Below are 57,671 nucleotides of genomic sequence, written 5' to 3'. Positions count from 1 at the left end.
CAAAGGTAGCATTGTTATTACGCTGTTATTATCGATAATTCTATTGGGTGAACCTTTAACACCAAAGCTATTATTGGGAGCAGCTTTAATTATTGGTGGCATGTTGGTGTTAACAATTAAATAAAAATGAAAAAAATACTGATTGTTATTTTTCTATTTCCCATCACCTTGTTTGCACAAAGTGATAAAAGTATTTCAGCTAAAAATATTCCTAAAAATATCCCGGAATTTTTAGGTAAGTACTTTCCATCGCATGGCAAGGTATCGTATTTTATAGAGCAGGATGGAGATACGATGTGTTATGAAGCAGACTTTAAATACATGAAACAACAGTATTCGTTGCTTTTTGATACACTTGGAAATATGATTGAAAAAGAAATAAAAATTTCTTTTGACACACTTCCTGATCTAATTAAAAAATCGATTGAAGGGAAGCTCACAGTTGATTTGGAAAAATATAAAATAGAACAAACACAAACGGTAGATTACAGAGGTAAACTATTGTATGAGATTCAGGTTCGGGGCAAGAAAAATAAAGAGATAGAATTTTATGAATATTATTTTAATCGAGCAGGTGAGTTTGTGAAAGTTGAAACGATTGTTCTAAAGCCTATTCCAAGCCTTTATTAAATGAAAAAGTATTCTTTATACCTGCTGCTATTTATCGGCATTGGGGTTCATGTGCAGGCACAAAATCTTTCGTTCTATGGGTTTCTTCCCGCAATTTCGCAAACTGGTAGAATCAGTAATAAAATAGATTATAATTTTTTTGCATCCACAACGATCGATGCATTTAAAAGCATTCAAAATAATGTTGAATATCCTGCTAAAGATTTTCAACTCTACATTCAACCCAGTGTTATTTATAAATTTTCACCCGATTTTAATGTGGCTGCAAGTTATACCTATCAACGCAATAACCCACTGACGGGCGATTACAGCAACGAACATCGGCTGTGGCAGCAATGCATTTTTAGCAAAAGTTTAAAAAAGACTAGAATAACAAATCGATTTCGTTTTGAAGAACGGTTTATACAGAATCGGGAAACCGGCGAATATCCATTCAGTACACGTTTAAGATATCAGTTGGGACTCAACCTGCCTTTGCAAGGAAAGACTCTGGATGTAAAAGAATTTTATTTTAATGCGTACAACGAATTTTACTTTAGTTTAACAGGAGCTAAAAATGCTATATATAGCGAAAACTGGACTTATTCAGGCATTGGTTATAAAATGTCAAATGCCACTAAGCTCGAAATGGGTTATCTGCTTCAAATAGCTGCCAGAGACAAGCAACAGGACTTGCGTTTTTTAAACTTACTGCAAGTTAGTTTGATTACTAATTTTGATTTTAAGCAGAAATAAAAATAAGATAAAGAATAATCATTTAAGAGATTACTTAGATAAAATATGTGCTTGAGATATATTATATCGGAGAGGAATATTGATAGGATTAATTTCTTATTCGAGAAGAACATGTTTAAAACATATCGCACTAAATATTTTTTGAAAAATAATTTTCTTTGTTGTCATAAAATAATGAATCCGGTAAAGATAAATAGCATCTTTACCGGATTCATTAGGAATGAATGATATGATAAGTAGAATTAGTGTTGGTTACCTGTACCGTCAGTTGGGTAAGCACCAAGGTCACCATTTGGAAGGCTAATAGTTGCCTTTAAGAATGGGTCCGTAATACTGCTAACAGAATTAATTGGGCTGAATGCTACGTTTCCTTTTCCAATTGCAGGAGAGCCAGCTTGTAATCTGAAGTTTGAAGTTCCGATAGAGTTCACGTCTCTTAAGTGCGGCGCATTTTGAGGAAGTGGGAAGTTAACAAACTTTGGATTGTTTGCCTGGATAATACTTGAAGGTGAGGTATAAGCTTGACCTAATTGATACGGGTTAGGTAAGAAAGAACTTGGCAACGGAATATCTGTAGTCATAGGTTTTGTAACATATCCTACAGGATAGTATTGATTAGTAACACTTGCTGAGTCACCATAGTTTAAAGTATTGCCATAAAATAAATGAAGTGTATCAGCAACTGTAGGTGTTCCATAAATTCTTAATCCGTATCTGCAATTCACAATGATGTTGTTGTATGCAATGCCTTTTGCACCTTCTTCATAGTTCATTGAACCACCACGTGCAGGGTCTATACTTCTGTAACCACCATTTACCATAGTGTTGTTGTACATACTTACATTGCATTGAGTTAAACCACCTTTGTTTGATGCTTTCAAACCATTTTTTGCAGTACCAATGATCATATTGTAAGCCATGTCACCTACAGTCCCGCTTTTTACGTTAACAGCTTCTCCATCATTGTAAGCAATCTTTTCAAAGGTATTTCTCATGATAGAAATCTTTCCACCTTTAACACGAGTACCATCTGTTGTAGTACCATAGATCCACGAGTCTTCTAAAATATACACACCATCTGGATTTTGGAAAAGTATAGTAAATAAATCATCTCCGGATTTATAACCAACAATAGGATTTGTACCAACATTACCCCCTGAATAATCTAAATGCGTCCATTTTACTACTAATAAAGGACACGTTACATCACACTGGATACCTCCCCATTGAGCCGTGAATGCTGGATCTGAGCTTGGATCTATAATTGAATTTGATTTTACCGTCTGATCTCCAGTAACACCCGTTATTGTATTTGGTGATGCTTTTGTTCCTAAAGACAAGAATGTACCTTTAACAACTAATTGTGCAGAAGGATTGATGGCTAATAATTTTACACCGGATTGCATTACTAATGTGTCACCAGCGTTTACAGTTACGGGAGTTGCAAAGTAATACGTTTTGCCAGCCAGCATTGTACCCTTTACACTACCGGATAAGGTATCATGTGTAATTGCTTGGCCAGCTTGAAATTGTGGTTCTGAAAGTGTAACGGTTTCGTCACTACTTTTTTTACAAGAAGAAATGCTTGCCAGTAAGCCGACAGCAACTCCCATTAGATAGATTTTTTTCATATTAGTTTATAGTTTGTTTATTTTCAATTTGTCTATTAAAATTTGTAACGAATACCTAGTAAGTAATTTTGTCCATAGTATTCTTTTTGAACTAAAATACGGTCATCGCGAGTTTGGCCATACAACACATTTGACCCACTGCGATAAGGATTGGGTTGCATGATTTCAACGAGTAAAGGAGAGTTTAAAATATTGGTAATTTTTGCGTAGAAAGTGAATTTCTTTTTTATTGTTTTCTCAAATGAAAAATCAAGTTGAGACATTCCTTTTTGCCAATAGTCCAAATCTTTATAAGGAGAGAGTTGAACAATTCTTCGACCTGTATAAACATATGCCAAAAGTATTTCTAATCCCTTTGTTTGATTTTTATATAAAAGCGAAATGTTTGCAATGTGTTTTGACTGCCCTTGCAGAGGCCTTGTTTGTCTTACTGTACTTGTTGTTAATTGATTGTTGTCATCTCTATAATAGTAGGCTTTATCTGTAGTTATGCTTGAATTTGTATAGGTATAATTCGATGTGAAACCTATTTTTCCAAAAAATTTAGTAAATACAAATTCAAATCCATAGTTTGTTGCAGTACCAAAATTTTGAGGTTGCAGTAATGAACCCGATGTACCACTTTTTACATAAGCTATTTCAATTGGGTTTAAAATATTTTTATAAAAAACTCCAACCAAAATTTGATCGAGCGCTTTTGGGAAAAATTCATATCTCAAATCAAAGTTCTTAGCTTGTGTATGTTTTAAATAAGGATTTCCAGCTTCTGTGAAATATTCTCCTTGAATATTATAAGGAATGATTTCAAAATAACTTGGTCTACTGATGGATTTAAAATAAGAGAATCGCAAGTTTTGTTTTGAATTAATCATGTATTTCAAATGAAGACTTGGCAGCATATCTGTGTAAGAAATGCTGCCTGACTTTCCTGCAAATGAGGAAGGCATTACTGTTTCAAATTTTTGAAGAGTGTTTTCAATCCGCACGCCACTTAATACCTGAAGTTTAGAAAATAATAGAAATTTAATCTGCCCGTAGTAAGCTAATATGTTTTCTGAACACACATATGTGTTCGGGTTGACGGGACTACCTTGACTCGCAGCCTGAGATATAAATAAATATTTATCTGGAGTAAATGCTCCATCGAATGGCGGTATGATTCCACCATTCGATTTGGGAGTCAATTTATATTCAGTGTAGTAATTATCTCTGGTCTTATGTCTGTACATTCCGCCTGCAGACAGTTCCACTTTGCTTACAGCTAATTTTTTAAGTGCAAGATCTAAGCTTGCAGGTGACCATGATAGATTTAAATATCCCGATTTATCTTCATCTGAATTGTGTTGCCATCTTCGAGGTAAGTATCCGAGTGTTTCAGGAGTAATCACCTGATTTCCGTTCGCATCTTTACTTACGTTTTTTGTTAAAGATGTTTCAGACCAATCCGGCAGATTACTTTTAGCTAATGAATATACAGCTGACCAGTTTATTTTAACTGTTCCTGCTAGGGTATGATTGCCTTGTAATGTTGTATTGTAGATAGTTTGTTTTTGAAATCTTGATCTATCTAAAAGATAAACATTACCAGTCCCTGTACCTGTTCTGCTGATTGAAAGTGCAGTATCAATGGTGTGTCTAGTTTGCAATTCATTCATTTGTAGATATACATTGTACAGACTTATGGTATGATTTTTATTAATTTGGTAATCAAGTTTTGAATGTACCCCGCCACGTGTTAGTTGCGTTGAATATTGTCTTAAATAGATATCATCAAATGTTGGTACATTCCCAGGTAGCGGTTGAGTGTTTGGATTGAAAAAAACACTATTGGTGGCTCTGTATGTGTTTTGATAGCTTCCAGCTAAAACAACTCCAAATTTATTTTTGAAAAATCGTTTTGCTAATGTGATACCAGCAATGCCATTAATAGGAGCTTTAATATTATGGTATGTGAAATTGTTATAATTGAAATCATACGTCGATGCTTGGTAATCTTGTCCATGAATTTCTCCTAAAGATGTTTTTTGAATTGAATTTGGATCGAATTTTGAATAGCTTCGATCAAAAAACATTTGACTATAACCAGTTGCTAAATTGACATTGAATATGGGTGTATACGGAGCACTTTTCATAACCATATTTACAACACCACCTATTGCATCGCCTTCCATTGAAGGGGTTAAGGCTTTAATTACTTCCAATCGTTCTAATAAGTCTGCTGGAAAAAGATCCAAAGGGACATACCTATTTTTATTATCCGGACTTGGAATTTTTATTCCATTTACGAGTGTATAGTTGTATCTGGGGTCCATACCTCTAACAATCGCATAACGACCATCACCATTGCTTGAACGTTCAATCGATACACCAGATACGCGTTGCAGTACGTTTGCAACGGTGATGTCCGGCAAGATCTGTATGGTGTTTGCAGATACTACGTTTATTACATTGTCCGCATTCTGCTCTGTTTTTCTTGCTAATGTATCGGATTCGGCTCCATATGAATGCGAACCCGTTATAACAACTTCAGCTGTTAATGTATCGTGCACCATATAAAAGTTTAATGTATAATGATTCATATCATTTGTGATGTGGATGCTTTTGCTTTGATGTAAGTATCCTAGATGACCTACAATAAAAGTGTATTCACCTGTAGGTATATTTTTAATAATGAACCCGCCATCAAAATCCGTAGCAGCACCTATATGACTTTGATTTTTTTCGCGAATGATAGCTCCGATCAGCGCCTCCTGTGTCTCGACATCTTTTATGTGCCCCTGAATTGTTGCTGCTGAGATGGTTTGTACAATAAAGAATAGTACAAAGAGTATAATGAATTTAATTATAGAACGCATGCCGCAAGTTGGCATGATATTATTATTAGGATGTTATTTAAAAATCAGTACTGTGTTAATTTCTAAGGCTGTTTCATAATTTTCATAACAGCAAATTGTTAATTCCTTAATATTGCAGTATTGATAAATAAATAGTTTCTATCTTTGTAAGTACATAATTGAATGCATATGAACTGGATCATATTAATTATCGCAGGTTTATTTGAAGTGATCTTCGCCTTTTGTTTGGGTAAAGCCAAAGAAACAACCGGAACCACTTCGTATTTGTGGTTATTGGCATTTGCCATTACATCAACGATAAGCATGTACTTATTATATCGCGCTATACAAACGTTGCCTATTGGAACATCTTATGCAGTATGGACAGGTATTGGTGCTGTGGGAACAGTGATTGTAGGTATTTTATTTTTTAAAGAACCGGCAGAATTCTGGCGCTTATTCTTTTTAACTACCTTGATCGCTTCTATTGTAGGATTAAAATTTGTTGCACATTAAAAAATAAATCTAAAACTTGAGGTATATTATTTTTTCGAATACTCCTCAAGTTTTTTCTTTTCAGTTGTGCTTAAGCTATTCATACCTCTTGCAGAGATCTTATCTAAGATCGCGTCAATCTCTTTTTGTTGTTTTGTTTTTTCCAGATTGTAGCGATGATCGATGGAAAGATGCTCGTCGTGATTTTTGAAAAATAAATTATCGATCAGTAAAGCTTGAGGTTTTAACAATACAAATAAGATAAAAGCAATTGCGGGAATCAATATGATCAAAACAGTGAATGTATTGTATCGCAGCACTTCAGGTTTTGTAATGAGCGCGATCAATACACCAATGACCAAGCCTCCTAAATGCGCTTCGTGGCCTATGTTATCACGCTTCGACCGAACACCGTAAATTGTATAGAGTACGTAAATAAGTCCGAAGAGCCATGCAGGAATATAAATGGGCATGAATAATAAACTTAATTCCATTCCCGGGAAAAGTACAATGGAAGCAAATACAACGCCGCTTACAGCACCTGATGCGCCAACAGCAGTGTAATCACCGTGGTTGCGATGTACAAATAGCGAAAACAGATCTCCGCCGATCAAGCTTGCAAAATAAATAATAGTGAAAGGAATAATTCCTAAGTACGTTTCAATGCTACCACTGAAAGCATACAGCGTATACATGTTAAAAATAAAATGAAACCAGCCTATATGCAGAAATCCGGATGTGATAATGCGTTTATAATCTTTATGTACAAGTATCTGATCGACATCAAATTTATAGCGATCAAAAAATACCTGACTGCGTAATCCCTGATACGTAAAGATTAGATTAATAAGAATTAAAATTACTGCAATGATACCTGTTTCATTCATTGGTTATTCGGGATATACTTAATACGATAAGACCATCGCTACAGCTATTATGTAGCCTATGCCCAAAGCAGTACTCAATTTACGGATGTCAATGTTTTTAACTTCTTCGGGTTCGTAAATGGCATTCACCAAAATGACTACCATAAAATTCAGTAAGACGACTATAAAGGTGAGCCAGAATAAATAATCGGCTTTTGTAAGATTGTCGGACGAGGGCGTAGAAGCCGAGAACGAAATAGAGAATGCAACGATCGACATAAAGACACCAATACTTACTTCTCCTAAGTTTTCAAAACTGATATCTTTAATGAACAGTAAACTGATCGAGATCAAACCGATCAATACCAAAGGCAATACAATTTCTAATAACGGAGTTGTTCTTTTTCTGCTTACATTCAAACGGAAGAAAATATTTTTGAATTCGTATAATTTTTCTTCTTCCATATCCGGATCCCCATACATACCCAGATTGATCTCGTTGTCTACGGTTACATAGTATTTCAACTTGTTCCATTCAGTGATCTTGAATTTATCGATCTTGCTTGTATCCAGGTCAAAACTTTTCTGATCGAAGGAAACTTTTAATTTGGTAGCCGGACTTAAAATTTCAGCTCGTACAAATATTTCCTGTGCATCAAACGGATATTGATGTAATTGATAGTTCACATAAAAAATACCGGATACTTTATATAATTTATAGATTGTACTACCGTCTGTTTTTTCAAAGATCAATTCTTTCGAACTTTCATTTTGTTTCATGTTCTGAAAAATAATATACTTCTCAGCATCTCGGTTGTTCGAATCCAATTTGATCCAGTAATAAAAATCAGATGTAAATGAATTTTCATCCATATTGATGTCATAAATATCTGAGATCTCCATTCCGAAAAATAAATTCGGAATTACATCTCTGTATTCATTCAACTGCAGCGGACATGAGTGGAAACGTCCTGCCTGATATTGTGTAAAGAATATTTCAGGGACAAGATTCAGTATACTATCAAACTGATAGATGTCATCTGCTTCACGAACGATTTGATTGGGGAGTTTTTGAAAGTAGGTAGTGAAATCTTTTTTAGATAAGTTAGTTGTATCGTGGACATGATCAAATTTATTTCGGATCATTTCAACGGCATCGTAACAACGTTCTACAAATAGTGGGTGATTAGAGTTTTGAAAATAATCCGGAAACTCTGTTTTCAGTTCAACAATGTCATTATACAAGGTCTTTGTTAACGCATCCGTCGGGTTGCTGATAATGATCAGGTCGTTGTCATTTTTATTTCCGAAGTTTTGAAGATACGTTGGGTTTACAACATAAGCATGGCCCAATGCATGAATTTTGGTAAAGCGCTTATTGATGTAGTTGATCAGTTTGTTTCCGATATCTGCGTGTACACTTAGTACCAGTAAGGTATTTTCTTCAGAAGGATATTGTTTGTAGTAGGAATCAATGCTGTTGTAAAGAGCAATTGAATCCGCTTCTTTAAAAGCTTTACCTTTTACAGAAAACAGTTTATTTACTGTGATGTTATTGTCATTGAATGCTTTTAAATACGTGCCATGCAATTCGTAATCTTCTTCACTGATAAAATTGATCTTGTTGATATGCAATACTTTTGTAAGGTAAGCTACAATATCATACGGAACGTTATCCTGACTTCCTGTAAATATTGCGCTTTTCCCGAAGTCGTATCCATTACGATCTGCATTGATTGCTATGATGGGAATGTTGTTCTCTTTAATTGTTTGAGCACATTTATTAATGTGCTGCCCCCACGTATTATCGATTACGGCAACAATGTTTGAATCTTTTGCAATTTCTTTATAAATGGAATCACTGACAAAACCATCTTTTCTGCAATCAAAAACTTTTAATTGAAGATCTGTGTATGGAAGATTTAGCTCTTTTAAATATTTTTTTAAAGTAACCTCGTGCATGAGGTCGAATTTATTCAAAGGTTGCTTTGAGATTGGAACAGTATCTGCAGCATTGGTATATCTGCCTATATAAGCGACATACTTTACGGATTTTTTCTTTGGGAAAAATGTATTCCAATACGAATACGTAAATAATATAGCTGCTAGTAGAATAACTGCTGCAAGCAAAAACCTGAATTTATATAAAAAAAGCTTCATTAATTTATTTACTTAAAGTAAAACAATTGAAACAGTCGGGGTATTCCTATTAAATGAATCTAAGAAAAGATTGCGGATGTTTTGATTTAAACACTCTATATTTTTTGCAAAGCGGATACAACGCAACCAGTATTCCAATCCATACGATGTAGACAACCCCAAGCGAGTAGCCGTGTTGAGCCGTTATTTCTGTTACGCCGGACGCAATAGTAGTCGATTCAATAGTTTGAAAATTTGTTAGAATAAATAGAATGATAGCTAGTAAATGTATGACAAAAATATGGATGATATAAAAGAACATGGACACTTTACCGAACAGTGCGAGGTATTGGTGCACCTTGAATTTAGGCGATTCGGTTCTGGATAATAAAAAGAAAATAATAGACAGTGTGATCAGAATATAATCCAATGACATAGGATATTTTGTCACATTTAAAAAACTGAAAAAAGTGCGATAAGAGTGTTGATTAGATACCCAGGGAGTTGGATCACCATATTCATTTACCAGACGCAGTGTTATAAAAGATAAGAGTAATAGAATGGATAATCGTTTGAATAACGCTATACGTTCTTCTTTGCTATCTTCTGTAAAAAGATTCCCCATGCCGTAGCCTAGGCAGATCAAGCCATACATAGGGAGTATCGGATACAAGACATGCACACTGAAATTTTTAGATAGCGCAACCGTGCCGGATTGATGAAGGATGTGCCAGAGCAGCGCACCAAATCCTTCGCCTCCGCTTGTGATGCTATCAAGTGTATTGTGCCCGATCAGTATAATTACTCCTAAAATAAAGATCACGTTTGGTTTAAGCCAGCTTGTACACGCAAGCAATACCATACTGATTCCTAATGCCCATATTACAAGCAGTCCCAGGCTTGAATAATCGAAGTTGAAATGCCATGCAAATTTGACCAACGTAAATTCGATCAGGATCAGGATTAATCCTCTACTGAAAAGGTACGAAGTGGAATTTTTTAATCCATGTTTTTTAAAATACATGTATGCAGAAATGCCTGAAAGCCATGCAAAACCTGGAGCGCATATATGTGTAATGAAACGTGTAGCAAATAATGCAGCATACGTTTTTTCGTGATCGGTGGGAGAAAATGCAAAGGCATCCGCTAAGAAATAATCACGAACATGGTCCAGTGCCATTAGTATGATGAGTATTCCACGAAGTATATCAATCGATTGAATGCGACTGTCTGAAGACAGTGCAGATGTTGTATGCTTATTCACTCTCAGTAAGGGGAGGGGTATATGCTTCAGCCGGTATAAAGAAATACATATGCTTAAGCTTTTGTTTATTTTTAGCCAGATCGAATTGGATCAATCCTGTTTCAGTTTTAGAGTCGTGTACGGCTTTTAAACCTTTAAACGAAAGGAATTCGAGTGCATCATTGGTAGAGTTACTATTGTAACGCAAGAGTGCAGTACCATTGCCGCTCAGTTTAATGACATTGCAGAAAATTATGTAACGCTTGCGATGAAAGGCTTCCAGATCTTTTAGTCCGAGCTGCGCACAAGCAAACGACTTTTCAAAATGCGCAACAATACTTACCGGATTTACTAATAAAATGCTATCGGCCAATTCCAGTACCTGTTTGTATTGCCCCGATCTATTAAGAGGTTTTATTAAATTTTCCTTAAACTCATTTTCCTTCGAATAATAATTCGGAGAAGTTTGATAACCGTAGTAGATGAGTTGAAAGTCTTCAATGGTAAGGGTTGTATCCGATGCATTTAAACGTGCAACCAACTTATTATAGCCACCGCGTTCTGCAAGCAATACATTCGTACGCACCGTATCCACTTGTGCAAAAGCAACAAGCGATAACAGCAGACTCAATATACTTACCGCGGCTTTGATCATTGGATTAATTATTTTTTATAATTTCAACTCCAACAGATGAAATTCCATTCAATGTATCCATACGCATATTCTGTTCTATGCGGATGGTGTATTTACCTGCTTTAGGGAATTTTTGCACACTGTCAGACATGATCTTGTAATCGAAATAGTTTCCAAAACCTGCTCCATAAGGCTCTCCCGATGCGGCGTGGAACAAATCCATTCCTTGCAGTTTTTTGGAGATCATATTTCCTTTTTCATCTAAGAGAATTCTGTTTACCCACAAATTGTAGTATGGATAATCGTTGTTGTATCGGATCTGATAGAATAGTTGATATGTTGCTTTCGGATCGGTTACTTCAAATGGAAAATCCATTTGTGTTTTTTGTGTCCAGTAATTATCAGGCGCATCAATTTTAGCTTCCGTTACGATAGAGGAATCAGTGCAGGAAAACAGGATGAAGCCTGAAATGAAAATCAATGCCAGTGCAACTTTATTCATATTATTTTTCAGTGTTATTCGTCGAACCATCTGTAGGATGTTGATCGCTATTTTGTCTTGGTCTGAAATTATTTGCCGGTATTTTTATGTCCGGTGGTTGTTGGTCTGGCGCATCAGATGCATTCTTTTTTGTTATTTGATGCTTGCCACCCTGACCTTTATTGTCGTGCTTTTTATGTTGATCCGAATGTTGTTTCGGTGCTTGCTGCTGCTTCGGCCCATTGTTGGGCTGATTGTTCTGACGTGGCTGATTACGTTGCTGTCCTTCGTTTTTAGGCCCCTGATTCTGATTCGGGTTTTGTTGGTTAACGCGCTGCGGTCTGGTTGATTGATTTGGATTCTGTTTGTTTTGAGAATCGTTACCTTGGTTCTCATTGCGCGGTGCATCATCGTGTTTCTCCGGGTTTGGAGAAATACGCTGCGGACGGTCAGACTGATTTTGTCTGTTATTATTCTTAGTAGCATTCGCATCGTTGCGAGGCTGCTGATTATTTCTTTCCGGAGCAGGATTTGAACGTTGTTGCTGCGGTCTGTTATTGTTGTTATTCGGTTGGTTCGATCTTTCCGGACGAGGTGTAATGGTATGCGCCTTTTCACTTCTTTCCGAATCTTCTTGTGGCTGATCAGAAGCAGGACGCTGTATATTTACTACAGGGCGTTGCGTGCGATCAGACGCATCATCGTTTGTCGAACGTTTCTTTTTCTTCTTTTTATTTTTTGATTTGAATTTATCATCGAAACGTGAAAGCTCTTCTTTCTCTCGGATCATAACGCGATCATCTTTGATAACGATCTCATTTGATTCTAAGGTTGCAGGTGTTTTGCCTGCTTTATTCATTTCAATAATTTCAATTACACGTTCAACAGTAATCGGAAGCCAGGTCGTTTCGTCCTGGAAGCCAAACCACATGATGCGTTTAAAGATATCTGTTTTTTGTAACGTTGCATTTCCCATGCCCGTTTTTAAAGGAGTTTCCAATTCAGGAATTCCTTTTAATGCATCAAGATATGTATCCAGCTCATAGTTTAAGCAGCATTTTAATCTTCCGCATTGGCCGGATAGTTTAGATGGGTTCAGTGAAAGATTCTGATAACGTGCTGCAGATGTATTTACGTTTTTGAAATCTGTAAGCCAGGTAGAGCAGCATAACTCTCTGCCGCAAGAGCCGATACCGCCCAAGCGTGCAGCTTCATGGCGCAAGCTGATCTGCTTCATTTCAATGCGCACCTTGAATTCGCCCGCAAGCATTTTGATCAATTCACGGAAATCAACGCGGTCTTCAGCTGAATAATAAAAAGTAACTTTTGTATTGTCTGCCTGAAATTCCACATCAGACAGTTTCATACCTAATTTTTGATCTACGATGATTTCACGCGTGCGATACAAAGAACTTGCTTCACGGTTTTTTGCCTGCTCAAATTTCTCAAGATCTTTTGCAGAAGCTTTCCGATAGATGCTTTTGATGTCGTCGTTGTTCAGTACGTTCTTCTTTTTCATCTGCAGACGAACAATTTCACCCTGCATAGAAACGTAGCCAATGTGGTGGCCCGATTGAACTTCAACAACTACCGGATCGCCGGCAAATAATTCGATGGATTTAGAATTTCTGAAAAATTCTTTGCGACCGTTTTTAAAGCGGATTTCAATGATGTCAAACGTAGGCATAGAGTCTAGCTCCATATTGCCCAGCCAATCAAATGAATTTAATTTATTGCAACCGCCGGAAGAGCAGCCGCCTGAGCTGCAACCTCCTGAAGATTTTGTTGTGCTGCAACCACCACCGGTGCCGCAACTACCTGAACTACAAGACATATATATGTTGTTATTCCGAATTCTATACTAAAATACTACTTAGTTCGCCCCATTCGGGTGGGGTGCAACTATTCATGCTAAAGATACATAAACAATAGCGATTTTGGGAATAATCTTGACTCTAAGATGAAAAAGTATTGTTTTACCAATATGGAGGTTAAAATGCTTGTATGTAAGCTGATTAGCTGTTAATACAGCTCGATTAACAGCATTCGTCAGACCACTTTTTTGTGGTCCGACGAATTGTTCATTATTTTATCGATTTTCTGGCGAGAAGATTTATGCTATTGTTGGTGTTTCTGCCTGAACAAATGAAATGTTAGTGGAAGCGCGTTTGCGCAGTACACCAACAATCATGAATGCTACAAATTAAGAGCAGCGGGTTGGTGGTGGCCAGCGTTGTTCTCCGTTTTTAATTTAAAAGCTGAATTTGCGGGAACAACAGCAGGTAGAAATGCGGGTACAAAACAAAAAAGCTCTATCGGATTTTCGATAGAGCTTTTCTTAAAACCTAGAACTTAAAACTTAGAACGTAGAACACATTTAGCTACCAAGCTTATAGCTTACACCAACGAGAAAATTTAGCGATTGATTCAATGCATGTGTATTAGCACTGCCTTTGCTATATAAATCTACAAACCCATAGTTGCCGCGTAATTCACAGGAAACCGAAAACTTTTCTTTTACAGGAATCACAGCGCCTAAGCCTGCACTCATACCAAAATCCATCGCTGGCGTTTCAGATGTTCTATTTGTGGTAGAATTGAGTAACGGATCGTCTGTGGTAGAAGAAGAACGCTTAATTGTGTAGTTTAATAAATAAGACAGATATGGACCCGCTTGTAAAAAATACTTTGTTTTATTGCCCAGAGATGCTCTGAAAAGTACAGGCAGAGTTAGATAATTTAATTGGTTGGTTACACTATATTTTGTAAGCAGAGTGCCATCAGGAGCATAATATGTATATTCATCCTTTGTTCCTTTTCGATCAAATGCAAGTTCCGTGTGCAATGCGAAATGTTCATTAAAATTATATCGTGCCGACAATCCTGTGTAGAAACCAATAGTAGGAGTAAGCTTGTACCATTTTGAATTTGTACGTGAGATAGTCGTTACACCTGCACCGCCCACAACACCCACATCCCATTTATTTTGTTGAGAGAAAGCGGAGATAGAAAATAATAGAAAAATAAATACGATTGTTTTTTTCATAGGGGATTATTTTTTTTAAAGTTGTAGTTAATTGGTTTGAAATAGAAAAGCTCTGCTGAATTTGCCAACAGAGCTTTTCTAAAACTTAAAACGTATTTCTTTCTGATTTATTTCATTAGATCCAGTCCAATATCTTTTCTGCAATTTTTGCCTTCCCACTGAATGGTCGAAGCTGCTTTTATTTAACCAATCTTATAGCTTATGCCAACCAGGAAGTTTAATGATTCGTTGTAACTTTTTATAGTTGCGCTGTTGTTGTTTGATAATTTAATTAGACCATAATTTCCACGCAGCTCACATGAAACGGAGAATTTTTCTTTTACAGGAATCACAGCGCCTAAGCCTGCACTCATGCCAAAATCCATACGACTTATGTACGAAGTTCCGTTAATCTTAAAATTATATTGTGGATCATCAATATTAGAAGAATATTTACTTGTTTGATTCAACAGATACGAAAGGTATGGGCCAGCCTGCAGAAAATATGTTACTTTATTACCGATAGATGCTCTAAAAAGCATCGGCAGAGTTAAGTAGTTTAATTGGTTAATTGCCTTACCTGGGCCAATTATATTTCCATTTATGTCTGAAAATGTAAAATTATCCTTCGTTCCTTTTCTATCAAAAGCAAGTTCCGTATGGATTGCGAAATGTTTGCTGAAATTATATTGCCCTGACAATCCTGTATAAAAGCCAATATTAGGGTTAGGTTTGTAACTAAAATTTGTTCTGATTTTTGTTACACCTGCACCGCCCACAATACCGACATACCATTTATTTTGTTGAGAGAAAGCAGAAATAGAAAACAATAGAAAAATAAATACGATTGATTTTTTCATAAAAGATTGAATTTAAAAGTTGTAGTTCAATTAAAATAGTAAAATGAAAAAACTCTGCTGAACCTATCAGCAGAGTTTTCTAAAACTTAAAACGTATAACGTTTGAATTTATTTCATCAGATCCAATCCAATATCTCTTCTGTAATTTTTGCCTTCCCACTGAATAGTCGAAGCAGCTTTATTTGATTTCGCTAATGCTTCCGGGATAGAGTTTCCAAAACCTGTTACTGCAATTACTCGTCCGCCGTTGGTTACAATTTTACCACCTGTATTTTTTGTGCCTGCATGAAAAATCGTGACGTCGGCAACGTCTTCCAGTTTTGTTATTTCTTGTCCTTTTGAATAATCACCCGGATAACCACCTGCTACAAGCATTACAGTTGTCGCTGTTCTCGGGTCGATAGATAATTTAATTTCGTTTAATTTATTTTCTGCTGTTGCAACAAACAGATCTACAATATCATTTTGAATACGAGGGAATACAACTTCTGTTTCCGGATCTCCCATACGTGCATTGTATTCAATTACCCACGGTTCACCGTTGTCACTCATTAGACCTATGAAAATAAAGCCTTTGTATACGATGCCTTCTTTTTTCAATCCGTTGATTGTTGGAATGATTACACGGTCTTCTACTTTTTTAATGAAGGTTGCATCTGCAAACGGAACAGGGGATACCGCGCCCATACCGCCTGTATTCGGACCTGTATCGTTATCGCCAATACGTTTATAATCTTTTGCTTCCGGTAAGATTACATAATGTTCGCCGTCTGTTAATACAAATACCGATGCTTCAATGCCTTTTAAAAATTGTTCTACAACTACCTTTGCACTTGCCTCACCAAATAATTTATCGGCAAGCATTTCTTTCAGTGTACGTTTTGCCGTTGCCATATCTTCAGCAATGATCACACCTTTGCCTGCAGCCAAGCCATCTGCTTTCAACACAATTGGTAACGATTGTGTTTCTAAATATGTTAATCCTTCTTCTAATTCCGCTTCAGTGAAAGTGCGTGATGCCGCAGTAGGTACTCCGTACTTCTGCATGAAGTTTTTAGAAAAATCTTTACTTCCTTCTAACTGTGCACCAACTTTATCCGGACCAATGATCGGGATGTGTTTGATGGAATCCGTTGCTTCAAAATAATTTACAATCCCTGCTACCAAAGGAGCTTCCGGACCAACGATCACCAAATTGATTTTATGTTCGATACAGGCTTTTTCGATTCCTTTAAAGTCTGTAACATCTATTGCCAAGTTTGTTGCTATTTGTTCTGTACCTGCATTGCCCGGGGCTACAAAAAGATTACCGCACTTTGGAGATTGTTTTAATTTCCATGCAAAAGTATGTTCTCTTCCGCCTGAACCTATGATTAAAATATTCATTTACTGAAAGGATAGTTATTTAGTGCTACAAATATAGGTATAAATGAGGAGAAGAAATAAGGTGCATTTGGAACTTATGAAAGTGCCAAAAGGCGACCGTTCTTGTCGAACACCTTCAAGGTTTTTAAAACCTTGAAGGTGTTGTTGGCGGCTCCTGGCGCCAGTCTTCAGACTGGTGTCTATCATTCCGTAGTCTTTGACTACATGTATTATATATGCAAATGCAGTCAAAGACTGCCAAATAGTAAGCACGAGTCCCGCTGCGCTAAGACTCGCGCCAGAAGCGTTGTTGGCTCATGGCAGCATAAAAAAAGCCACGCTTTCGGCATGGCTTAATAATATATTGTATTGAAATCTTAGATCGCTATTTCCGATAAGAACTTCAAACGCATCAAACGTACTTCTTCTTCCGTAAAATCAGAGCCTAATGTATCTAATGCAGTATGAACGTTATCATTCTCTGCCTGCATGAAATAATCATAAATTTCGTCTTGCTTATCTCCATCAATACACTCATCGATGTAATAATCCAGATTGAGTTTGGTGCCCGAATAACAAATATGCTCCATCTCCTGAATCAATTCCGTCATGCTTATTTTCTTAGCATGTGCAATTTCTTCCAGTTCAACTTTGCGGTCGACCTGCTGAATTACATAGATCTTGATTTTGGATTTATCTACAGACGATTTAACAATTACATCTTTAGCAGACACAATGTCATTTTCGTTCACATACTTTAGAATCTGATCTATAAAAGGTTTTCCGAATTTAATGGCTTTGCCTTTTCCTACACCAATGATGTTGCTTAATTCTTCTGTATCTATAGGGTATACCGTTGCCATCTCTTGAAGAGACGGATCCTGGAACACTACATACGGCGGTACATTTTTTTCTTTCGCAACTTTTTTTCTAAGCGCTTTTAAAATGTCGAACAATTGTTCGTCAAAAGCATGCTTCGCAGTTGTTGTTTCAACTTCTTCAGCCACCTGCTCTGCATCAAAATTATGATCTTTTGAAAATACAATTGAAGTAGGTGTGTTTAAGAAATCCAGACCTTTATCGGAAATGGATACAATGCTGTAATTATCGATGTCTTTTGTTAGCAAACCTACAAGCAGGCATTGTCTGTAGATCGAATTCCAGAAAGACAAACTTTCGTAATTTCCTTTTCCGTAAACAGATAATTCCGTATGCTGATAGCTAAGGGAATATTCATTTTCAATTCCGCAAAGAATAGAACAAAGGTGCGAAATATTGAATCGGCCTTGTGTTTGATTTACGGCTTCTAGCGCCAGTGAAATATGGCCTTGAGCCTCGAAGGAAACTTTTTTGCTTTTACAGTTGTCGCAGAATCCGCAATCTTTTTCAAGATGCTCGCCAAAATAAAATAACAATTGTCTTCTTCTACAAACAGAAGATTCAGCGTAGGAAGACATTTCATTTAATAACTGGCGACCGTTGTCACGTTCGGTTACAGTTTTATCCTTATTGAATTTTTCTAGCTTTATAATATCGTTGATGCTATAGAACATCAAGCAATGACCATCCTGTCCATCACGGCCTGCACGGCCTGTCTCCTGATAATATCCTTCAAGAGATTTAGGCGTATCGTAGTGTACCACAAAACGTACATCCGGTTTGTCAATACCCATACCGAAAGCAATGGTAGCAACAATCACATCTGCATTTTCATTTAAGAAGGCATCCTGATTTGCCATACGTACTGCCGGATCTAAGCCTGCATGATAGGGTAGAGCTTTTACATCATTCACTCGCAGCAATTCAGCTATCTCTTCCACCTTTTTACGGCTTAAGCAATATATGATGCCGGATTGTCCTTTACGTGCTTTTATGAATTTGATTAATTTTTTCTTTGTGTCACCTTTAGGCTTTACTTCGTAAAATAAATTTTCACGATTGAAAGAAGATTTAAACAGAACAGCATCGTCCATCTGTAAATTCTTCTGAATATCCAGCTGAACCTTAGGAGTTGCCGTTGCCGTAAGTGCAATGATCGGGATCGCAGTATCAATGCTATCTATAATGCTGTGTATGCGTCTGTACTCGGGTCTGAAATCATGTCCCCATTCCGAAATACAGTGCGCTTCATCAATAGCCACAAATGAAATCTGGGCTTTCTTTAAAAATGAAATATTATCTTCTTTTGTTAAGGATTCCGGAGCTACATAAAGCAGTTTTATATCGCCGCTTAATGTTTCTTTCTTAACCCTGTTAATTTCTGTTTTTGTAAGGGTAGAATTAAGAAATTGAGCATTAACACCAAAGGCATTTAATTGATCTACCTGATTTTTCATCAGGGCAATAAGGGGGGAAATAACGATTGCTACGCCAGGCAAGCTAATGGCAGGTAATTGGTAGCATAATGACTTACCGGCCCCCGTGGGCATTATCACAAACGTGTCTTTACCAGAAAGTACGTTGTTGATAATTTCTTCTTGTTCGCCTCTGAACCGATCGTATCCGAAGACCGATTTCAGTTTGCTAATAACCTCGAGATCTGTTTCTATTAACATAATGATAGTAGAATATCTATGTTACAATGAGAAATTGTTATATTTGATTTTCAACATGAGCAAAGAAATCGCATAAAATATTCATTAAATTGAAGTTAACAAAAAATATCGTATCCATTGTAACAGATGTAATATTAAATGAATCTGAAGCAATAAAAAATCTTGTCAATCATATTACAGATGATTTTCAGCACATTATTGATGCGATTCTTACTTGTAAGGGTAGAGTTGTAATTACAGGAATTGGTAAAAGTGCCATTATAGCAAATAAGATCGTTGCTACAATGAATTCTACTGGTACGCCAGCTTTATTCATGCATGCAGCAGATGCTATACATGGTGATCTGGGAATGATACAAAGTGAGGATGTTGTTATTTGCATTTCTAAAAGTGGCAATACACCTGAAATAAAAGTTCTGGTGCCATTGATTAAAAGCAGAGGTACTATTTTAATCGGGATGGTTGGCAAATTGGATTCGTATCTGGCACAGCAATCCGATTATGTAATTAATGTAACGGTTGAACGTGAGGCGTGTCCAAACAACCTGGCTCCTACAACAAGTACTACGGCTACATTGGTAATGGGTGATGCGCTTGCTGTTGCGTTATTGGAATGCAGAAATTTCAGCAGCGACGATTTTGCTAAACTGCATCCGGGCGGTGCATTAGGCAAACAGCTTTATTTACGTGTAGATGATCTGTATGCAGCAAATGCAAAACCACTGGTTGCACCAACTGCATCGATCAAAGATGTGATCCTGGAAATATCTTCCAAACGATTGGGTGCAGCTGCAGTAATTGATACCGATGGAAAATTACTTGGCATCATTACTGATGGAGATTTGAGAAGAATGTTGAATGCGCATGATGTGTTTACGAATCTGACCGCACAGGATATCATGACGAAAGGACCCAAGACGATCGATGCGGATGAGTATGCAGCATCGGCCATGACATTGATGCAGTCAAAGAATATTACCCAATTGATCGTAATGAAAGAGGGCACTTTTGCCGGATTTATTCATATACACGATCTACTAAGAGAAGGAATTGTTTAATTAATTTTATATATTTTAATAAAATATAACTCGTTTGTATTATGAAAAAAATATTAGTCGTTTTAATAAGCATGATCAGTTTTTCCGGTTTCGCTCAACTTTCTGAGACGCAACTGAACAGGTTGAAATACCAAGTAGATAGCGCGGGGTCAATGCTGCATGAAATATTATTGCGTGAGGGCAAAACGAAATTGCAGGCAACCTTTACAGTTGATACATTCAAAGTTGAAAGTATGATGATACTAAAGATGAAAATGGATACAACGAAAGCAGAACAGGTACTTGCGATCAACGATGCTGAAATTGAATACAGCTTTTTGCTTGATAAATATTATAAACTTCTTTTGGGAAGACATGATGAGCAAGGTCAGAAATCATTGGCTCTGGCACAAAAGAAATGGGTCAAGTATAGAGACGATGAAATTGCAATGACTGAAAAGTTTTATGAAGAGCAGAAAGGCGGAGATCCGAATACAAAAGAGGTTGCTAAAGCTGCTGAACATTTGGAGTTAACAAAAGAACGTGTTGTTGAATTATACAAACACGTTTTGGCAACGCCTAGAAAAGACGATTAATTTTAAATACTGTTAACTTTTAAACCACTCTTTGCACTGAGCAAAGAGTTTACTTGAATGGATATAAATAATTATGCCGTTATAATGGCGGGGGGGATTGGAAGTAGATTTTGGCCTTTTAGCAGAACAAAGTATCCGAAACAATTCCATGATGTGTTGGGTACAGGGAAAACGCTTATTCAACAAACGGTTGAACGTTTTAAAAATATTTGCCCAAACGAAAACATCATCATTGTTACCAATAAAGATTATGTTGGTTTAGTAAAAGAACAATTACCTTTTCTTAAAGACCATCAGATCCTTGCAGAGCCTATTGGTAGAAATACGGCACCATGTTTGGCTTATGCTGCATATAAAATTATTCAGAAGGATAAGAATGCAAACATTGTTGTTGCTCCTTCAGATCACATCATTCTTCAGGAAAAAGAATTTGAGAATGTTATTGTAGAAGCATTACAGGCTACAGAACAAGCAGACATTCTGATTACACTTGGTATGAAGCCAACCAGACCGGATACAGGTTATGGTTACATACAATACATTGATGAGAAAAAGCTCCGCATTAAAAAAGTAAAAACATTTACCGAAAAACCGGCTCTTGATCTGGCAATCAAATTTATTGAAAGCGGTGAGTTTGTATGGAACGCAGGTATCTTTGTTTTTAATGCACAAACAATTGTTGATTCGATCAAGCAGCATTTACCTGAAATGGATGAAGTGTTCACAGAAGGCAATGGATTGTATTGGACAGATAAAGAAAATGATTTCATAACAAAAGCTTATTCGCTTTGCCAGAATGTCTCTATTGATTATGGCATCATGGAGAAATCTGAAAACGTATATGTAATGCTTGCAGATTTTGGTTGGTCAGATTTAGGTACCTGGAAATCATTATTTGAGAACATGCCTAAAAATGAAGACGGCAATGTGATCGATGGCAATGTGTTGACGTATGATTCGAAGGATAGCATCATTAAAACTCCCAAAGATAAATTAGTTGTGATTGAAGGCTTAGAAGGCTTTATTGTAGCAGAGTTTGATGATGTATTAATGATCTGCCGCAAAGAGAACGAACAGCGCGTAAAAGATTTTGTGTCAGACGTAAAAGCAACACAAGACAAACGTTTTGTTTAACCTGACATAACATTGGTCATTGGTCCGACCACTTTTTTTGTGGTCGGACCAATTGTTATCTATCACATATAATAAAAAAATGCCTCATCCGGATAGCTATCGGGATGAGGCATTTTTTTATTATATGAAATCTGAATTCTCTTCTTAGAATATAAAATCTGTAGAAAGGAATTTGGACGAACGTTCTTTGATGATGTCTGTAAGCATCTCTTTGTTTACATCTATTTCTTTCGCAGCAACCATAGAACGGATACTGAATGTACGTAACGCATCAGCAACTGAAAGTGTTCCTTCACCCGAATCTTTTCTACCTGTGAATGGATACACATCCGGTCCGCGTTGGCACTGGCTGTTTATGTTCAAACGACAAACCTGATTTACTAAGTTATCAATCAACGTTGCCATTTCATCGTTATCTGTTCCGAAGATACTTGCCTGCTGACCGTAGTTCGATTCAACCATGTATTGAATAACTTCTTCAACTTTGTCGTACGCTACGATTGGTACTACAGGTCCGAATTGTTCTTCGTAATACAATTTCATTTTGTTGTTTACCGGATATACAATTGCAGGTGCATAGAATGTATGTTCGATAGAGCCACCGCCTGCATTGATCACTTTTGCGCCGTTTGCTTCAGCATCTTCAATCAATTCTTTTAACAGACCTGGTTTCTCAGGTTCAGGTAATGGTGTGATCTGAACGCCTTTTTCCCAAGGCATGCCCCATTTCAACGCTTCAACTTCTTTTACAAATTTATTGATGAACGTGTCAACAACATTCTTTTGAACGAAGATGATTTTTAATGCCGTACAACGTTGACCATTGTATGAAAGCGAACCCAACACACATTCTTTAACAGCTAAATCAAGATCAGCATGATTTAAAACGATCGCAGGATTTTTTGCTTCAAGTGCCAATACAGAACGTAAACGGTTTGGTCTTGGGTGCTGCATTTTCATAATGTTAGCAGACTTACTTGTACCAATAAATGCAAGCACATCAATTTTGCCTGTGCTCATCAATGGTCCAACAGTTGCTCTACCACGGCCGAATACTACATTGATAACTCCTTTAGGGAATGAATCTCTGAAGGCCTCTAACAATGGACGGTGTAACAATACACCAATTTTTGCAGGCTTAAATACCACGGTGTTACCCATGATCAATGCCGGTATTAACGTTGTAAATGTTTCGTTCAATGGATAGTTGTATGGTCCCATACAAAGCACTACACCAAGTGGACTACGTCTTATTTTTCCAATGATTCCTTGTTCGAATTGGAAGTTCGAAGAATTGCGATCTAATTTTTTGTACGATTCAATCGTATCAAGAATGTATTCAACGGTACGGTCAAACTCTTTTTCAGAATCAGAGATATTTTTACCAATCTCCCACATCAACGTTTTAACAACTTCTGTACGCTTAGACTTCATCGCTTTTACGAAGTTGTTCATCGCGCGGATTCTGTCTTCTACTGCCATGGTAGGCCATTCACCTGTGCCATTTTTGTAAGCTGCAGTTGCTGCATTTAATGCATCTGTTGCTTCAACTTCTGTAAGTAACGGAGTTGAGCCCAATAACTTTTGTTCAGTACCATTTGCTGTCTGTACGCATACAGGTGAATATATATCCTGCACCGGACCGTTCCAGATTTTTATTTCTCCGTTTACCAGATATTCTTTTTGATGTACAGGCTCTCCATACGCATACTCAGCAGGAATGTCCGCCTCTTTAGGGAAGATAGCTGCCAGTTTTTCGTTTACAACTTCTATTGTACTCATAGTATAAAATATTAATTATAATTCATTTAATGTGTTAAAATAATTCTGAAATAGCAGTTGTGCTTTTCCCCAGTTCGCTACATCTATGCAGTAGCACGTACGGGGACCTTCATCTTTGCCGTATATTAAACCCGCTTCCTTCAATGCTTTTATGTGCTGCGATATAGTAGATTGAGATAAACCAATCTCTTCTGTCAACTCTCCGCAAAAACAAGTATTTTTGTCCAGCATCAATTTTAAGATCGAAATCCGGGCCGGGTGGGAGAGAGCTTTCGCAATCTGTACCAGCTGTTCTTCTTCCGAAGTTAAGTTTTGTTCTTTAATAACAGGCATGCGGATGTAAATTATCTAATCGTAAAGATACGATTGGATTCTGAAAAGGCAATAAATCCAAGGAAAAGTATTCTTAGGGGATCGTTTCTCCTTGATAATCAATATTATTATTAATATTCTTGCGGTAAAACTGAAAACCACTACATTTTAGTATTTTCTTTTAAGCTAATAGGTCACATATTTGTTTCATGAAGTACATCTCCTCCATCATTTGCTTTTTCTTTGGACTAAGTTTAAGCTTTTCTCAAACTGCACCTGTATATAAAGACACATTAATTTTTATTCCGCTTGGAAAATCAATAATCCAATCTCCTGTTTTAGAAAAAGAAATTGTATCCATAAGTGCGGGTATGTTTCATTATTCGCTGGTAGATGTAAATGGGAAATTAACAACGAGCATAGACCAGTCGATCCCTTGGTTAATGCCAATGACCATTGATTCAGATGTACGCTCCTTGGCTATCGGTGATATTCATACCGTAATTTTATACAAAAGTGACAGTACGTTAAATCAATATTTTATTACCCCGAGCATTGATGCATTTTATCCAAGTGGATTAAAACGCATTGTAGAAATCAGAGCAGGCAATAATTTATCTACTGCTTTATCTAAAAAGAATATCATGTATGCATGGGGGCCTGGACGTTCTGTACAAAATTTAAATATTCCATTAAAAACATATGGTGTTAAAACTGCGTCTGTGGGGAAGCAGCATATTGCATTTATAAATATTAAAGATAAAGTGTTTGTTTGGGGGAGTAATGAGAAAGGACAAAAACACATTCCGGTATTTAAATCCAAACCCGTTAAAATTGTTTCAGGGAACAATCATGTACTTGCCTTAGATGAGTTGAAAAATGTATATGTCTGGGGCGATAACAGCTACGGACAATGCTTGTTGCCTGTAATAGACGAGCCAATAAAACAGATTGAAGCGAAAGCAAATACAAGTTTAGTTGTAACAGAAAAAAATAAAATTGTTATCTGGGGAAATGGGAATGAAGTGAAAGCTGATTTTGGTTTTCTAGGAGAAGTTAAACAAGCAAAGCTGGGTTATGATTATGCAATTGTGCTGATACGATCCACTCAGGAAAAAATTCAACAAGCATATTTATCGAATAAAAAAACAACTATCTCTGTACACAAACAGGATACCTTATTGTTTGCTAAAGATACCTTGTCTATAAAGGAAGCGCCGGTTACAGCAGAGAATTTTATTGATAAAACATTTACAGAAAGCCGTGCAATAGGAAATGGTTTTAATGGGAATACGTTAACTGTTGAGTCAACCAATAATTCGTCTCAGGAAGACATAAATTCTTCCACAACAATTGAGTTTGATGGAGTAAATAATAATTTGAAAATCATAAACGATAATGTTAAAACATTACGGATTAATAGTAATCAACGTGTGATAATAAAAGGATCGAATAAGAATGGAATTATTCATGTACGAGATCAAAACAACGTGATCGAAGATCAAAATTCAGTTATAGTTATTGATCTAGATCAAATAGGTGAAGACAATGAATATCCTGCAGAATACAATCAGGCAAAAGAAAGTAATGTGCTAAGTCAGGAAATGTTTTTGCCGTTAGATTCAATGCCTGGGAGTGCCATTAAATATTTTCCAATAGACAATAACGATAATTTTTATTTGGATGGTGAAAATATGGGAGGAGTATCCGATCAAAAAGATATGGAAGAAACAATGTACCTAACCGGCAATTATTATGCTATGGCGCAATTGGCGTTTTATTATAAAAAAAATATAGAAGGTATTGAATTTTTAAAGACGGGAGTAAGAGAGGACAATTCAAAACTATGCGCATTGGCTTTGTTTGAAATTTATTATTACGGCTTGTTTGATCAGCCGATACAATTAGAGAAGGCAACAATCATGTATAGCATTTACAATAAATTGCTCTAATCATTGGAGTATCATCCCCAATGATTAGAGCAATAATATTCATATAGCAGATCTTATAAATTCTCCGTAGAAGTTCCTAAGTCGTAGATCTCACGAATAGAAGAAAGTATTTTTTGGAAATCGATTTTCAGATCAATTAATTTACCTGACTTCATATCAAATACCCAACCGTGTACCTGCGGAGCACCTTCTGTTAAAAAACGTTTTTGCCAAACAGCCATTTTAATAACGTTGATACATTGCTCTTCTACATTCAGTTCAACCAATCTGTCATAGCGCGCGTCTTCGTCTTTAATCGCGTTCAGTTCATCTTTATGCAGGCGATACACATCGCGGATGGTACGCAGCCATGGGTTCATAATTCCAAGGTCTCTACTTTGCATAGCAGCCTTAACGCCGCCGCATAAATAATGTCCGCAAACAACAACATGTTTTACTTTTAAATGTTCTACAGCATATACTACAACACTTGCAGAGTTGATGTCGTTGTTGGGTACCAGGTTTGCAATGTTTCTGTGTACAAAAACATCACCTGGTGTTGCGCCCATAATTTCTTCTGCGGTCACACGGCTATCGCTGCATCCAATAAATAAATATTCGGGATTTTGACCTTCAGCTAAGTGTTTGAAAAAATCTTTATCACTCCCGCTTTTTTCAGCAATCCATTTGCGGTTGTTCTCAAATATTTCTGCGTATTCCATCTGTGTAACGTGTTATGTTTTGATTCCTTTGCTTAAATATACATCCGTTGAAGATAGTAAAAAAATAGAAAATGAATAGAATAGAATACAAAAAAAGCCTGATACGCATGCACATCAGGCTTTTAGATTAGATTAATGAATTGTAAACTATTTATATATGATGTAAAATCGTGTAATAATTGAAAATAGCCATACACCAACCAATGCATAAAAAACGAAATTTTTTGGCCAGAAAGCATAGATGGTACAAAAGACAATGGCTAGTAATCTGGGTAACCAGATGTGATTATCAAAATGAATGAAGGGCATAAAATGCATGCTTATAAAGGCAGCTAATAAAAGAAAGATCGGCTTAATTCTGGCGGTGAAAAAAGTTTCCGTATCAGAATAGTCATCCACGTGTGTAAGACAATTTACCATCAATAAAAAAACAAGCGGAGGGAAGAGGTATAACCAATAAGCAAAATAGGTAATGTTACTTAATTCCGGTGAAAACTGAAAAAAGACAAATACATTGTGAACGCCTATCTCGGTAACCATGATCAATGTAATGAGGTATGGCGTATACCAGGAGGACGAATCCATAAAGTGTTTCCATTGCCCGAACAGATCGCTCAATGCGATACCATAGATTAATAAAGGTATGAATAATAAGTACTCAACAATGTCCATAACAAAAGCAATTTAAAAGATCCGTGTGTTTAAAAGAAGCTGTAAATTTAGAATATATTTTTTAATTTCTAAGGTGTGAAAGTATGCATGTAAGCATAAAAAAAATCACGCTGTTGACGTGATTTTTAAAGATCTTATTTGAATCAGAATGTTATTTTTTAACAATATGAGTAATGACATACATTGAAGCATTATCTATCTGTCGGGTGAAAGTAATTCTGTATTTGTCCGACTCGTAGGATTTTACTTGAGTATCGTCTGACGGGATCTTTTTGAATTTCATATCATTTAATAATTCATCCGACTTCATATATACATTCGAAAAAAATAATCCACTGGAATTGGAACTCATCAGCGCGACTTTAGGCTCTAGTTTTATTGCAATCGATTTGCGTTCATTAGACCAGATTGCCTCGTTTGAATCGTAGGTCCAACCATAAGATATTTTATTTAAAAATGCACCTGCCTTTTCATTTGTTTCAAAAGACAAAAGAGTTATTAAATCGTCCAGTGTAGTTTCCCGTTCTTCTGTATTCATGTAATCTTTAATGGTAGATTCACTTAATAACAATTCTACAATGGAAGGTTTTCTGGAGGAATAAATAATGTCAATTTCAGCGCCTTCGTATAAGTTTTGAAATTCAGCGGCCGAAACATTTTTATTTACAATAAGTGATTCGTTTGTTAGCGTATGAAAGCTTACGTTGACATCATATGTGGTACTACGTTTTATTTTGGTTGAACTTCCATTTATTACGGTCCCCTTTACGATAACTCCATATTCTTTCAATTCAGATTTTATTTTAGAATCGTGAACAGAGATAAAAATGAAGAGTAGAACAAAAACGGATATAACAGCTCCTACTATAACGCCAGTTGATAGGCGCCAATCTTCTACCGGACTTTGAAATTTTCCTACGGGTTGTTTGGGAGGATTTAATTCTTCAAAATTTCTAAAATTACAAATCGACTGAACTATTAATACAACCAAAATGACTGTCTCAATAATTGAAATAATTTTTGGTGAGTTTTCTACAAATTCAATTGGAAGAACGAAGAAGAAAAGAAGGAAAGCTAAAACTGTTAGTCCAATAAAAATGTAGCGTCTTGTTTTATCTTTTTTCGCTTGATGGATTTTGCGGGCTTCTTCAATAAGTGCAGGAATTTCATTCTCTGAATAACCTTGATTCAATAAGAGCTTTTTAATTTCTGGTGTAAAGTAATTCTGCTGCAGCAGCTTTACAATTTCTTTTATGATGTCTTCTTTTGATTTCATGACTTAATATTGGTGTGGGTTTTATAAAAATAATATCAATAATTCAACAAGGACTATGGGTCTACTTCTCAATGATATAAAAACATAAAAAGATGGGATTAAAAAACATGTATATATACAAGCGTTCTTTAATCCCTCAACATATAAAATATTATTTCTTTATCAATCGCTGTCTAGTCACTTCAGATAAGATCATGCCTGTAGCAACAGATACGTTTAGTGAGTTGATGTGTCCGCTCATAGGGATGGTTACGTGTGCGTCTGCATAACGTAATAAATCCTGACTGATACCGTCTTCTTCGCTGCCCATTAAGATCACACATGGATCCGTTAGATCTTCGTCATACACATTAACGCTCGCTTTTTCTGAACACGCTATAACTTTTAAGCCACACTGCTTTAAGTATTTTACCGTATCAATCAAATGATCGACTCTACACACAGGAATGTGGTACAAAGCACCCGCAGATGTTTTTACAGCATCGCTGTTTAATTGAGCTGCACCGCGTGCCGGAACAATCATTGCATCAACACCCAAACACTCTGCACTACGAGCAACCGCACCGAAGTTACGAACATCTGTTACACGATCCAGCATAACAAGCAATGGGTTTTTTCCATTTTCAAAACATGCTGAAACAATGTTATCCAGTGAGGCAAAGTTGATCGCAGATAAATAACAGATGATCCCCTGATGATTTTTGCGTGTTACCCGATCCAGTTTTTCAACAGGCACTTTTATAACAGGTACTTTATAGCGATTGGCAAGTTCAAATAATTCCTGAACGACTGCTAACTCAATGTTTCGTTGAATTAAAATCTTATCAATTTCTTTTCCCGCTTCTAATGCTTCCATCACCGGACGAATACCAAAGATCACATCTTTGTCGTTGGCCGGTTTATTTTCATCGAATGAAGAAAAGTTTTTTCTTGGATAGTTTTTTTCCATGTTGGGTATGCTGCATGTAACAGCATGTTAGGTATTGGGTAGACTGAGTGTATTCAGTTTGTTAAAGGAATAAAAAGTCCTCCTGAGTTATCGGGAGGACTTTTTATTTTTATTGAAGCTCTTTCGTTAGATTCAAATCTACCAGAAACTTTTGTATTTCTTCGGCTTCTTTTTTATAGCCATTTTCTTGGAGTACCGATGCTAATGCCTGTAAGGTATATGCGCTCGAACGCTTTTTATTTGTTTCGCGTATTTTATCAGCTTTGAGATACTTGATCGTACCTTCCGTAAATTTCTTGATATCCATTGCATATTTATATGCAAGATCTTTTTCTCCCAATGTAAATAATTGACCAACCATTAATGAGTTGATATAATCATATGGAATGGCAGGACTTTGGATTTTGTTGAAGCAATATAGGATGGCAGCTTTTGCCTCCGCATCTTTTCCTTCCGCCATTAGTTGTCTCGCAAGCGTATGGTACTGACCTTTTGTATTCATGGTGAAACGCTGGTAGTTTTCATCGTAGAAAATGCTTGAACCTTCCAGGTTGGTAAATTCAAATTTCATCATTCGATTTTTCATGATTTCTGAATTAACCCAACCTTCTCTTGCCATCGGCATTTCTGCAGGAAGTAAGCGATATGCCATACCTTCCAATTGCATGTAATGTTGTAAGCCTATATAATCAGAAGGAGATAATGTAGAAGAAAAGTAAACAGGACGTTTCCAGTTGTTATTCGAAAGAATGTTTAAGATAACGTATGTACGTTTATCCATTCCGCTGCCTTCAACAACAAAGTCAAGATGTTCAACCAGTCTCACGTTTGGAAGATTCGGAACAATACCCAATGTTTTTACATACGCAGTATCTACAGGTAATGTAAAGTTTTGAGTAGGATATACGATCAATTCACTTCCATCGTAAATACGTGTGATCATTTTATCTTTCTTCTTAACTAAGTCAAGGAAGATTGGTAAGTTAATAACTGCATTTTTATTTTTTTGGAATGCTTCAGCATCTAAATAAATATAGTCGTTTGTTCCCTGTCTGTATTGTTCAGGCGCTAAACCAATAGGCAACGAATCAGAAAAGTATGCCTGACTTTGCATTTGTTTTACATACCAGTCGGTATTTAATAAACTCAAATTACAAACACGTACATCTGTACGTACACCTTCAACTTCTTGTGCATACCATAATGGGTAAGTATCGTTGTCACCACCTGTAAACAGGATTGCATTTTTCTCGCAACTGTTCAATAAGTTTTTAGCAGATTCAACCTGATAATAACGTTTGCTTCTGTCGTGATCATCCCAACCTTCAGATGCCATGATTGTTGGTACAGAAAGTAAAAGTAACGAAGCTACTGTTGCAGCAATTGTCTTGTTCTTTAAAATGTATTTTTCAATTGCATCGGTGAAGAACATAACTGATAAGCCTATCCAGATAGAGAAGGCATAGAACGATGCCGCAAATGTATAATCACGTTCGCGTGGTTCAGTAGGTGGCTGGTTCAAATAAATAATAATTGCCAAACCTGTAAAGAAGAATAAGATCCCTACAATGGTTCCGTTTTTCCAGTCACGGGATGCCTGAAAGCTTAAGCCTAGCATACCAGCAAGCAATGGGAGTAAGAAGAAGTTATTGCGTGCTTTACTTGCATAAAGAGATGTTTCGGCATCCAATGAGAACCAGCTGTTTGGTCCTAACCAAGATGAATCCTGCTCATCACCCATACGACCTGCAAAGTTCCATAAGAAATATCTCCAGTACATGTGGCCCATTTGATAGGTAAACATAAAGCTGAGATTTTCACCAAATGTAGGTACGTGAGTTTTGCTGAAACCCATCCAGCTCCTGTATTGTTCCGGATGGCCAGGTTGCTGACTGTACATACGAGGGAAAAGTGTTTTATCTTTTTCTGCGTATTCAGCTTCTACTTTATGATCTGAAATAATGTATTTTGCTTTTCCTTTAGCGTCAATGATTGGCGTATAGATCGGACTTGTTTTTTTATAATCCGGGCGCTCTGCTGTAAACTTAGGACCTTTCAATAAAGGTCTGTCGCCATATTGCTCACGTTTCAGATAAGAAGTGAATGTCATTACGTTCTCCGGATCGTTCATATCAATCGGTGGATTGTAGTGGGAACGGATTACGATGATACCGTAAGAGAAATAACCGATCAAAATAAATCCTAAAGAAAGAAGAGAAATATTTAATAAACGCTTTCCTGTTTTTTGAGAGTAGTAGATCGCGTATGCAAGTCCGCCGATCAATAAAAACATAAATGTAAATACACCTGAACCAAAACCGAAGCCAAAACTATTTACAAATTTCAATTCAAAGTATGAAGCAAGTGTAGGTAAGCCCGGTATGATACCCACCATTACAACACCCAATATCAATACACTTATGATCAATACAATAAATGATCCTTTAAGATCGATCTTGTCATACTTTTTGAAGTAGTATACAAAAGCCAATGCAGGGATTGCTGTTAAGTTCAGCAAGTGAACACCGATAGATAGACCTACCAGATAAGCAATGAAGATCAGCCATTTTTCAGAAGCTGCTTCGTCTGAGTGCGCTTCCCATTTAAGGATTGCCCAGAAAACAATTGCTGTAAAGAAAGATGACATCGCATAAACTTCCGCTTCAACTGCAGAGAACCATGCAGAGTCAGAGAATGTGTAAGCCAAACTACCCACAACACCCGCACCCATTACAGAGATGATCTGGCCTGTAGAGAAAAAGCCTTGTTCTGTTTTTGCAAGTTTCTTTGCGATCATTGTAATAGACCAGAACAGGAATAATACTGTGAAAGAACTTGATAAAGCTGAAACTAAGTTCACACAGTATGCTACATGCTGAACATCGCTCGCAAATAAAGAGAAGAATCGGCCGACTAATAAAAATATAGGTGCCCCTGGTGGGTGCGGAACCATAAGTTTATAAGAGGTTGAAATAAATTCGCCGCAGTCCCAAAAACTTGCGGTAGGTTCCATGGTGGATACGTAAACAAATGTGGCAATGATAAATACAAGCCACCCAACAAGATTGTTTATTCTATTATAAGTCATCACTTCGGTTTTTAATAAAAATCGATAAGGTGCGAAATTACTAAAAAAAACGTTCACGGAACGCCTTTTAACGCGTTAAATTGAACGGACAGGAGAGAGTTTTATTGTAAAAGACCCAAATGCAAATGTTTATTTCAGTTGGCTGCAGAAAAATCTATACGAAGAAAATGAATACATATGCATAAACGCCTACGAATCAGATTATTTAAAAGAAGAGTTTGGTAGAAACAAATACTGTATGAATAATATCCTTCCCACAGCTTAATATTATTTAATAATTAATAAATCGATCTGTTAACGGGTGTCTGAGAATATGCATAACTTATGACACCCTATTTTAATAGCTTGATAATCATTAAAAAATAGCATTTATGAATATATTTTATCCGATCAAACCTGAATACAGCACATCTGTTGCGTATTTTTCAATGGAGTTTGCGATCCATCAGCCTTTAAAAGTCTATTCAGGCGGACTGGGTTTTTTATCCGGCTCGCATATGAGAAGTGCAGGTTCCATGGGGCAGAATCTCATTGGCATCGGCATGTTATGGAAGTTCGGATATTATGATCAGGCCCGCAATGAAGATCTTACTATGCGGGTAGATTATACAACAAAATATTATTCTTTTTTTGAAGAAACAGGCATTACCGTTACGGTGAAGGTATTTGGAAAAGATGTATTTGTAAAAGCATATTTGTTGAAGCCTACTGTTTTTGGTACCGCGCCCATGTATTTTTTAACAACCGATATTCCTGAAAACGATTACCTCTCTCGTACAATTACACACCATTTGTATGATCCAAACGAAGAAACACGGATTGCACAAAGCATTGTTTTAGGTATTGGCGGCGGGAAAGTACTGGATGCCTTGAATCACAATATTGATGTGTATCACATTAACGAAGGTCATGCATTGCCTATAGCTTTTCATATCTACGATCATTACGAAAACTGGCAAGAGGTTAAAAGACGTTTTGTATTTACAACACATACTCCGGAAAAAGCAGGAAATGAAGAGCATGATTTTGGAATGCTTGAACGCGCTTCGTTTTTTGGAAATGTACCGATTGATGAGATTCATAAGCTGAATGCTAGTATTAACGGTCGCTTCGACTATACCCTGGCCGCTTTGAAAATGGCAAAGAAAGCAAACGGTGTATCGCAGCTGCATGGAGAAGTTGCACGTAAGATGTGGAAAGACTATGATGGTATTTGTGAAATAGATCACATTACCAATTCGCAAAATGTAGCGTACTGGGCTGATAAAGCATTGTTGCAGGCCTATCATGAACAGAACGATAACTGGATTCGCAGCCGTAAAAAGGAATTGAAGAAGCAATTGTTTGAAGTAATTGCTGATCAGACAGGAGATATACTGGATCCGGATATTTTGACCATTGTATGGAGCAGACGATTTGCAGGATATAAACGTCCGGATTTGATCATGCGGGATTACCAGCGTTTCATAGATCTAATCGACCGTGTAAATCAGCCAATTCAGGTGATCTGGGCGGGCAAGCCCTATCCATTGGATCAGGAAGCAATCGGTATTTTCAATAAAATTATGCAGACTACATTGGTTTCGAGTCGTGCTGTAATACTTGTTGGCTATGAACTTGGACTTTCTGCTATGTTGAAAAAAGGAGCAGATGTATGGATGAATAATCCGCGTTATACCCGTGAAGCCTCAGGTACGAGCGGAATGACAGCTGCCATGAACGCAACACTGAACTTCTCCAATATGGATGGCTGGGTAATGGAATTTGGCAAGAATTTGGAAAATAGTTTTATTATGGAGCATTCAACAGCGGAGGATGTGAACGAACAGGATAATCAGGATGCTCATTTCTTATATAAAAAGCTGGAAGAAGAAGTGATTCCAACCTATTATACGGATCAGAAAAAATGGGGGCAAATGATCCGGAAAAGTATGGATGATATTTTTCCGTTTTTCAATTCAGATCGGATGGCGGATGAATATTATAAGAAGCTGTACAATGCCTGAGCGAAAAATACAGCAACTGCTAAGCCTTTACGAAAGTAAAGGTTTTTTTATTTTATTGAATATATCTTATAATCAATACGTTGGACTAAATGTTTAAACACTATTTGATAGTACGGTTTTATTATTTGTAATTAATCTAAATAAAGTTTGTAATTAATCTAAATAAGAATAATTTTGCAACACTTAAACAAAACCAGAATCAAACAAATATATTAATCATGCAAAAGCTTACTTTAAAAAATGGCATTCTGATACCTTTAGTAGTTTTGATAGGATTAACAACTGCCTGTAAGAAAAAAGACGATGATGCTCCTGCACCAACATCTACACCAGGCAAAAGAACAACAACAATCAATTACAGCACATTAACTCCTACTACTTCATACAGAACGGCATTTTTGGATAAAGACGGTGATACAACGGTTAACCGTAACGATGGTAGAAGCCGACTAATGATGTTCAGAGCATTAATCACATACATTGGTACTGCTGCAAGTACAAATACCGCTATTGACTCAACAGTAATGAGCAATATGTTTGCAAATAAAAATTCTCCATTCACTGGCAACTATGCATATTTAAATGGACTTGATATGAGCATAAAAGAAGCAACAGCTTTTTCAAAATCAAATCAATCAGCAGTACATAATTATCTTGAGTATGCTTTTGGTAGAATGGCGTACATCAGCAACTACACCGGACAGACTGCTTCTAAAGGCACTCCGGGTAAAAATGGAACATATCTGGTAGATGCAAATGGTATCGAATGGGCGCAGATCATTCAAAAAACATTAATTGGTGGCTACCATTTAGATTACATTGGTAATGTATTATTGAGCAAAGGTTTGAATGCTGATAACCAACATTTAGTTACAGGTAAAAAATACACACAACTTGAGCACAACTGGGATGAAGCATATGGTTTCTTCACAGTAAATGATATGTATTATAATGGTACAACAGATCAGGCGGCAGCTAAAGTATCTAATGAATATTATTTAGGCTCTTATGCCTGGGAATATAACAAGTCAGGTTTTGTTAAATTACATTCTGCTTTCTTAAAGGGACGTGCTGCAATTCATAACAACGATATGACTGAAGTAAGAGCGCAAGCTGCTATTATCAGAGGAATTCTTGAAACTGCAATTGGCGGTGCTGCAAACGGATACATGGGAAAAGCTTCTGATGGAACAGCTACGGAAGCTTCCAGAGTACATGCATTTGGTGAAGGTAACGGTTTTGTATATTCAACACGTTTCTGTACACAAACAGGTGCTGATGATGCATTTTCAGCAGACTTGCTTGATGATCTGATCACACCTGCTACAGTAACATTCTATGATATTACTGCGGCTCAGTTTACAACGGTGGCTACTAAATTAAGAACAAAGTTTGCTCTACTATAAGTAAAATAAAAGTTTCAAATGAACATATTTGGTAGTTATCAGTTATATGATAACTACCAAATATGTAATTTATTAAAAGAATATGATGATGCGTTTTGTATCTGTTAAGTTACTTGCACTACTGTGCCTTACGGCGTTAACAATTTCATGTAAGAATGATCCCAAGCATCCGATACCTCCTGCAGGTACTGATTCGGACAGAGGATTGATGCTGACAAATATTGCTGACAATATTGTTATACCTGCTTATGCAAACTTTAATGCGAAGTTAACGATCATGATCACAAAGTCAGATGCGTTCATAGCAAATCCAAATCCAACAACATTAACAGAATATAGAACTGCATGGAAGGATGCATACATCGCCTGGCAAAAAGTTGCATTGTTTGATTTTGGTCCGGCGCTTGATTATACATTGAGTTCATTTATGAATGTGTATCCAACAAATGTAACAACGATTAATGCGAACATTGCTTCAGGTACAGCAAGTTTAGAAACATTCGCTTCATATCCGGCTCAGGGTTTTCCGGCTTTGGATTATTTGCTTAACGGAATTGCCGCAACGGATGCAGACATTGTAACATTGTATACTACAGATGCCGATGCAACTAAACGCAAAGCGTATTTGCTGCAACTAACCAATCAGATGCGTACAAAGTTTGATGTTGTGAACAACGCATGGAATGGATCATACAGAAATACATTCGTTGCCAGTACAGGCACAGGATTGTATTCATCAACATCGCTGATGGTGAACGGAATCGTATTTTATTACGAGCGTTATTTGCGTTCCGGTAAATTTGGTATTCCTTCTGGTGCGATGGTTAACGGTACATTGTTGCCGGGATCTGTTGAAGCGTATTATACAAAAGATATTGCTAAAACTTTAGCGCAGACTACGCACCAGGCGTTTGTTGATTTCTTTAACGGAAAAGGATTCACAACGGGTATAGAAGGTGGTTCATTGAAAACGTATTTGAATTCATTGAATGCGAAAGATGCAACTACACAGGTCTTATTATCTGAAACGATCAATACACAATTTGACGTTGTAAATGCGAAGCTTGCTTTATTATCAGGTGAAGATCTCAGCAATGAAGTTTCAACAAATAACGCAGCAATGATTGCTGTATATACTGAATTGCAAAAAGCAGTACGTATGCTTAAAGTAGACATGACCTCTGCAACAAGTATTACGATTACCTATGCAGATAATGATGGAGATTAAAACAACTTGCTGAATTTATAGATAAGAAGTGGTCTGACTGATTTTAAAATCATTGGTCAGACCACTTTTTGCATGATTGTAAATGATTAACTATTTAATGCGAATTACGATATTTGCAGACTGTACCGTCACAAGTACAAATGTATAAATGAAAAACTATTTCCTAAAAACAACTTCGGTTGCTCCATTAGTAATCTTCCGGATCGGACTAGGTGCGATGCTGTTTATCGGCATTCTGCGCTTTTGGTTCAATGGATGGATCGAAGGTTTATACATTACTCCAAAATATTTTTTTCCGTATTATGGTTTTGAATACATCGTTCCGCTAGGTTCTTATACTTACATCCTATTTTTTATATGCGGCTTATCCGCACTATTCGTAGCAGTGGGTTTTTATTACAGACTTTCTATCGTAACACTTTTTTTAAGTTTTACCTACATCGAGCTGATCGATAAAACCACCTATTTAAATCATTATTACTTTGTCAGCATGATCTGCTTCTTAATGATCTTCATGCCGGCACACGTTTATTTTTCTATAGACGCATACAGAAATTCAACACTTCGTGCGAATAAAATTCCGCAGTGGTGTATTGACTCGATCAAATTATTTGTGTGCTTGCTGTACTTTTGTGCCGGGCTTGCGAAGATCAATTCCGATTGGCTCTTACATGCAATCCCATTGAAAATATGGCTGCCTGCACGCAACGATATGCCTGTTATCGGATTCTTATTCAATTACTCCTGGATCCATTTTCTGTTCAGCTGGTTTGGTTGTTTGTATGATCTATCCATACCTTTTCTGTTATGGAATAAAGGTACACGAGTGGTCGCATACATTTTTGTGATCCTGTTTCACGTACTTACTTCCATGCTCTTCCCGATCGGGATGTTTCCATACATCATGATCCTGACAGCCTTGATCTTTTTCCCGGTAGAATTTCATCAGCGCATTATTCAGTTTATCCAGCGATTTATACCCGGTTCCAGAAATCCTATAGAAAGTGATGCTACTTTTATCTATTCCAAGGTTCAACAATACTTTGTAAAGGGAATAATTTTCACGTTTTTTGTAGTCCAGTTAGTAGTACCTTTCCGGTTCATATGTTATCCGGGGGAATTATTCTGGACAGAACAAGGCTATCGCTTTTCCTGGCGCGTAATGCTGATGGAAAAAGCAGGCTATGCAGAATTTACAGTGAAAGACGCTTCGGGAAAATACCTGATCGTAAACAACGAAGAGTTTCTTACAAAACAGCAGGAGAAAATGATGGCTACACAGCCGGATATGATCCTGCAATACGCACATATACTCGCAGATTATTATTCGGTACATGGATTTAAAGATCCGATGGTATTTGCAGATGTGTATGTAGCACTAAACGGACGCTTGGGAAAAGCAATGGTTGACACAAGTGTTGATCTTGCTAAAGAAAAAGAATCGTTCGGACATAAATCATGGATCATACTTTACAATGAATAAGTTTTCAATACCCCTTTCCGTTCTTTTCTGTTTTCTTTTAACAGGAGTATTTGCACAACACCGTTTGTCAGGTAAAGTGAGCTCTGCAGTAGACAGTCTACATATAGAAGTGTGTACAGTAGCATTGAATAATGGAGAGTTGGTTGTCAACACGGATTCAATCGGACGTTTTCATTTTGATAATTTAACAGACGGCTCGTATACACTTTCCACACATTGCATTGGATTTATTACGGCAACGCAAACCATTGTGATGAGTGGTAAAAATAAACACACACACATTCTTATCTATCCTGAAACAGATAATGGAGACACGATCGAAATTGTAAGCAAGGGGCCGGCATCGCACTTAGGAGACGTGGTTGATATGGGTATTTATGCGGGTAAAAAATCAGAAGTGATTGTGATGGATAGTTTGGTTGTGAATACGGCTACCAACAATGCACGGCAGGTGTATTCTCGTGTGCCGGGTTTGAACATCTGGGAGAACGATGGTGCGGGCATTCAGTTGGGTATAGGTGGCCGCGGTCTGGATCCAAACAGAACATCTAATTTTAATGTACGTCAGAATGGATACGACATCAGTGCAGATGCACTGGGTTATCCCGAAAGTTATTACACACCACCGACAGAAGGGATAGAACGTATACAGCTGGTGCGTGGTGCTGCATCGTTGCAATACGGTACGCAGTTTGGCGGCATGCTGAATTTTATAATACGCAAACCCGTTGCAGATAAAAAAATACAATTGGTTGCCAGACAAAGTTTGGGCACATACGGAAAGGGAAGCAATGGATTGGCATTGTATAATACGTTTACAAGTTTGGGTGGCACGGTTGGGAAGGTGAGTTATTACACCTACTTTCAATATAAAACAGGTAATGGCTGGAGACCCAATTCAGATTTTGATGTATACAATTATTATGGCAATGTAAATTACCAGATCAGTAAGCGTACAAGCATAGGTTTTGATTTAACAATAATGAGCTATCTGGCGCATCAACCCGGAGGTTTATCGGATGATATGTTTAACGCAGATCCACGTCAATCTAATAGAGCGCGTAATTGGTTTCAGGTAAACTGGAGAATGGCAGCAGTTCACTTCAGTCATAAATTCAATGAGACAAGTGAAATGAATGTGCGTGTGTTTGGTTTGCTGGCGAATCGATATAGTATAGGCTTTAGACCCAATCGCGTTGCAACGGTCGATGATGGTAGAAATAGAGATTTAATAAAAGGCGAGTTTAGAAATATTGGTGCTGAAATACGTTACATGAAACGGTATTATGTCGGTGGACGGTACAATGTATTATTGATGGGGGCAAGAGGATATTATGGAAATAACTTGGCTACACAAGGCTTAGGCACGACCGGAAGTGATGCTAATTTTTCGTATGTTAAAAATGTAGTTGTAAACTTTCAATACGATTACAATGATTATACATATAGAAATAAAAATCTTGCCTTATTCGCAGAAAATATATTTTATGTAGGCAACAAACTTTCCATAACCCCAGGACTTCGATTTGAATACATCAATACCTCTGCAGATGGATATTACGGGAATATAGCATATGACCTTGCAGGTAATATTATTTTGAATGATACGGTCTATGAATCCAGATCAAGTGCGCGTCAATTTCTTTTAGGCGGAATTGGTATTAGTTACAAGCCGACTTCTAAAATGAATATTTACGGAAACATTTCTCAAAACTATCGTTCAATAACTTTTAGTGATATGCGTGTTGCAAATCCATCTTCAGTGATAGATCCGAACATGAAAGATGAACGGGGGTACACGATGGATATTGGGTTGAGAAGTGAAAACACTAAGCGCTTTATCTACGATGCAAGTTTTTTCATATTGAATTACAACAATCGTATTGGGGAATATTTAACGTCGGATGCATCGAACAGAGTAATCAGAGAGCGTACAAATATTGGTCGTGCCCTGATGGTTGGAGTGGAATGTTATATGGAATACGATGTAATGAAATTGATCTTACCTCAGACGAAAGTATGGTCTGGTAGTATATTCACGAACTCAGCATACATTCATTCGGAGTATGTATCAAGCGGAATAACAGCGGTACAGGGGAATCAGGTTGAGTTTGTGCCGGAATTTAATTTAAAAGCGGGCGCACGTGCAGGATATAAAAAGTTTAAAATGTCGTTTCAATACACGCACCTGACACAGCAGTTCTCTGATGCAACGAATGCGGAAGAGGGCGGCGTATCCGGCGTGGTTGGTATTATTCCTGCCTACACCATTATGGATTTGAGCATGTCGTATGAGTATAAGATCTTCAAATTCGAAGCAAACATCAACAACATTACCAATCAATATTATTTCACCCGTCGTGCTACAGGTTATCCTGGTCCGGGTATTTTGCCTTCAGATGGCAGAGCATTTTATTTTACGCTGCAGGTGAAGATTTAGTTGCGAGTTGCTAGGTACTAGTTACTAGAAGAGGAGAAAACAGTTGAAAGAATAAGTGAAATGGAAATGAACAAAAAGTTTAAAATTTTAAGTAAGGGTGATTGTTTCAAAGCTTTTGAACTTATTAATGAAAAGTATATGCCAATTCAATTGTTTCCAAATTATGAAATTTCTGACATTGATTTCGTTTCATTGCCGCAAAACGTTTTAATCAATTCACGTTTATATTTGAAAGAGTATACAACAACAGAATGTGAAACATTATCTGAAGTTAAACAAATAATAGAATCTGCAATAAATCTGTGATTTTATTGGGGCAGTATTTTTTTGTCTCGAAACAATCTAGCAACTAGTACCTAGCAACTGAAAACTACCAATTACTCTTTTGCTGCTGCATACTGCAAAGCACTCAGTTTGCTATACATTCCGTCTTTGTTCAATAGTTCTTCGTGCGAACCGGATTCTTTTATTTCACCTTTATCCAATACAAAAATAGTATCTGCATGTTGAATGGTAGATAAACGGTGTGCAATCACAATGGATGTTCTTCCCTTCATTAATTTTTCTGTTGCCTGCTGAATTAATTCTTCTGTTTCAGAATCGATGGAAGAGGTTGCTTCATCTAAAATTAAGATCTTAGGGTCATATACCATTACACGGATGAATGAAATGATCTGTCGCTGGCCCGCAGAGAGTGTACTGCCCCGTTCCATTACTTCATAATTCAATCCGCCGGGTAAACGTTCTATAAAACGTTCGGCGCCAACCAAACGAATTGCTTCCCAGATTTTTTCCTCTGTAATTTCAGGATTGTATAAGGTAATGTTGTTGCGTATGCTTCCGGAAAATAAAAATACATCCTGCAATACCAAACCAATTTGAAGACGTAATTCATGCAGATCGTAATCGCGTATATCGGTACCATCAATTAAGATGTGACCTTTTTCAATATCGTAAAAACGGTTCAGTAAATTAATGATAGAAGATTTTCCTGCACCGGTTGATCCTACAAATGCAATACTTCCGCCTTGCGGAACAGAGAAATTAATATCCTTTAATACGGGCTGTCCTTCTATGTAACTGAAATAAACATTATTGAATTGAACGTGACCATTAATCGCAGGTACATGTTTGCTACCTGTAGATTGTATCGGCGTTTCATCGTCTAACAATTTCAGAATACGATCTGAACTGACAACAGATAATTGCAGGGTGTTGAATCGATCCGCGATCATACGGATCGGACGGAAGAACATAGAGATGTACATGATAAAAGATACCAATGTTCCGAAAGAACTGGTTTCACCCAATACCAGCTTTGAACCAAGCCATATAAGTAATACAATACCTAAGGAGCCGATAAATTCTGCAATCGGAAAATAAACAGAATACGCATTCACCGATTTTAAATTCGAATCGCGGTGATGGATATTAATCGTTTTAAATTTTTCGTATTCGCGTTTCTCACTGTTGAAGATCTGAACAATGCTCATACCTGTAATATGTTCCTGAACAAATGTATTCAGATTGGCAACTGCAATACGCACTTCATTGAACGAAGCTTTGATACGTTCTTTAAATACATACGTGCTGAACAATAGGATTGGCAGAGGGCACAAACAAATAAGCGTTAATCGCCAGTCAATGTAGATCATGAATCCGAAGATGAAGATCAATTGGAGGAAGTCGCCAAGAATGCCCGCAAGGCCGTCGGATGTAAAGTTGGATAAGGTTTCGATATCTGAAATGTTTCGCGTAACCAGTCTGCCGATTGGTGTTTTGTCGAAGAAGTTTAAACGGAATTTTAATAAATGTTTGAATAGACGGATACGAATATCTTTGATGATGGATTGTCCAAGTTTACCTGCGAGGTATGTGTCAAAGTATTGCATGAACGCTTGCGCAACCAATACAGTAACCATTAAACCGATGATCATGTACAGACCATTCAGATCACTGTTTGCAATTTTATCGTCAATCGCAATCTTAACCAGGTAGGGTTTTACGGATGCCAGCACTGCACCCAGTAATGTTAAAAAAACCTGAGTATAGAATAAATGTTTGTAAGGCTTTACAAATTGAAATAATCTACTTAAAATTTTTATGTCGAATAGGTTACCGCTTACAGCGCCTTTTTCTTCTTTTTGCACGGTCAATGAATTTCCTTAGTAAACGTATTAAGCATTGGCAGAAGTTCCAAGTGCTTTGTTTTTATCTCTTTTATATAAGAATATATGCAGGCCAATGCCCATCAATACTCCGATGATTCCGCCAACATATCCGAAATTGTTAATTTGAACAACACGTTGAAAAGCAATGGGGTCTAAGATATTTGCAGGCAATGTCTGTTTAAATCCGATAGCCTCAGAGGAAACGGGAATGTATTCAGCAAGGATCGCAAAAGCAAACGACATAAAGAATGTCAGCAAATAGGTATAGATTGTATAGGTTAGTAATCTATGCGTGTTCGTGTGGATTCGTCCAACCGCTGTAAGGATGATTCCAAAAGGAATTCCTGTTTGCCATGCATTCAGAATGCCGATCATGCCGGCTCTGGCACGCGGATGCCATGCATGTGGAAAATCGTAATGTTCAAATCTGAATTTGGTAAAGAATTCTTCTGAAATGCTATACGTTATCTGGTCGTGAATGAAACCATAAAGGGCCGCCATCATGGGTGCCAGAATAAGTAATGCAATGAATATGAATGTACGCATATTGAGATCGTTGTTATTTTAAGGAATTATATCCTTTAAAGATTAAAGATACTAAAAACTTGTAAAGAAAGGGAGTTGATAATGCTGTGGTTCAATAATATTGCTATGCCCTTCAAAATGACTCTATTTGTGTATATATCGCCTCTACAGGACTTATGCGAATGGAAATGGATATTAATTTTCTACAGATATTTAATCCCTACGGGATTATGAAATCTGAAATAATATCTAATTAGTTTGTAATCATCTTCTATGCTGGAAAAAGATGCGATTTTAAAAAGCATTTGTCCCATTAGGGACAAAATATCTGTAGCAAACAATTACGAACCACTAGATGTAAAAGTCCCGTAGGGACGACATATTATATCAAATCTTTAAAAATGAATTTCTCATCATATTCAATTTCAAATTTTTGAAGAAACTCAATATATTCTTCTTTGAAGGTCTTTTTAGCGTGATGCTTTTCCTGATTCTCAATATATGCAGCAACTACTTTAATTTGTGAACGACTGTAAGAAAAGGCGCCATATCCAGATTGCCATTCAAATCGTCCCTTGATAAATTTCTTATCGTTTATCCATTTGGAGGAACTTGCTTTTACTTCTTGAATTAAATCGGAAACAGATTGTGTAGGATGTATGCTGATTAATATATGGATGTGATCAGACATTCCATTAATAGAAATTAGTTTATGTTTGTTGTTTCTGACTATGCCTGTTATGTATTGATATAATTCATCTTTCCAATAAGATGCGATTGTACCTTCTCTGTATTTAACAGCAAAAATTGTCTGAATGTAAAGTTGAGCATATGTATTAGCCATAAAAATATATCGTCCCTATGGGACTTGTATGAATAAAATTGATTTGTTTTTTTTCTACAGATATTTAATCCCTAAAGGGATTTTAAAATGTCAAATTTGAAAATGTAATTGTAGAATGGCATCATACAATTGATTATGACATACAATTGTACCCAAAAATATCGCTTGCTGAAAGATACATATGTTAAAAAATATCGCATTATTCCGTGAGGGATTAAATATCTTTAGTAAACAATTAGATATCATGAAATGCGCAAGTCTCATAGGGACGATATATCTATGCCAATCTTTAAAATATATTTTAAATGAAAATAAATTTGAAATAGAACAATCCCAAATCTTTCCGGAATTCTCCCGGAGATTTAATATATGATACTACCAGGAGCTATATTATTCGTTTGTACGGTGCTTGCGTTTGCATTAAGTTCAGTTTGTGGCGGCGGCGCAAGTTTTATATTAATTCCATTATTGGGATATTTATTACCCGGGGCGCAGGTGCCCGCGGCTTTATCCATAGGAACTGCAACCAGTTCTGTATCCCGTATTGCTGTTTTTTATAGAAGTATCCGCTGGGAAATTGTAGCACGCTTTGTTCCGCCTGCGACACCGGCGGTATGGCTCGGGGCCTGGTTACTTACGTATATCAATCCGGTTTATCTGGAATGGATCATGGGACTTTTTTTATTGTCCAATCTTACATTCCTTGTAAAACCTGTAAAAAAAGAAAATGAATCAACTATGCCTAAAAGCATTTTAATGCTGATCGGTTTTGTAGCAGGCTTTGTATCCGGATTGACAGGAGCAGTAGGTTTATTATTCAATCGATTTTATTTGCGTTATGGATTGAGTAAGGATGAAATCATTGCAACACGGGCAGCCAATGAATTATTGCTGCATCTGATAAAATTGTGTCTTTATATTTCTTTTGGTTTGCTTACGATGAAAGTAATGAGTCTGGGGATCATTATTGCGATCGGAGCGATTTTTTCTTCCGTTCTTATAAAACGCGTATTGCCATACATCAGTGAAAATATATTTCAAAAGACAGGATATCTGGCAATGGTTCTTTCAGGAATGTTTATGTTTTTAAATGCATCAAAAAATATCATTGATGCAAATCAATTACATGTTACATACGTTACAGAAGACAAAAGCATTGAAACAAAAATGCAATGGAGGAAGCGTACGTTTCAAATTGATTTTGAATACGGAGACGGTTCGTTTGAAATGGAATATCCGATTGAATTAAAAGATCTTCCATTAGATAAGCAGAAGCTTGTAGAACAATTTTCTCAATCTGCAGACAAGGTTGTGCTGGAAGAAGTATATGGTGTCAATAAGCATTACTACGAAGTATATGTGTATGAAAAAGGTAAGCTGACTAAGCATGATATCTAAAAAAAAAAACACCTCTTCAGAATGGTAGTCCGAAGAGGTGGATCTTACTTTTTGTCTAGCAACTAGCACCTAGCTACTGGCAACTATTTCATATATCTGAAATCGTGATCCGCTGGCAATTGAACCAGGAATTCATAGATCATTTTGATCACCTGTTCAACATCAGCTTTGCTTACTGTTTCAACAGTTGTGTGCATGTATTTTAACGGTAAAGAAATCAATGCTGCAGCTACACCACTGTTAGAGTATGCAAAAGCGTCTGTATCGGTTCCCGTTGCACGTGTTGCAGAAGCACGTTGAAAAGGAATTTCTTTACGCTCTGCTGTTTCAATGATCATGCGCAATAAATTATTCTGTACTGCCGGTCCGTAGGTTAATACAGGACCTTTGCCGCAAGACAGATCTCCGCTTGTAATTTTATTGTACATCGGAGATTGTGTATCGTGACAAACATCTGTGATAATGGCAACATCCGGTTTGATACGGTGAGCAATCATTTCAGCTCCACGCAATCCGATCTCTTCCTGCACGGCATTTACAATATATAAACCGAACGGAAGCTGATTGTTATTTTCTTTTAATAAACGTGCAACTTCTGCAATCATAAAACCACCGATGCGGTTATCCAACGCGCGACCGCAGTAGTAACGTTCGTTTAAGATCATAAATTCATCTTCGAACGTGATCACAGAACCTACGTGTACACCTTTCGCTTCAACTTCTTCTTTGGAAGAACAGCCTAGGTCAATAAAGATATTTTTTATGGTAGCAGGCTTGTCGTTTTCTTCATCACGTACGTGTATAGCAGGCCAGCCAAACACCCCTTTAACAATACCTTTGTCTGTATGAATGTTTACGCGCTTCGAAGGAGCAATCATGGTATCCGATCCGCCATTCTTGCGAACATATATATAGCCTTCTTTTGTAATGTAATTTACAAACCAGGAGATCTCATCGGCGTGTGCTTCAATAACTACTTTGTATGGCGCATCCGGATTGATCACCCCCACAACAGTTCCGTACGTATCTGTAAAGTACGAATCGATATACGGACGAATGTAGTCCAGCCAGATTTGCTGTCCGGAAGATTCAAAACCTGTTGGGGCAGCGTTGTTTAAATACGTATGTAAAAATTGTTCGCCTGAATCGTTTATGATGCTCATGTATAAGTTGATTTTAAATTTGGTACAACGAATATACATAGCGCAGTGGTAAAAAAGGCATTTTTGTACGAAAAATAGCGTTTAGTGAACCGATAGTATGATTTTAACTAATTGATAATTAATATATTTAAATTCGGTTCATAAAAAATCCTAAATTCAGCTGTACTTTTTTATATGTTCGGAAAGATTATGCGTAAAAGTATATGTAGTTTTTTTAACGTTTAACCGTTTGGAAATATGTCGCAGCGCATCGGAGTAATTGATATGGGGACGAATACGTTCCATTTACTTATTACAGATATTATAGATGAAAAACCGGTAACCGTAGTGAATGAAAAATCGGCAGTTGGTTTGGGGAAAGGTGGGATCAATAAAGGTATCATTACGGAAGAAGCGATGGACCGTGCATTAACAACCTTGCGTGCTTTTAGAGGCGTGCTGGATGCACACAAGGTTATGCATGTGATTGCTACGGGCACAAGTGCCGTGCGTACGGCAAAAAATAAACAGCAGTTTATTGATCGGATCAAAAAGGAAGTAAATATTGATGTTGAAGTTATAGATGGAGAACGTGAGGCAGAGTTGATCTTTAGAGCAGTACAGCAGGCTGTGCCGATGGAAAAAATCTCTCTTGCGATGGATATAGGTGGTGGAAGTGTGGAGTTTATAATTGGTAATGAAAAAGAAATTCTCTGGAAGCAGAGTTTCGAGATCGGTGGACAACGTTTGATCGAACGGTTTCACATGCACGATCCAATGCGTGAAGAAGACAGAGTAACCATGCACAATTATTTTGATGAGGTACTGGTTCCTTTGGATGAAGCAATTAAAAAATGGAAACCTACGCAGTTGATTGGCTGCTCCGGCACCTTTGATACCCTTGCTGAAATGAACATACAATATCATAGAGAAAAAATTCTGCTTGAAAATCAAACAAGCTATTTATTATCGTTGGTAGATTTTAAACGTCTTCGAAATCAGATGGTACGTAGCACACGTGCAGAACGTCTGTGTTTTGCCGGCATGATTGAGTTGCGTGCGGATATGGTTGTTGTAGCGATCTGTTTGATCGAACATGTGCTGCAGCTCATCAAAACGAATACGGTAATGGTCTCAACGTATTCTTTAAAAGAAGGCGTGTTGTATACCATGCTGGATGGGGAAAAGGTGGGGAGTTAACTTATAATTATAAATTATGAATTATAAATGATGCTTATTAAATATATTCCGCTGATTATTTTTAGCGCAATTTCAATTACAAAATCTGCTGCTCAGGATACGGTCTTGAAGCCAACAGATGTGCGGATTTATTTCCAGTCTGTTACGTATAGCATTCCTGAACAAAACATTGCTTCAAGTCTGGTTATTTATGATACCTATTATCATAAGATAGATAGCATCGCTGTTCCTAAAGAAGGATTGTATTTGAATTTGCCTAAGATTGATCTAATATTTAAAGTGCGTCCAATGGCAGTGGGCTATAAACCTAAAGGCGGAGTTTTTTATGCAGATGAATTGAAAGATTCCATAAAAATAATAATTGATCCAAAGGGAGTAAGCAGATGCCCACTTATTATAAGGTCAATTTTATTCGCAGAAAATTCTTATGCGTTGGATTCTACCGCATTGTATGAATTGAAAGAAATAAAAAGAACGTTGTTGTTAATGGATGATTCAACCCATTGCTTCAATGTGGAAGTACATTCAACCATAGATGTGTTAGAAAAAAAGAAGGGCTCTGAATTGCTAAAGAATAGAGCAAGGGTAGTTAAGGAAGTATTGATGAAAAACAATGCAATGAATTTTACACTATTTGTTACAAATAAAAAATTCCGTCCGATCGACAAACCCAAAAACGACGAGGAACATGCTTATAATCGATGCGTAAATTTTAAAATAGGTTTGTGTTTACCGCGATGGTCAGAATTAGAGATTAAAATGTCCGAATAAAAAGTGGATTGGCACGATAATGATATCTACTTATTAATTGAAAGAAGGTATATTATATGCGATGATGAACGGATAGAAGGATAGGAAATGGGTATTTAATTCATAATTATAAAATAAGTGATTTTGAAAGAGCGTGTACTATATATAACAGCAATTTTCAATTTGAAGATTTTAGGAGATTTAGGAGAAGGAATAAATATCAGAGGTGGTATTTATTTAACGAATAATAAATCTCATATATATTCTTTAATGACAGATAAATTGCATAATGCAATTGGGAATATAGAGTATAATGCTTTGCTTGATGCAAATGCTGTTTTTTATAAAATATCTCACGATGAAATATCGTTTGAAAATGCAGATGATTTTTTGTGTGATTTTCTTGTTAACTGTAGAATGATTATTAATGAATTGTGGTTAATAAAAGATCATTCGATAAATATTATGTTGGGTTTTTCCGAATACCCTTATATTAAACCATCTCTTATTGAATTACCATACCATGATTCATGTATTAACAGTAACTGGATAACAGGAGGTTCTCATACCTCTACAGGAGATAATTGTATATCAACTTTTCAGATAAGTGAAGTTGAACAAATAATTTCGTGGGGAAAAAATTCCCTAGTTGAACCTTTTAGTAAATTTAAAAATAGAAAAACTGCGATTGTTCCAGAGATTCAACGAATAAGTAGAAGTTTAGTTTTTCTTCAAACTGCTAGACAACAAGTTGATTTAGGAATTAAAATCACTCATTATTGTTCTGCTTATGAATGTTTATTTTCAACTAATTCAGCAGAGCTTACTCATAAACTTTCAGAACGAATCGCATATTTTTTAGAGACTGAACCTCAAAAAAGAATAGCTCTCTATAATGATATAAAAAGTATATATTCTATTCGTTCTTCAGTGACTCATGGATCAAGCATAAGTGAAAAATATTTTAAAAAAATTTCAGAGTATAGTCAAAAATCAGACAATATACTTCGTAGAATTTTAATTAAAATACAAGAAAAGGAATACTTTGATCAATTTTACAGAAAAGATAATGGAGAAAAATTAGAAAAATTCCTACTAGAATTAACACTTGGATTTGACAGTTCAGAAATTGTTACGCCTACTGAAAAATAATAATTTTGTTTTTAATTGATTTAAAGAATCTGGACAAATTCATAGTAAAATATATTATATAATGTTAATTAAAAAAATTTCCCTATCCATTCTGCTTTTGATCTCGCTTGCGGTTGTTGGCCGCTTTATCTATACTGCCATTCAACAAAATGAGGAGTTTAATTACCATGCAAAAATTCCCAAGACAATCGAATTGGCTTCAAAGAATTTTATTCAGAATGGTCAGATCCCTATTGAGTTCACCGGGGACGGAAAAGAGCTGTCTCCGGAGTTGCACTGGTTCAATCTTCCTGCAGGTACAAAGTCGCTTGTGGTGTTGTGTACGGATTACGATGGTCCAACACCCTTATTGAAACTGCTTACGATCGATCATTGGGTCGTGTATAATATTCCTGTTACTATGAATGGATTGTGGACAGGTATGACAACTAAAGATTTTGGTATGACAGAAATACAAGGCGGTAAAAATTTTAAAGGTACGCTGGATTACAAAGGCCCTAAACCTCCTTTGGGTAAACACCGTTATTTTTTCAGGGTTTATGCGCTTTCAGATTCAACATTGCAATTGACGGAGCCAACAAAAAAAGAAGTGATGCAGGCGATGAAAGATAAGATATTAGCGTATGGCGAATTGATAGGTATCTATTAATGCATCATGTTGGGAATTTCTATCACAAATGTTGCTCCTTCATCTGCGTTGGTCTGGAATTTTATTGCGCCATTTATTTTTTGTAGAGAAACTTTGACAATGTATAAGCCTAAACCTGTGCCTGTAATCCCATCTTTTCGGCCCTCGCGATAAAACATATCAAATATACTATGATCGTTGTTTGCTATTACACCAACGCCGTTATCTGCAAATGTTAAAATTGCTTTTTCTTTATCTGCTTCAATAGTGATTGCCAATCTTGAATCCGCAGCATTCCATTTTCTATATTTAATAGCGTTATCAATAATGTTCAAAAAGACCAGATCGATAATTTCCTGATGCGAGTAGAAAATAGTTGATTGATGAATGTCAGTGTTGATCGAAATAGCATTTAAGTCGGGAGAATCTTTCAGCTGATCCAGTGCTTTATGGATCGTTGCTTCAAAATTAATTTCTGAAAGATCCAGCATATTGTATTTCTGAACTTTTGAAAGAAGCACAAAATCAGATGTGATATTATCTAAATTGATTGCACTGCTTTGGATCATTTTGAAATAATTTTCTCTATCCGAAGGATCAATAATGCCCAGATTCGCCAAGCCAATAATAGATTTCAACGGACCTTTAATATCATGCGAAAGCCTGTAAAATATGGTATCCAATTCATCTATTTTATCATTGATAATGCTGTTCTGAATTTGAAGAACAGTGGTTCGTTCCTGAACTCTTTCTTCCAGCATTTTATTTAGTTTTTCGGTCAATGCTTTCTCCTGAATTAATTGGCGCAGCCACGAACTTAATGCAAGTGATAAAAATAAAATCTCGATCACAGCTCCGAAATTTAAGGAATATGCTGTGAAAATATTTGATTCGACAATACAGGCAACGCGCAGCGAATTAATAATGAATGCGCTTAATAAAACAGAAAATCCGATTGCGAAAAACAATGCGGGCTTATATCCTTTTATGTATGCATAGATGGCAGAGAAATAAGCTACAATGAAAGGTATATAATCGAAATACATCAGTAACTCCAGAAAAAAATCACTTTTATCAATGATAAGAGCAATTCCTATTCGAAGAAAGATCCATGTGATCATGAATTTCCATACCACGGGCATTTTGGTTCTGATATCTAAGAATGCGCAAAAATATAAGGTATAAGGTATAAGCATGATCAGTCGAGATATCTCGATCGAATGACTGTTTAATAGCGGAAAGTTGGGCCATAAATATTGAAAACCTGTACCGTCCTGACACATAAAAAAGATTCCAAATCCGGTTAAGAACAACGAATAGTATAAGAATATGGGTCTGCGGAATGCAAAGAGCATGAACAAACTGAACAACGCTACAATACCTATGGTGCCGTAGAAGATGCCAAGTAAAAAATATTCGCCGATGGCATACGAGGTAAAGGTATCGATCCGGCGAACGAACAATTCAAAGCTTGCAGGCTGTTTTGTTTTTATTCGTATGAAGCATTGAATGGTATCGCTGGAATTCGGGAGTATACACTCGAAATTTTTATGGCCGATTGAACGGTTTTGAAACGGAAGCATATCGCCTTGTTCAACTTTTGTAAAACCGCTATCTGTTTTTACATAAAATGTGATCTCATTCAATCTGAAATTAAAAGACTCGATCAACCATTGCTGATTTTTAGCAGATGTGTTAATGATATTGAACTTGAACCAATAGGCAGCATTTCTATTATTATTTCGAAGCATCGTTTCTCCGGATGCTTTAAACTGATTTTTAAAAGCATCTGATGTAACGTGTTCAATGGTATAGGATGCACTTGAGTCTTCCAGCTGTTCTACAAAACGACTTTCAATAGCATACTGTTTTTGATCCGTATTAAGGGGTATGTAATAATGTGCTTCGGCGGAAAATCCGATAAAAAAGCAGAAAATATAAAATATGGAAAAACTTCTGATCATATAGCCTAATAGAGATGATTTGTCTTTCACAATGAGTCAAATCATCCTTTAATGTAATATACGTAATAAACCCCTATTTGTATTTAATAGTATATGCGAATAGGGGATTAACATTTACATATATAAACCGAAATAGTTTTTATTTTGTCTGGCAAGTTTCAGGCCGAAATCGAGGGTTGAACGGTGCTGACCTTAACCATTGATAAAAGTTAAGCAATATAATTTATCAAACGTTAAACTTTATCAAACTTTATTCTTCGGAATTTATTTTTTATGGACGATTTAGATACTTTCGAACCTTTAAATTTTTAACCAATAATAAAAGCTATGAAAAAAATGATTTATGTTTCTTTTGCACTTGCTGCAATTTTTTTGTCCTGTAAAAAAGGCGAAGCCGTTAGTCCTGCTAACACAACAACTACTAATAATACAACGACTGTTGTAAGCGTTACAAGATCTGATCTATATCCTGAAAACGGATCTATTTCAGGTACCATCGTAAGTAAAACTTCTGATAACGTATTTTTTTCAAAACAATTTAATCACCAACTGGATCTGGAAGCCGCTACGTATTATGTAAATGAAAATGGCAACTATGTAATACATCTGGTCAAAGCAGATAAGAATGGAAGTGTGAGAGATGAAGATAAACAGACAGACATTACGTTTATCTTAAAAAGTGATTTAACGCAAGCATTAAAATTGGTTGCATTACATTCATCCATTTTTGTTGATTCAACAGCAACATCTATTACAAAATTCAATGTTGATCAGTCGGTTCCCACAACCGGAGATATGACGGTTTCAAATGTAACATTTGATTTAACCACTGGAAGGTTAAAAGCAGATTATACGATCAATGTAGCCAATACATATACTTCTTCTTCTAAAACAGCTTCAATTGTTGGTAAAATCGACACAAAACTTATTACTATCCGCTACAGAACGGGTAGTTAATTGCAATTTATTTTTTAATAAAAAAGGCGGTACTGATTCATTCAATACCGCCTTTTTTGCATATGATGAGAGGCTTACAAACCCTGTACCTTTTTATCCTTCGGATATTTAACTGAATATTTTAAGATCAGTTTTTTTGTTTCAGCAGATGCGATGTCTAGTTTCCAGGTGAGTTTGCCTTTTGTTGCATCAACTACAGCACCGGAAGATTCGATCAATTCAACCTCTAAACTGCTGTTTTGTGAGATCGGATATTGATCTTCTATCACAATCGTGATAGCTTCTTTTTTTGTATTGCGGATAACGATCTCGTATCCGTATTCTTCTTTACGATTGGTGCCGATCATTTTTTTAGATGTGTAATCGGTAATCAAATTACGCTCTACAACAATGCGTGGATCGCGGCCTAAGGATATACTTAACGTATCCATGGTGTTTGATGCGTCAATAAATGTTTTGCCTACAAAAGTACCTTCGAAATAAATGTTCGCATTTCCCGAAAGGATGTTATAGGTATCCCATTTCGTAATACGTGCCAATAAGAACGCTGAAAGCTCAAGTTTCGGCACAACTGCATATTGGTAGTCGGCAGGCAGATCAATGTTTTTAATATCTACCTGTTGTCCTTTGCCGCCGGATAAAACAGTATAAGGCAAACCGATCGCAAATTCAACAGACAATGTTGTTTCAACTTCGGATGTATATTCTGCAACCGTGCCGGCCTGAGGAGCCTGCACATCCTTGCTGTTCCATGCGGAGGATGCTGCAGATTCACTTGATTTTTTTTCGTAGTTATAATCTTCGTTTCTATATCGGGGTGTACGAACTTTAGCAACTGAAGGATCATAAATATCCAGATACCAATTACTCAACTCCGGCTTGTTACCGCCTACGGCTGGGTTGCTTGTAGACAAAACGATCTTTACATTCTTCCAGTCATATCCTGTATTCTGAATCACTTGCGCTTTATACGCCAATTGAACAGGCGATTTTGTATCCTTCGCACGGATATCATACAATGGATACCAGCCTGCATTACGTGTGATGTACGTTGTAGTGAGTGATCCTGAAAGCGCAGCTTTGGCAGAAACGGTAACCAGTATGGTGCTGCTCGGTTGATTTGCTGTTTGATTGTATTCTGCTAATTGATTGTTAAAGCTGTTCAGCTTTGTTTGGTATTTTCTAATTAAGATTTTATTATCAATGATTTCTTCGCGGATCTCTTCCAAACGTTCTCTGAAAAAATCTGCCATCTCAGATAATTCTTTCGCAGTTAAATTTGCGTTTTGACCTTTAATACTCTGGTTCATTAAGATCATTTGTTCTTCTTTTACTAATACGTCATTGATCTGTTCATTGAAATCAATCAGCATGGAATAATGATCTATAGAATCTGACAGCGTTTGTATCTTCGCAGGTTTTTCTGTCTTTTTCAGATAATCCGTTTCATGTTCTACAGAAAGAATAATGAAGTCGCCTTTACCGCTTACCTGAATGCTTTGAGGATCCAGAAAGGTAGTTTGGTTTTGTAAATGGATCACCGTTTTGCCGGCTTCAATGGATATGGGTGTATAGGTTTCGATCTGCGCCCGACTTAAAAATACCGTAACCTGTTTAATGGTTGGTGTTGCGGTGATGCTGTTTTCCTGAGCGAAGAGCACAATGCTACTCAGTAGGGCAGTCAAAAATAAGATGGATTTTTTCATAGGAATCAATAAGTTGAGAATAATACCACACGATCGGTTTTTCAAATGATGGTTTATAAACGTGATAACGAATGTACTCAAAAAATATTTGAATGAAGCCTAATGCCTAAAGCCGAAGGCTTAAAGCTAGCGTCTCTTAATAAAAATACCATTTTTAATAAATAATTGATATTCAAATGCTTGTTTTTAATTCTCAATTATTGAAATGCCTGTCACAGCGTTAGAGTTTTTAGCTTTAAGCCTTCGGCTTTAGGCTTTAAGCATATAATGGTATATTTTTGTGCACTAATTCAAATTCTATGTATCCATATAAAGAGTTATTCGCTTTTACCAAAAATGTATTTTTAGCCATGGGTTGTCCCGAGGACGATGCACAGCTTGCAACAACTGTTCTTTTATCTGCTGATCTGAGAGGGGTTGATTCGCATGGTGTAGCCCGATTAACGGGATATGTACGTTTGTGGGAAGCGGGTCGTATCAATGCAAAACCAAATGTGCGTATTGTACACGAAACGCCAAGTACGGCAACGGTTGATGGCGACGGCGGATTGGGTTTGGTGGTTGCACCGAAAGCTATGCAGATCGCAATCGATAAAGCAAAACAAGTTGGATCGGGATGGGTAAGCGTGAAGAACTCCAATCACTATGGTATTGCAGGTTATCACGCTATGATGGCATTAGAGCATGATATGATTGGTATTTCTATGACGAATGCAAGTCCGCTCGTTGCACCTACACATTCATTAAAAAGATTATTGGGAACGAATCCGATCGCTGTGGCGATCCCAGCAAAAGACGAACCGCCGATGGTGGCCGATTTTGCTACGACTACAGCTGCTAACGGGAAATTAGAAATTTTACAACGCAAGAATCTAGAAGCTCCACTTGGCTGGATCCAGGATAAAAATGGTATAACAACTCCGAATGCACACGAATTAAAAGAAGGTGGTGCATTGCTTCCCTTAGGTGGCGACCGCGAGCATGGAAGTCATAAAGGATATTGCTTAGGCGCTATTGTAGATATATTCTCTGCTGTATTATCGGGCGCGAATTATGGTCCGTGGGTACCGCCGTTTGTAAGCTTCCTACCTGTGCCTACGGATCCGGTAGGTGAGGGGATCGGACACTTTTTTGGCGCCATGCGTGTTGATGCATTCAGACCGGCAGACGATTTTAAATCGCATATGGATAACTGGATCAAAACATTCCGCAATGCACCGGCAGTAGAAGGTGAGCAGGTATTGATACCGGGAGATCCCGAAAGAGAAATTCAAGCTTCACGTTTAAGTGAAGGTGTTCCGTTGCTTCCGCCTGTTGTTAAAGACTTGAAAGAAGTTGCAGCGAAATTGGGTGTGGCGTTTATTGATTAAAGGCTGAAGACTTAAGATATTCAGCCGTGGATTTCTATGGTTTATGCAAGTGCATTGGTATAAATATATTCATATTTTCTATTATCTCTAACGCATGCAAATACACGATGTATTAATTTATTTCGAATAGCGTTTATAACATTCATTTTTGCTTTCCCTTGTTTTATTTTACGATCGTAGAATTCTGTAATTTCTTTATTTGATTGAATAGCAACCAGTGCTGCCATGTGTAATATTGATTTGATACGCATATTTGCTTTTCTTGATACATGTGTTCGTTTTCTTACGCTTGTTCCTGAACTATGTTCA

Annotated in this window: 47 protein-coding genes (1 of these 47 running past the window's edge); 21 read left to right on the top strand and 26 right to left on the bottom strand. The window is 36.8% G+C overall.

Translation table 11 applies throughout. The features are described from left to right. The 3 genes in view from A3EE_RS0106535 to A3EE_RS0106525 are tightly spaced (at most 2 nt apart) and all read left to right on the top strand, a layout consistent with a single transcriptional unit that may run on beyond the window. Nucleotides 1-124, top strand: partial view of an EamA family transporter gene (locus A3EE_RS0106535; protein ID WP_026209634.1) — the end only. The gene continues 299 nt to the left of window position 1, outside the view; the window shows 124 of its 423 coding nt (coding positions 300-423); its start codon lies beyond the left edge, outside the window; the stop codon is at nucleotides 122-124. A gap of 2 nt (nucleotides 125-126) precedes the next feature. After that, entirely contained in the window at nucleotides 127-630 is a 504-nt protein-coding gene (locus A3EE_RS0106530; protein ID WP_018342637.1) for a hypothetical protein, read from the top strand. Continuing rightward, nucleotides 631-1,365 (top strand): DUF2490 domain-containing protein, encoded by a 735-nt coding sequence (locus A3EE_RS0106525; protein ID WP_018342636.1) that lies wholly within the window; start codon nucleotides 631-633, stop codon nucleotides 1,363-1,365. Between the two features lie 242 nt (nucleotides 1,366-1,607). Here the strand turns inward: A3EE_RS0106525 and A3EE_RS0106520 are convergent, their stop codons facing one another. Further along, the gene (locus A3EE_RS0106520; RefSeq protein ID WP_018342635.1) at nucleotides 1,608-2,996 is read right to left on the bottom strand and encodes a hypothetical protein; all 1,389 of its coding nucleotides are present in this window, start codon (nucleotides 2,994-2,996) and stop codon (nucleotides 1,608-1,610) included. Between the two features lie 35 nt (nucleotides 2,997-3,031). Further along, nucleotides 3,032-5,851 (bottom strand): TonB-dependent receptor, encoded by a 2,820-nt coding sequence (locus tag A3EE_RS0106515; protein WP_026209632.1) that lies wholly within the window; start codon nucleotides 5,849-5,851, stop codon nucleotides 3,032-3,034. Between the two features lie 168 nt (nucleotides 5,852-6,019). Here A3EE_RS0106515 and A3EE_RS0106510 point away from each other — a divergent pair, with 168 nt between their 5' ends. After that, the gene (locus tag A3EE_RS0106510; protein ID WP_018342633.1) at nucleotides 6,020-6,346 is read left to right on the top strand and encodes a DMT family transporter; all 327 of its coding nucleotides are present in this window, start codon (nucleotides 6,020-6,022) and stop codon (nucleotides 6,344-6,346) included. A 26-nt stretch (nucleotides 6,347-6,372) separates the two neighbouring features. Here A3EE_RS0106510 and A3EE_RS0106505 read toward each other — a convergent pair whose 3' ends face one another. The 10 genes from A3EE_RS0106505 to recQ form a co-directional block, all read right to left on the bottom strand. Continuing rightward, nucleotides 6,373-7,212 (bottom strand): rhomboid family intramembrane serine protease, encoded by an 840-nt coding sequence (locus A3EE_RS0106505; RefSeq protein WP_018342632.1) that lies wholly within the window; start codon nucleotides 7,210-7,212, stop codon nucleotides 6,373-6,375. Between the two features lie 18 nt (nucleotides 7,213-7,230). Continuing rightward, complete coding sequence (locus A3EE_RS0106500; protein WP_018342631.1) at nucleotides 7,231-9,351, bottom strand: hypothetical protein; 2,121 nt, start codon at nucleotides 9,349-9,351, stop codon at nucleotides 7,231-7,233. Nucleotides 9,352-9,400: 49 nt separating this feature from the next. Next, complete coding sequence (locus A3EE_RS0106495; RefSeq protein WP_018342630.1) at nucleotides 9,401-10,594, bottom strand: acetyltransferase domain-containing protein; 1,194 nt, start codon at nucleotides 10,592-10,594, stop codon at nucleotides 9,401-9,403. Continuing rightward, a complete protein-coding gene (locus A3EE_RS0106490) occupies nucleotides 10,587-11,228 on the bottom strand; it encodes a DUF4919 domain-containing protein (protein WP_018342629.1) in 642 nt (213 codons plus the stop codon). Before A3EE_RS0106490 ends, A3EE_RS0106495 begins: the two co-directional genes overlap by 8 nt. Nucleotides 11,229-11,232: 4 nt before the next feature. Next, complete coding sequence (gene gldH / locus A3EE_RS0106485) at nucleotides 11,233-11,709, bottom strand: gliding motility lipoprotein GldH (protein ID WP_157446915.1); 477 nt, start codon at nucleotides 11,707-11,709, stop codon at nucleotides 11,233-11,235. A gap of 1 nt (nucleotide 11,710) precedes the next feature. Beyond that, a complete protein-coding gene (locus A3EE_RS0106480) occupies nucleotides 11,711-13,522 on the bottom strand; it encodes a regulatory iron-sulfur-containing complex subunit RicT (RefSeq protein WP_018342627.1) in 1,812 nt (603 codons plus the stop codon). 543 nt (nucleotides 13,523-14,065) lie between these two features. Further along, complete coding sequence (locus A3EE_RS21220; RefSeq protein WP_018342626.1) at nucleotides 14,066-14,734, bottom strand: porin family protein; 669 nt, start codon at nucleotides 14,732-14,734, stop codon at nucleotides 14,066-14,068. Between the two features lie 182 nt (nucleotides 14,735-14,916). Next, complete coding sequence (locus A3EE_RS0106470) at nucleotides 14,917-15,573, bottom strand: porin family protein (RefSeq protein ID WP_018342625.1); 657 nt, start codon at nucleotides 15,571-15,573, stop codon at nucleotides 14,917-14,919. Between the two features lie 108 nt (nucleotides 15,574-15,681). Next, nucleotides 15,682-16,959, bottom strand: coding sequence for a phosphoribosylamine--glycine ligase (purD, locus tag A3EE_RS0106465; RefSeq protein WP_018342624.1), 1,278 nt, complete (start codon nucleotides 16,957-16,959; stop codon nucleotides 15,682-15,684). Nucleotides 16,960-17,315: 356 nt separating this feature from the next. Continuing rightward, nucleotides 17,316-19,493: a DNA helicase RecQ gene (gene recQ / locus A3EE_RS0106460; RefSeq protein WP_018342623.1), complete on the bottom strand. Its 2,178-nt coding sequence runs from the start codon at nucleotides 19,491-19,493 to the stop codon at nucleotides 17,316-17,318. An 89-nt stretch (nucleotides 19,494-19,582) separates the two neighbouring features. On the opposite strand from recQ, the gene A3EE_RS0106455 reads away from it, so the two are divergent. Genes A3EE_RS0106455 through A3EE_RS0106445 form a run of 3 tightly spaced genes read left to right on the top strand, consistent with a single transcriptional unit; the run spans nucleotide 19,583 to nucleotide 22,260 of the window. After that, nucleotides 19,583-20,551, top strand: coding sequence for a KpsF/GutQ family sugar-phosphate isomerase (locus A3EE_RS0106455; RefSeq protein ID WP_018342622.1), 969 nt, complete (start codon nucleotides 19,583-19,585; stop codon nucleotides 20,549-20,551). Nucleotides 20,552-20,592: 41 nt separating this feature from the next. After that, entirely contained in the window at nucleotides 20,593-21,126 is a 534-nt protein-coding gene (locus A3EE_RS0106450; RefSeq protein ID WP_157446914.1) for a lysozyme inhibitor LprI family protein, read from the top strand. Between the two features lie 57 nt (nucleotides 21,127-21,183). Then, the gene (locus A3EE_RS0106445; RefSeq protein ID WP_018342620.1) at nucleotides 21,184-22,260 is read left to right on the top strand and encodes a mannose-1-phosphate guanylyltransferase; all 1,077 of its coding nucleotides are present in this window, start codon (nucleotides 21,184-21,186) and stop codon (nucleotides 22,258-22,260) included. Nucleotides 22,261-22,404: 144 nt separating this feature from the next. Here A3EE_RS0106445 and A3EE_RS0106440 read toward each other — a convergent pair whose 3' ends face one another. Together A3EE_RS0106440 and A3EE_RS0106435 are read right to left on the bottom strand one after the other, a co-directional pair. Continuing rightward, nucleotides 22,405-24,042 (bottom strand): NADP-dependent glyceraldehyde-3-phosphate dehydrogenase, encoded by a 1,638-nt coding sequence (locus tag A3EE_RS0106440; protein WP_018342619.1) that lies wholly within the window; start codon nucleotides 24,040-24,042, stop codon nucleotides 22,405-22,407. A gap of 15 nt (nucleotides 24,043-24,057) precedes the next feature. Continuing rightward, on the bottom strand, nucleotides 24,058-24,375 hold the full coding sequence (locus A3EE_RS0106435) for an ArsR/SmtB family transcription factor (RefSeq protein ID WP_018342618.1): 318 nt from the start codon (nucleotides 24,373-24,375) through the stop codon (nucleotides 24,058-24,060). Nucleotides 24,376-24,563: 188 nt separating this feature from the next. Between A3EE_RS0106435 and A3EE_RS0106430 the strand changes: the two genes are divergently transcribed. Beyond that, on the top strand, nucleotides 24,564-26,306 hold the full coding sequence (locus A3EE_RS0106430; RefSeq protein ID WP_018342617.1) for an RCC1 domain-containing protein: 1,743 nt from the start codon (nucleotides 24,564-24,566) through the stop codon (nucleotides 26,304-26,306). A 53-nt stretch (nucleotides 26,307-26,359) separates the two neighbouring features. Here A3EE_RS0106430 and A3EE_RS0106425 read toward each other — a convergent pair whose 3' ends face one another. From A3EE_RS0106425 to A3EE_RS0106405, 5 genes are all read right to left on the bottom strand, one after another. Beyond that, nucleotides 26,360-27,007, bottom strand: a complete 648-nt coding sequence (locus A3EE_RS0106425) for a carbonic anhydrase (RefSeq protein ID WP_018342616.1) — start codon at nucleotides 27,005-27,007, stop codon at nucleotides 26,360-26,362. 147 nt (nucleotides 27,008-27,154) lie between these two features. Further along, complete coding sequence (locus A3EE_RS0106420) at nucleotides 27,155-27,679, bottom strand: hypothetical protein (RefSeq protein ID WP_018342615.1); 525 nt, start codon at nucleotides 27,677-27,679, stop codon at nucleotides 27,155-27,157. Nucleotides 27,680-27,830: 151 nt separating this feature from the next. Beyond that, nucleotides 27,831-28,955, bottom strand: coding sequence for a hypothetical protein (locus A3EE_RS0106415; RefSeq protein WP_018342614.1), 1,125 nt, complete (start codon nucleotides 28,953-28,955; stop codon nucleotides 27,831-27,833). A gap of 151 nt (nucleotides 28,956-29,106) precedes the next feature. Beyond that, on the bottom strand, nucleotides 29,107-29,904 hold the full coding sequence (rlmB, locus tag A3EE_RS0106410) for a 23S rRNA (guanosine(2251)-2'-O)-methyltransferase RlmB (protein ID WP_018342613.1): 798 nt from the start codon (nucleotides 29,902-29,904) through the stop codon (nucleotides 29,107-29,109). A 109-nt stretch (nucleotides 29,905-30,013) separates the two neighbouring features. After that, nucleotides 30,014-32,992, bottom strand: coding sequence for a glycosyltransferase family 117 protein (locus A3EE_RS0106405; protein ID WP_018342612.1), 2,979 nt, complete (start codon nucleotides 32,990-32,992; stop codon nucleotides 30,014-30,016). 371 nt (nucleotides 32,993-33,363) lie between these two features. Between A3EE_RS0106405 and glgP the strand changes: the two genes are divergently transcribed. The 6 genes from glgP (at nucleotide 33,364) to A3EE_RS0106375 (ending at nucleotide 41,861) form a co-directional block, all read left to right on the top strand. Continuing rightward, nucleotides 33,364-34,998, top strand: a complete 1,635-nt coding sequence (gene glgP, locus A3EE_RS0106400; protein ID WP_018342611.1) for an alpha-glucan family phosphorylase — start codon at nucleotides 33,364-33,366, stop codon at nucleotides 34,996-34,998. Between the two features lie 218 nt (nucleotides 34,999-35,216). Continuing rightward, complete coding sequence (locus A3EE_RS0106395; protein WP_018342610.1) at nucleotides 35,217-36,404, top strand: DUF4856 domain-containing protein; 1,188 nt, start codon at nucleotides 35,217-35,219, stop codon at nucleotides 36,402-36,404. Nucleotides 36,405-36,486: 82 nt separating this feature from the next. Continuing rightward, complete coding sequence (locus tag A3EE_RS0106390; protein WP_018342609.1) at nucleotides 36,487-37,632, top strand: imelysin family protein; 1,146 nt, start codon at nucleotides 36,487-36,489, stop codon at nucleotides 37,630-37,632. A 148-nt stretch (nucleotides 37,633-37,780) separates the two neighbouring features. Beyond that, a complete protein-coding gene (locus tag A3EE_RS0106385) occupies nucleotides 37,781-39,115 on the top strand; it encodes an HTTM domain-containing protein (RefSeq protein ID WP_018342608.1) in 1,335 nt (444 codons plus the stop codon). Next, on the top strand, nucleotides 39,108-41,555 hold the full coding sequence (locus A3EE_RS0106380) for a TonB-dependent receptor domain-containing protein (RefSeq protein ID WP_018342607.1): 2,448 nt from the start codon (nucleotides 39,108-39,110) through the stop codon (nucleotides 41,553-41,555). Before A3EE_RS0106385 ends, A3EE_RS0106380 begins: the two co-directional genes overlap by 8 nt. A 60-nt stretch (nucleotides 41,556-41,615) precedes the next feature. Further along, a complete protein-coding gene (locus A3EE_RS0106375) occupies nucleotides 41,616-41,861 on the top strand; it encodes a hypothetical protein (protein ID WP_018342606.1) in 246 nt (81 codons plus the stop codon). 71 nt (nucleotides 41,862-41,932) lie between these two features. Here A3EE_RS0106375 and A3EE_RS0106370 read toward each other — a convergent pair whose 3' ends face one another. The 3 genes from A3EE_RS0106370 to tnpA all read right to left on the bottom strand — a co-directional run bounded on the left by A3EE_RS0106370 (nucleotide 41,933) and on the right by tnpA (nucleotide 45,095). Beyond that, complete coding sequence (locus A3EE_RS0106370; protein ID WP_018342605.1) at nucleotides 41,933-43,705, bottom strand: ABC transporter ATP-binding protein; 1,773 nt, start codon at nucleotides 43,703-43,705, stop codon at nucleotides 41,933-41,935. A gap of 27 nt (nucleotides 43,706-43,732) precedes the next feature. Further along, nucleotides 43,733-44,272 (bottom strand): hypothetical protein, encoded by a 540-nt coding sequence (locus A3EE_RS0106365; RefSeq protein ID WP_018342604.1) that lies wholly within the window; start codon nucleotides 44,270-44,272, stop codon nucleotides 43,733-43,735. A 361-nt stretch (nucleotides 44,273-44,633) separates the two neighbouring features. Next, nucleotides 44,634-45,095: an IS200/IS605 family transposase gene (tnpA, locus tag A3EE_RS0106360; RefSeq protein ID WP_018342603.1), complete on the bottom strand. Its 462-nt coding sequence runs from the start codon at nucleotides 45,093-45,095 to the stop codon at nucleotides 44,634-44,636. A gap of 369 nt (nucleotides 45,096-45,464) precedes the next feature. Here tnpA and A3EE_RS0106350 point away from each other — a divergent pair, with 369 nt between their 5' ends. Next, nucleotides 45,465-46,493, top strand: a complete 1,029-nt coding sequence (locus A3EE_RS0106350; protein WP_018342601.1) for a sulfite exporter TauE/SafE family protein — start codon at nucleotides 45,465-45,467, stop codon at nucleotides 46,491-46,493. 83 nt (nucleotides 46,494-46,576) lie between these two features. Here A3EE_RS0106350 and A3EE_RS0106345 read toward each other — a convergent pair whose 3' ends face one another. Next, on the bottom strand, nucleotides 46,577-47,656 hold the full coding sequence (locus A3EE_RS0106345) for a M42 family metallopeptidase (protein WP_018342600.1): 1,080 nt from the start codon (nucleotides 47,654-47,656) through the stop codon (nucleotides 46,577-46,579). Nucleotides 47,657-47,893: 237 nt separating this feature from the next. Between A3EE_RS0106345 and A3EE_RS0106340 the strand changes: the two genes are divergently transcribed. The 4 genes from A3EE_RS0106340 to A3EE_RS0106325 all read left to right on the top strand — a co-directional run bounded on the left by A3EE_RS0106340 (nucleotide 47,894) and on the right by A3EE_RS0106325 (nucleotide 51,386). Continuing rightward, nucleotides 47,894-48,835 carry a Ppx/GppA phosphatase family protein gene (locus A3EE_RS0106340; RefSeq protein ID WP_018342599.1) on the top strand — a complete coding sequence of 314 codons (942 nt, stop codon included), beginning with the start codon at nucleotides 47,894-47,896 and terminating at the stop codon, nucleotides 48,833-48,835. Nucleotides 48,836-48,862: 27 nt separating this feature from the next. Continuing rightward, nucleotides 48,863-49,606, top strand: a complete 744-nt coding sequence (locus A3EE_RS0106335; RefSeq protein WP_018342598.1) for an OmpA family protein — start codon at nucleotides 48,863-48,865, stop codon at nucleotides 49,604-49,606. Nucleotides 49,607-49,729: 123 nt separating this feature from the next. After that, nucleotides 49,730-50,737 carry a HEPN domain-containing protein gene (locus tag A3EE_RS0106330; RefSeq protein WP_018342597.1) on the top strand — a complete coding sequence of 336 codons (1,008 nt, stop codon included), beginning with the start codon at nucleotides 49,730-49,732 and terminating at the stop codon, nucleotides 50,735-50,737. A 61-nt stretch (nucleotides 50,738-50,798) separates the two neighbouring features. After that, nucleotides 50,799-51,386, top strand: a complete 588-nt coding sequence (locus A3EE_RS0106325) for a YbhB/YbcL family Raf kinase inhibitor-like protein (protein WP_018342596.1) — start codon at nucleotides 50,799-50,801, stop codon at nucleotides 51,384-51,386. On the opposite strand, the gene A3EE_RS0106320 is transcribed toward A3EE_RS0106325, so the two are convergent. Beyond that, nucleotides 51,383-53,329: a sensor histidine kinase gene (locus A3EE_RS0106320; RefSeq protein ID WP_018342595.1), complete on the bottom strand. Its 1,947-nt coding sequence runs from the start codon at nucleotides 53,327-53,329 to the stop codon at nucleotides 51,383-51,385. The two genes, A3EE_RS0106325 and A3EE_RS0106320, sit on opposite strands and share 4 nt — an antisense overlap. Before the next feature lie 327 nt (nucleotides 53,330-53,656). On the opposite strand from A3EE_RS0106320, the gene A3EE_RS0106315 reads away from it, so the two are divergent. Then, the gene (locus A3EE_RS0106315; RefSeq protein ID WP_018342594.1) at nucleotides 53,657-54,286 is read left to right on the top strand and encodes a hypothetical protein; all 630 of its coding nucleotides are present in this window, start codon (nucleotides 53,657-53,659) and stop codon (nucleotides 54,284-54,286) included. Between the two features lie 74 nt (nucleotides 54,287-54,360). On the opposite strand, the gene A3EE_RS0106310 is transcribed toward A3EE_RS0106315, so the two are convergent. Next, complete coding sequence (locus A3EE_RS0106310) at nucleotides 54,361-55,992, bottom strand: DUF4139 domain-containing protein (protein WP_157446913.1); 1,632 nt, start codon at nucleotides 55,990-55,992, stop codon at nucleotides 54,361-54,363. A gap of 299 nt (nucleotides 55,993-56,291) precedes the next feature. Here A3EE_RS0106310 and A3EE_RS0106305 point away from each other — a divergent pair, with 299 nt between their 5' ends. Beyond that, nucleotides 56,292-57,362, top strand: a complete 1,071-nt coding sequence (locus tag A3EE_RS0106305) for an Ldh family oxidoreductase (protein ID WP_018342592.1) — start codon at nucleotides 56,292-56,294, stop codon at nucleotides 57,360-57,362. A gap of 41 nt (nucleotides 57,363-57,403) precedes the next feature. Here A3EE_RS0106305 and A3EE_RS0106300 read toward each other — a convergent pair. Continuing rightward, nucleotides 57,404-57,671 (bottom strand): transposase (locus tag A3EE_RS0106300; RefSeq protein ID WP_026209627.1); only part of this gene is annotated, 268 nt, incomplete at its 5' end.

Source organism: Cytophaga aurantiaca DSM 3654 (assembly GCF_000379725.1).
Taxonomy (GTDB): Bacteria; Bacteroidota; Bacteroidia; order Cytophagales; family Cytophagaceae; genus Cytophaga; species Cytophaga aurantiaca.
The sequence above is the reverse complement of the archived record's forward strand: the minus strand, read 5'-3'. Positions and strand labels throughout refer to the sequence as shown.

Bases quoted from the DNA above. Each gene is read 5' to 3' on its own strand.
- A3EE_RS0106530 (WP_018342637.1), top strand. From the start codon at position 127: ATGAAAAAAATACTGATTGTTATTTTTCTATTTCCCATCACCTTGTTT.
- A3EE_RS0106525 (WP_018342636.1), top strand. From the start codon at position 631: ATGAAAAAGTATTCTTTATACCTGCTGCTATTTATCGGCATTGGGGTT.
- A3EE_RS0106520 (WP_018342635.1), bottom strand. From the start codon at position 2,996: ATGAAAAAAATCTATCTAATGGGAGTTGCTGTCGGCTTACTGGCAAGC.
- A3EE_RS0106515 (WP_026209632.1), bottom strand. From the start codon at position 5,851: ATGCGTTCTATAATTAAATTCATTATACTCTTTGTACTATTCTTTATT.
- A3EE_RS0106510 (WP_018342633.1), top strand. From the start codon at position 6,020: ATGAACTGGATCATATTAATTATCGCAGGTTTATTTGAAGTGATCTTC.
- A3EE_RS0106505 (WP_018342632.1), bottom strand. From the start codon at position 7,212: ATGAATGAAACAGGTATCATTGCAGTAATTTTAATTCTTATTAATCTA.
- A3EE_RS0106500 (WP_018342631.1), bottom strand. From the start codon at position 9,351: ATGAAGCTTTTTTTATATAAATTCAGGTTTTTGCTTGCAGCAGTTATT.
- A3EE_RS0106490 (WP_018342629.1), bottom strand. From the start codon at position 11,228: ATGATCAAAGCCGCGGTAAGTATATTGAGTCTGCTGTTATCGCTTGTT.
- gldH (WP_157446915.1), bottom strand. From the start codon at position 11,709: ATGAATAAAGTTGCACTGGCATTGATTTTCATTTCAGGCTTCATCCTG.
- A3EE_RS0106480 (WP_018342627.1), bottom strand. From the start codon at position 13,522: ATGTCTTGTAGTTCAGGTAGTTGCGGCACCGGTGGTGGTTGCAGCACA.
- A3EE_RS21220 (WP_018342626.1), bottom strand. From the start codon at position 14,734: ATGAAAAAAACAATCGTATTTATTTTTCTATTATTTTCTATCTCCGCT.
- A3EE_RS0106470 (WP_018342625.1), bottom strand. From the start codon at position 15,573: ATGAAAAAATCAATCGTATTTATTTTTCTATTGTTTTCTATTTCTGCT.
- purD (WP_018342624.1), bottom strand. From the start codon at position 16,959: ATGAATATTTTAATCATAGGTTCAGGCGGAAGAGAACATACTTTTGCA.
- recQ (WP_018342623.1), bottom strand. From the start codon at position 19,493: ATGTTAATAGAAACAGATCTCGAGGTTATTAGCAAACTGAAATCGGTC.
- A3EE_RS0106450 (WP_157446914.1), top strand. From the start codon at position 20,593: ATGAAAAAAATATTAGTCGTTTTAATAAGCATGATCAGTTTTTCCGGT.
- A3EE_RS0106445 (WP_018342620.1), top strand. From the start codon at position 21,184: ATGGATATAAATAATTATGCCGTTATAATGGCGGGGGGGATTGGAAGT.
- A3EE_RS0106440 (WP_018342619.1), bottom strand. From the start codon at position 24,042: ATGAGTACAATAGAAGTTGTAAACGAAAAACTGGCAGCTATCTTCCCT.
- A3EE_RS0106435 (WP_018342618.1), bottom strand. From the start codon at position 24,375: ATGCCTGTTATTAAAGAACAAAACTTAACTTCGGAAGAAGAACAGCTG.
- A3EE_RS0106430 (WP_018342617.1), top strand. From the start codon at position 24,564: ATGAAGTACATCTCCTCCATCATTTGCTTTTTCTTTGGACTAAGTTTA.
- A3EE_RS0106425 (WP_018342616.1), bottom strand. From the start codon at position 27,007: ATGGAATACGCAGAAATATTTGAGAACAACCGCAAATGGATTGCTGAA.
- A3EE_RS0106420 (WP_018342615.1), bottom strand. From the start codon at position 27,679: ATGGACATTGTTGAGTACTTATTATTCATACCTTTATTAATCTATGGT.
- A3EE_RS0106415 (WP_018342614.1), bottom strand. From the start codon at position 28,955: ATGAAATCAAAAGAAGACATCATAAAAGAAATTGTAAAGCTGCTGCAG.
- rlmB (WP_018342613.1), bottom strand. From the start codon at position 29,904: ATGGAAAAAAACTATCCAAGAAAAAACTTTTCTTCATTCGATGAAAAT.
- A3EE_RS0106405 (WP_018342612.1), bottom strand. From the start codon at position 32,992: ATGACTTATAATAGAATAAACAATCTTGTTGGGTGGCTTGTATTTATC.
- glgP (WP_018342611.1), top strand. From the start codon at position 33,364: ATGAATATATTTTATCCGATCAAACCTGAATACAGCACATCTGTTGCG.
- A3EE_RS0106395 (WP_018342610.1), top strand. From the start codon at position 35,217: ATGCAAAAGCTTACTTTAAAAAATGGCATTCTGATACCTTTAGTAGTT.
- A3EE_RS0106390 (WP_018342609.1), top strand. From the start codon at position 36,487: ATGATGATGCGTTTTGTATCTGTTAAGTTACTTGCACTACTGTGCCTT.
- A3EE_RS0106385 (WP_018342608.1), top strand. From the start codon at position 37,781: ATGAAAAACTATTTCCTAAAAACAACTTCGGTTGCTCCATTAGTAATC.
- A3EE_RS0106380 (WP_018342607.1), top strand. From the start codon at position 39,108: ATGAATAAGTTTTCAATACCCCTTTCCGTTCTTTTCTGTTTTCTTTTA.
- A3EE_RS0106375 (WP_018342606.1), top strand. From the start codon at position 41,616: ATGGAAATGAACAAAAAGTTTAAAATTTTAAGTAAGGGTGATTGTTTC.
- A3EE_RS0106365 (WP_018342604.1), bottom strand. From the start codon at position 44,272: ATGCGTACATTCATATTCATTGCATTACTTATTCTGGCACCCATGATG.
- tnpA (WP_018342603.1), bottom strand. From the start codon at position 45,095: ATGGCTAATACATATGCTCAACTTTACATTCAGACAATTTTTGCTGTT.
- A3EE_RS0106350 (WP_018342601.1), top strand. From the start codon at position 45,465: ATGATACTACCAGGAGCTATATTATTCGTTTGTACGGTGCTTGCGTTT.
- A3EE_RS0106345 (WP_018342600.1), bottom strand. From the start codon at position 47,656: ATGAGCATCATAAACGATTCAGGCGAACAATTTTTACATACGTATTTA.
- A3EE_RS0106340 (WP_018342599.1), top strand. From the start codon at position 47,894: ATGTCGCAGCGCATCGGAGTAATTGATATGGGGACGAATACGTTCCAT.
- A3EE_RS0106335 (WP_018342598.1), top strand. From the start codon at position 48,863: ATGATGCTTATTAAATATATTCCGCTGATTATTTTTAGCGCAATTTCA.
- A3EE_RS0106325 (WP_018342596.1), top strand. From the start codon at position 50,799: ATGTTAATTAAAAAAATTTCCCTATCCATTCTGCTTTTGATCTCGCTT.
- A3EE_RS0106320 (WP_018342595.1), bottom strand. From the start codon at position 53,329: ATGATCAGAAGTTTTTCCATATTTTATATTTTCTGCTTTTTTATCGGA.
- A3EE_RS0106315 (WP_018342594.1), top strand. From the start codon at position 53,657: ATGAAAAAAATGATTTATGTTTCTTTTGCACTTGCTGCAATTTTTTTG.
- A3EE_RS0106310 (WP_157446913.1), bottom strand. From the start codon at position 55,992: ATGAAAAAATCCATCTTATTTTTGACTGCCCTACTGAGTAGCATTGTG.
- A3EE_RS0106305 (WP_018342592.1), top strand. From the start codon at position 56,292: ATGTATCCATATAAAGAGTTATTCGCTTTTACCAAAAATGTATTTTTA.